45 protein-coding genes (2 of these 45 only partly in view) are annotated in these 57,671 nt (G+C 67.0%); 11 read left to right on the top strand and 34 right to left on the bottom strand.

Annotated features, from left to right (window positions below; all coding sequences use genetic code 11):
- Positions 1 to 401, top strand: partial view of a carboxymuconolactone decarboxylase family protein gene (locus ACUDCK_RS06160; protein ID WP_175167571.1) — the 3' portion only. 118 nt of this gene lie to the left of the window's left edge; only the last 401 of its 519 coding nucleotides appear in the window; its start codon lies beyond the left edge, outside the window; the stop codon is at positions 399 to 401.
- A gap of 101 nt (positions 402 to 502) precedes the next feature.
- On the opposite strand, the gene ACUDCK_RS06155 is transcribed toward ACUDCK_RS06160, so the two are convergent.
- The 3 genes from ACUDCK_RS06155 to ispD form a co-directional block, all read right to left on the bottom strand.
- A complete protein-coding gene (locus tag ACUDCK_RS06155; RefSeq protein WP_244976905.1) occupies positions 503 to 2,473 on the bottom strand; it encodes a DUF4344 domain-containing metallopeptidase in 1,971 nt (656 codons plus the stop codon).
- A 399-nt stretch (positions 2,474 to 2,872) separates the two neighbouring features.
- A complete protein-coding gene (gene ispF, locus ACUDCK_RS06150) occupies positions 2,873 to 3,358 on the bottom strand; it encodes a 2-C-methyl-D-erythritol 2,4-cyclodiphosphate synthase (RefSeq protein ID WP_064525979.1) in 486 nt (161 codons plus the stop codon).
- A complete protein-coding gene (gene ispD, locus ACUDCK_RS06145; RefSeq protein ID WP_144654948.1) occupies positions 3,355 to 4,038 on the bottom strand; it encodes a 2-C-methyl-D-erythritol 4-phosphate cytidylyltransferase in 684 nt (227 codons plus the stop codon). The genes ispF and ispD overlap by 4 nt, the downstream gene beginning before the upstream one ends.
- A gap of 29 nt (positions 4,039 to 4,067) precedes the next feature.
- Between ispD and mfd the strand changes: the two genes are divergently transcribed.
- Complete coding sequence (gene mfd, locus ACUDCK_RS06140) at positions 4,068 to 7,550, top strand: transcription-repair coupling factor (protein ID WP_167517608.1); 3,483 nt, start codon at positions 4,068 to 4,070, stop codon at positions 7,548 to 7,550.
- A 23-nt stretch (positions 7,551 to 7,573) separates the two neighbouring features.
- Complete coding sequence (gene serB / locus ACUDCK_RS06135; protein ID WP_116792024.1) at positions 7,574 to 8,431, top strand: phosphoserine phosphatase SerB; 858 nt, start codon at positions 7,574 to 7,576, stop codon at positions 8,429 to 8,431.
- A 58-nt stretch (positions 8,432 to 8,489) separates the two neighbouring features.
- Here serB and ACUDCK_RS06130 read toward each other — a convergent pair whose 3' ends face one another.
- The 18 genes from ACUDCK_RS06130 to ACUDCK_RS06045 all read right to left on the bottom strand — a co-directional run bounded on the left by ACUDCK_RS06130 (position 8,490) and on the right by ACUDCK_RS06045 (position 28,886).
- Positions 8,490 to 10,733 carry a TonB-dependent receptor gene (locus ACUDCK_RS06130; RefSeq protein WP_445659299.1) on the bottom strand — a complete coding sequence of 748 codons (2,244 nt, stop codon included), beginning with the start codon at positions 10,731 to 10,733 and terminating at the stop codon, positions 8,490 to 8,492.
- A 191-nt stretch (positions 10,734 to 10,924) separates the two neighbouring features.
- Positions 10,925 to 12,270, bottom strand: a protein-coding gene (locus tag ACUDCK_RS06125) for an IS3 family transposase (protein ID WP_374700840.1) whose coding sequence is annotated in 2 segments (ribosomal slippage) — positions 10,925 to 11,803 and positions 11,806 to 12,270 — 1,344 coding nt in all. Because the reading frame shifts where the segments join, the coding sequence is not laid out codon by codon here.
- Between the two features lie 88 nt (positions 12,271 to 12,358).
- On the bottom strand, positions 12,359 to 12,688 hold the full coding sequence (locus ACUDCK_RS06120) for a DUF2818 family protein (RefSeq protein WP_175167715.1): 330 nt from the start codon (positions 12,686 to 12,688) through the stop codon (positions 12,359 to 12,361).
- A 12-nt stretch (positions 12,689 to 12,700) separates the two neighbouring features.
- Positions 12,701 to 14,185 (bottom strand): NADH-quinone oxidoreductase subunit NuoN, encoded by a 1,485-nt coding sequence (gene nuoN, locus ACUDCK_RS06115; protein WP_049072054.1) that lies wholly within the window; start codon positions 14,183 to 14,185, stop codon positions 12,701 to 12,703.
- Positions 14,186 to 14,194: 9 nt separating this feature from the next.
- Positions 14,195 to 15,697, bottom strand: coding sequence for an NADH-quinone oxidoreductase subunit M (locus tag ACUDCK_RS06110; protein ID WP_020924741.1), 1,503 nt, complete (start codon positions 15,695 to 15,697; stop codon positions 14,195 to 14,197).
- Positions 15,694 to 17,736, bottom strand: a complete 2,043-nt coding sequence (gene nuoL / locus ACUDCK_RS06105; RefSeq protein WP_054501602.1) for an NADH-quinone oxidoreductase subunit L — start codon at positions 17,734 to 17,736, stop codon at positions 15,694 to 15,696. Before nuoL ends, ACUDCK_RS06110 begins: the two co-directional genes overlap by 4 nt.
- Positions 17,737 to 17,753: 17 nt before the next feature.
- Entirely contained in the window at positions 17,754 to 18,062 is a 309-nt protein-coding gene (gene nuoK / locus ACUDCK_RS06100; RefSeq protein ID WP_006217969.1) for an NADH-quinone oxidoreductase subunit NuoK, read from the bottom strand.
- Positions 18,059 to 18,700, bottom strand: coding sequence for an NADH-quinone oxidoreductase subunit J (locus ACUDCK_RS06095; RefSeq protein ID WP_049072046.1), 642 nt, complete (start codon positions 18,698 to 18,700; stop codon positions 18,059 to 18,061). Before ACUDCK_RS06095 ends, nuoK begins: the two co-directional genes overlap by 4 nt.
- A 17-nt stretch (positions 18,701 to 18,717) precedes the next feature.
- Positions 18,718 to 19,206, bottom strand: a complete 489-nt coding sequence (gene nuoI, locus ACUDCK_RS06090) for an NADH-quinone oxidoreductase subunit NuoI (protein WP_006389216.1) — start codon at positions 19,204 to 19,206, stop codon at positions 18,718 to 18,720.
- 21 nt (positions 19,207 to 19,227) lie between these two features.
- A complete protein-coding gene (gene nuoH, locus ACUDCK_RS06085) occupies positions 19,228 to 20,301 on the bottom strand; it encodes an NADH-quinone oxidoreductase subunit NuoH (protein ID WP_006389215.1) in 1,074 nt (357 codons plus the stop codon).
- Positions 20,301 to 22,628, bottom strand: a complete 2,328-nt coding sequence (gene nuoG, locus ACUDCK_RS06080; protein ID WP_054419747.1) for an NADH-quinone oxidoreductase subunit NuoG — start codon at positions 22,626 to 22,628, stop codon at positions 20,301 to 20,303. Before nuoG ends, nuoH begins: the two co-directional genes overlap by 1 nt.
- A gap of 15 nt (positions 22,629 to 22,643) precedes the next feature.
- Positions 22,644 to 24,011, bottom strand: coding sequence for an NADH-quinone oxidoreductase subunit NuoF (nuoF, locus tag ACUDCK_RS06075; protein WP_006393405.1), 1,368 nt, complete (start codon positions 24,009 to 24,011; stop codon positions 22,644 to 22,646).
- Positions 24,008 to 24,502: an NADH-quinone oxidoreductase subunit NuoE gene (gene nuoE, locus ACUDCK_RS06070; protein ID WP_006389212.1), complete on the bottom strand. Its 495-nt coding sequence runs from the start codon at positions 24,500 to 24,502 to the stop codon at positions 24,008 to 24,010. Before nuoE ends, nuoF begins: the two co-directional genes overlap by 4 nt.
- Before the next feature lie 46 nt (positions 24,503 to 24,548).
- Complete coding sequence (locus ACUDCK_RS06065) at positions 24,549 to 25,805, bottom strand: NADH-quinone oxidoreductase subunit D (RefSeq protein WP_006389211.1); 1,257 nt, start codon at positions 25,803 to 25,805, stop codon at positions 24,549 to 24,551.
- A gap of 3 nt (positions 25,806 to 25,808) precedes the next feature.
- Complete coding sequence (locus ACUDCK_RS06060) at positions 25,809 to 26,435, bottom strand: NADH-quinone oxidoreductase subunit C (protein WP_049072038.1); 627 nt, start codon at positions 26,433 to 26,435, stop codon at positions 25,809 to 25,811.
- A gap of 82 nt (positions 26,436 to 26,517) precedes the next feature.
- The gene (locus tag ACUDCK_RS06055) at positions 26,518 to 26,994 is read right to left on the bottom strand and encodes a NuoB/complex I 20 kDa subunit family protein (protein ID WP_006217960.1); all 477 of its coding nucleotides are present in this window, start codon (positions 26,992 to 26,994) and stop codon (positions 26,518 to 26,520) included.
- A gap of 42 nt (positions 26,995 to 27,036) precedes the next feature.
- Positions 27,037 to 27,396, bottom strand: a complete 360-nt coding sequence (locus ACUDCK_RS06050) for an NADH-quinone oxidoreductase subunit A (RefSeq protein ID WP_006217959.1) — start codon at positions 27,394 to 27,396, stop codon at positions 27,037 to 27,039.
- Positions 27,397 to 27,722: 326 nt separating this feature from the next.
- Positions 27,723 to 28,886 carry a porin gene (locus tag ACUDCK_RS06045; protein ID WP_175167716.1) on the bottom strand — a complete coding sequence of 388 codons (1,164 nt, stop codon included), beginning with the start codon at positions 28,884 to 28,886 and terminating at the stop codon, positions 27,723 to 27,725.
- Between the two features lie 443 nt (positions 28,887 to 29,329).
- Between ACUDCK_RS06045 and ACUDCK_RS06040 the strand changes: the two genes are divergently transcribed.
- Genes ACUDCK_RS06040 through ACUDCK_RS06030 form a run of 3 tightly spaced genes read left to right on the top strand, consistent with a single transcriptional unit; the run spans position 29,330 to position 30,818 of the window.
- On the top strand, positions 29,330 to 29,944 hold the full coding sequence (locus ACUDCK_RS06040; RefSeq protein WP_054501606.1) for a TetR/AcrR family transcriptional regulator: 615 nt from the start codon (positions 29,330 to 29,332) through the stop codon (positions 29,942 to 29,944).
- Positions 29,941 to 30,387: a PaaI family thioesterase gene (locus tag ACUDCK_RS06035; RefSeq protein WP_175167717.1), complete on the top strand. Its 447-nt coding sequence runs from the start codon at positions 29,941 to 29,943 to the stop codon at positions 30,385 to 30,387. The genes ACUDCK_RS06040 and ACUDCK_RS06035 overlap by 4 nt, the downstream gene beginning before the upstream one ends.
- Positions 30,384 to 30,818: an NAD(P)-binding domain-containing protein gene (locus ACUDCK_RS06030; protein ID WP_116792029.1), complete on the top strand. Its 435-nt coding sequence runs from the start codon at positions 30,384 to 30,386 to the stop codon at positions 30,816 to 30,818. Before ACUDCK_RS06035 ends, ACUDCK_RS06030 begins: the two co-directional genes overlap by 4 nt.
- On the opposite strand, the gene ACUDCK_RS06025 is transcribed toward ACUDCK_RS06030, so the two are convergent.
- The 7 genes from ACUDCK_RS06025 to axyZ all read right to left on the bottom strand — a co-directional run bounded on the left by ACUDCK_RS06025 (position 30,789) and on the right by axyZ (position 38,643).
- Positions 30,789 to 31,556, bottom strand: coding sequence for a phosphatase PAP2 family protein (locus tag ACUDCK_RS06025; RefSeq protein WP_175167718.1), 768 nt, complete (start codon positions 31,554 to 31,556; stop codon positions 30,789 to 30,791). The genes ACUDCK_RS06030 and ACUDCK_RS06025 overlap by 30 nt on opposite strands.
- Before the next feature lie 35 nt (positions 31,557 to 31,591).
- On the bottom strand, positions 31,592 to 32,386 hold the full coding sequence (locus ACUDCK_RS06020; protein ID WP_054501609.1) for a metallophosphoesterase family protein: 795 nt from the start codon (positions 32,384 to 32,386) through the stop codon (positions 31,592 to 31,594).
- Positions 32,383 to 33,354, bottom strand: a complete 972-nt coding sequence (locus ACUDCK_RS06015; protein WP_054501951.1) for a diacylglycerol/lipid kinase family protein — start codon at positions 33,352 to 33,354, stop codon at positions 32,383 to 32,385. Before ACUDCK_RS06015 ends, ACUDCK_RS06020 begins: the two co-directional genes overlap by 4 nt.
- A gap of 76 nt (positions 33,355 to 33,430) precedes the next feature.
- Entirely contained in the window at positions 33,431 to 35,230 is a 1,800-nt protein-coding gene (locus ACUDCK_RS06010; protein WP_175167775.1) for a gamma-glutamyltransferase family protein, read from the bottom strand.
- Positions 35,231 to 35,325: 95 nt separating this feature from the next.
- A complete protein-coding gene (locus tag ACUDCK_RS06005; RefSeq protein WP_054501610.1) occupies positions 35,326 to 36,828 on the bottom strand; it encodes an ABC transporter substrate-binding protein in 1,503 nt (500 codons plus the stop codon).
- Between the two features lie 249 nt (positions 36,829 to 37,077).
- Positions 37,078 to 37,974: a LysR family transcriptional regulator gene (locus tag ACUDCK_RS06000; RefSeq protein ID WP_054501611.1), complete on the bottom strand. Its 897-nt coding sequence runs from the start codon at positions 37,972 to 37,974 to the stop codon at positions 37,078 to 37,080.
- A gap of 30 nt (positions 37,975 to 38,004) precedes the next feature.
- A complete protein-coding gene (gene axyZ, locus ACUDCK_RS05995; RefSeq protein ID WP_054501612.1) occupies positions 38,005 to 38,643 on the bottom strand; it encodes a multidrug efflux transcriptional repressor AxyZ in 639 nt (212 codons plus the stop codon).
- 231 nt (positions 38,644 to 38,874) lie between these two features.
- On the opposite strand from axyZ, the gene axyX reads away from it, so the two are divergent.
- Genes axyX through oprZ form a run of 3 tightly spaced genes read left to right on the top strand, consistent with a single transcriptional unit; the run spans position 38,875 to position 44,582 of the window.
- Complete coding sequence (axyX, locus tag ACUDCK_RS05990) at positions 38,875 to 40,050, top strand: multidrug efflux RND transporter periplasmic adaptor subunit AxyX (protein WP_054501613.1); 1,176 nt, start codon at positions 38,875 to 38,877, stop codon at positions 40,048 to 40,050.
- A gap of 6 nt (positions 40,051 to 40,056) precedes the next feature.
- Positions 40,057 to 43,194, top strand: a complete 3,138-nt coding sequence (gene axyY / locus ACUDCK_RS05985; RefSeq protein WP_064525994.1) for a multidrug efflux RND transporter permease subunit AxyY — start codon at positions 40,057 to 40,059, stop codon at positions 43,192 to 43,194.
- On the top strand, positions 43,191 to 44,582 hold the full coding sequence (oprZ, locus tag ACUDCK_RS05980) for a multidrug efflux RND transporter outer membrane subunit OprZ (RefSeq protein ID WP_175142146.1): 1,392 nt from the start codon (positions 43,191 to 43,193) through the stop codon (positions 44,580 to 44,582). Before axyY ends, oprZ begins: the two co-directional genes overlap by 4 nt.
- Positions 44,583 to 44,626: 44 nt before the next feature.
- On the opposite strand, the gene ACUDCK_RS05975 is transcribed toward oprZ, so the two are convergent.
- From ACUDCK_RS05975 to ACUDCK_RS05950, 6 genes are all read right to left on the bottom strand, one after another.
- On the bottom strand, positions 44,627 to 45,289 hold the full coding sequence (locus ACUDCK_RS05975) for a helix-turn-helix transcriptional regulator (RefSeq protein ID WP_144654936.1): 663 nt from the start codon (positions 45,287 to 45,289) through the stop codon (positions 44,627 to 44,629).
- Positions 45,290 to 45,342: 53 nt separating this feature from the next.
- Positions 45,343 to 46,812, bottom strand: a complete 1,470-nt coding sequence (locus ACUDCK_RS05970; RefSeq protein ID WP_175167720.1) for an efflux transporter outer membrane subunit — start codon at positions 46,810 to 46,812, stop codon at positions 45,343 to 45,345.
- 10 nt (positions 46,813 to 46,822) lie between these two features.
- Positions 46,823 to 49,942, bottom strand: a complete 3,120-nt coding sequence (locus ACUDCK_RS05965) for a MexW/MexI family multidrug efflux RND transporter permease subunit (RefSeq protein ID WP_175167721.1) — start codon at positions 49,940 to 49,942, stop codon at positions 46,823 to 46,825.
- 16 nt (positions 49,943 to 49,958) lie between these two features.
- Complete coding sequence (locus tag ACUDCK_RS05960) at positions 49,959 to 51,089, bottom strand: efflux RND transporter periplasmic adaptor subunit (RefSeq protein WP_064526004.1); 1,131 nt, start codon at positions 51,087 to 51,089, stop codon at positions 49,959 to 49,961.
- Positions 51,090 to 51,317: 228 nt separating this feature from the next.
- Complete coding sequence (locus tag ACUDCK_RS05955; RefSeq protein WP_054417589.1) at positions 51,318 to 53,288, bottom strand: BCCT family transporter; 1,971 nt, start codon at positions 53,286 to 53,288, stop codon at positions 51,318 to 51,320.
- A 120-nt stretch (positions 53,289 to 53,408) separates the two neighbouring features.
- Positions 53,409 to 54,032, bottom strand: a complete 624-nt coding sequence (locus tag ACUDCK_RS05950; protein ID WP_175167722.1) for a TetR/AcrR family transcriptional regulator — start codon at positions 54,030 to 54,032, stop codon at positions 53,409 to 53,411.
- A 167-nt stretch (positions 54,033 to 54,199) separates the two neighbouring features.
- On the opposite strand from ACUDCK_RS05950, the gene ACUDCK_RS05945 reads away from it, so the two are divergent.
- Positions 54,200 to 55,375, top strand: coding sequence for an efflux RND transporter periplasmic adaptor subunit (locus tag ACUDCK_RS05945; RefSeq protein WP_081330254.1), 1,176 nt, complete (start codon positions 54,200 to 54,202; stop codon positions 55,373 to 55,375).
- Positions 55,372 to 57,671, top strand: partial view of an efflux RND transporter permease subunit gene (locus ACUDCK_RS05940; protein ID WP_116792040.1) — the 5' portion only. It continues 874 nt past the right edge of the window; the window shows 2,300 of its 3,174 coding nt (coding positions 1-2,300); it begins with the start codon at positions 55,372 to 55,374; its stop codon lies beyond the right edge, outside the window. The genes ACUDCK_RS05945 and ACUDCK_RS05940 overlap by 4 nt, the downstream gene beginning before the upstream one ends.

The raw sequence follows: 57,671 nt of genomic DNA, 5'->3' as shown, positions 1-57,671 counted from the left end.
CCCTGTCGGCCGCCTACGCTGCGCGCAGCCCGGTGCTGGTCGAAGCCTTCAAGAGCGGCCTGTCGGAAGCTGACGCCAATGCCGCGCTGACCGCGTCGGCGCTCATGGGCATGAACAACACCTGGTACCCGTACGTCGAGATGACCGGCGACGCGCAGCTCAAGAGCCTGCCGGCGCAACTGCGCATGAATGCCTACGCCACCCACGGCGGCGTCGAGAAGAAGCGCTTCGAGCTGTTCGCGCTGGTGGCCTCCATCATCGGGAAGTGCCACTTCTGCGTCGCTTCGCACTACGAGAACCTGAAGAAGGACGGCCTGACGACGGAACAACTGCGCGACGCCGGCCGCATCGCCTCCGTGGTCAACGCCGCCGCCCTGGCGCTGGCCGCCCAGGGCAAGTAAGCCTGGCGCGCCTTCGCGCGAAACAATGAAAAAGCCCGCCTGTTCGCACAGGCGGGCTTTTTCATTTACCGGACGGCCGTTGCGCCGCCCCGCGAAGCGTCTTACTGCCCCTGCGACTTCACGGCGGTCGTCGGCAGGCCGTTGGCAACCCAGGCCTCCATGCCGCCGCGGTACCAGTAGACAGGCCAGCCCATCATGCCGGCGCGCAGCGCGGCGTTATAGGAAGAGCGATCATTCATGCCGGCGCCCATGATGATCAGGGGCACGTTGTGCTCTTTCTCGGTGCCGGTCTTCTTGTGCAGCCAGCCATCGAAGGCTTCCTGCATCTGGTCCGTAATGGCGCCATCCGAACCCGCGTCGCTCAGGGGGAACGCGCCGGGGATGGTCTCGCGCAGGCCGCTGGTATCGATCACCAGGAAGTTCTTGTTCTTTTCATCGGTCAGCAGGGCCACCACGTCCTTGGTGGTGATCACCTTGGCGCGCGGATGGGTGTTGGGCGTCGGGCCCTTGTAGGGCGCCGAGAACAGCAGCGTCGTCGGCGGCACGCCGCTGTCCTGCAGTTCGTCGAAGCCGCCGTTGCCGGGCGCGCGCTGCGGCTGGCCGGCGGGCGGCTGCTGGCGCGGCGGTTGCGGCGCCTGTTGCGGAGATCGCTGCGGCGCCGCCCCACCCTGCTTGGGCTCGCCGCCGACCGTGCCCATCTCGATGTCGGAGATCATCACTGCGATGTTCTCGATCAGCTCGTAGCACATCGTGATCGAGCCTTCGCGCGGGCTGTACCAGGCGTTGAGCTTACCGCAGTCCTTGAAGACCACGTTGACCGGCCGCGGCAGGACGTAGGTCTGGCCCAGCAGCTTGATGTCTTTAGAGATGGCTTCGGACAGATTGTTGGCGAACAGGTTGCCGATGCGGCGCGACGACGGCTCGAAGGTCACGTTCACCGGCGCGCCGGGCGCGTTCGCCGGCTGCTGGCCGTCGGGCGACCAGGTGCCAACGCGGGTATGCGGCGCCAGGATGCGGCGCCAGGCGCGGTTCTGCTTGGTGAACTCGTCGGCGCAACGCGACTTGGTGCGGTCTTCGAAGCCGACCTGCTCGACCAGCGATTCGAACACGCCCGGGTTGCCGCCGTACATGATGCACAGCATGTTGCGGAAGCGCTTGAGGTCGCCGGTATGCTCGTCCTGCCAGGGAGAATTGCCGGCACCCTGGGCCTCGGCCACCTTGCCGCTGTAGTACCACTGCAGCGCGGCGTATTTGGCGGCGCCCTGGGCCATGGCGTTGGTGTCCTTGTCGCTGGACGGGTACATGGTCGGCTCGACGATCTGCAGCGCCGAATAGATATCGACCGCGTCTTCCTCGGCGCCGGTCGAAGGCAGCTCCAGTTCACCGATCAGGGCGTGGCCGAACTCATGCATGAAAATACTGCGCATGATGCCGATGTACACCGCCACGATGCGCAGCGAGTCGCCGCCAAAGCGCGGATACGGACCCGAGCCCGGCAGGCCGCTGCTGGCGCCGGAATCCGGCGAGGCCTGGGGCGCGCGCGCCGGCTGCTGACGCGGTTGCGCGCCACCGCCCTGGCCGGTGTTGGCAGCGACGTTGGTGGCGATGGCGAAGTCCGCGATCCCGAAGGTGCCGACGTCATAGGCCATGATGCCGACTTCGGAGCCCAGCGCGGGTTCGTTCTCGATATCGCCGATCTTCTGGCCATTGACGATGAAGCGCGCCGCGCCCGGCACTTCGACGACCTTGATCCGGTCGGAGCCGTCCAGCTTGGCCACGTTGGGCACATTGGCGATATCGCGACGCTTGTCGCCGTTCAGACAGAACAGGATGGTCTGCTTGGCCGCCGTGAGCTCGAGCAGGCACAGGGCCTTGCGCGGGCGGTTGTTCAACACGACGCCGATCGAGGCTTTGGGGTTGGTCGAGTTCAGGACCACATTGACGTCGGTGACGCGGCCGCTTTCCGGCGGCTCGCCCACGTTGAGATAGAGCGTCTGTTCGCTGCCGGCCGCCGCCCGGTTGCGCAAGGTGAACCAGCCATCCTCGACACCCGCGGTCCAGCCCTGCAGCATCTGGGATCGGACAGCCCCGGAAAGCGGGCCGAGTTGCTGCTCGAATTCTGCATGTGCAGGCGAACCAAAGGCGACGAGGGCCAGAAACAAGGCAGCGCCACGTACATGCATTTCCAGTGTCCCTATTATTCAGACGTTGAGTAGCGGCAGCGTATTCCAGTTCAAATGCACCCGCAAGACGAAAGCACGGCCTGTTCCGGGCGCTGGCGGCCGAAACCAAGGGCAATCCTGGCCGAACCGCAGCAGGGGCGCGGCTCACGGCCTCTTTTGCGTTTTGTTAATTTATTATGGACATGTATCCGCACGTCTATCCGTGCGAATAAAACAACGCATGCGCGCAAAAAAATGGCGCGGAGATATCCGCGCCATTCGTTCAAGCATCCGTCAGCCAGGCGCCTTTCAGGCCCGCGCCAGCAGCGCCACCACCGTCGCCGCGATGCCTTCCTTGCGGCCCAGGTAGCCCAGGCCTTCGTTGGTCTTGGCCTTGATGTTGACCTCGCTTTCGGCCAGGCCGGTGTCGGCCGCGATGTTCCTGGCCATGGCCGGCGCATGCGGGCCGATCTTCGGCGCCTGCGCGTGCAGGGTCGCGTCGATGTTCACCGGCGTCCAGCCGGCCTGCCGTACCCGCGCCATGGCCTCGCGCAGCAGCACGCGGCTGTCCGCGCCCTTGAAGGCCGGGTCGGTATCGGGAAAATGGCGGCCGATATCGCCAAGGCCCGCGGCGCCGAGCAAGGCGTCGGTGATCGCATGCAGCAGCACGTCGGCATCGGAATGGCCCAGCAGGCCGTGGCTGTGGGGAATGGTCACGCCGCCGATGATCAGCGGCCGGCCCTCGACCAGCGCATGCACGTCGAAACCCTGTCCGACGCGAAAAGGAATACTCATAGCCATTTTTCCATCAGTTCGAAATCGTCCGGCCAGGTCACCTTGAAATTGCGCATCGCGCCGGGCACCAGCAGCGGCGCGTAGCCCGCGGCCTCGATGGCCGAGGCCTCGTCGGTCACCGCCACGCCATTGACCGCGGCAGCCGTCAGCGCATCGCGCAGCGCGCCGGCGCGGAACATCTGCGGCGTCTGGGCCAGCCACAGGCCGTTGCGGTCGAGCGTGCGCTCGACGCGCTCGTGGCCGGCCTTGACAGTGTCGGCCACCGGCAGCGCCAGCAGGCCGCCGACCGGGTCCGCCAGGCAGGCGTCGATCAGGCGCGCCAGCGCCGCGGCCGGCAGGCCAGGGCGGGCCGCGTCGTGCACCAGCACCCAGGTCGCGTCGGAAACCCCGCTTTCAGCGAGCGCCCCCGCCACGGTATCGGCGCGAGTGGCGCCGCCGCAGGCACGCCAGACGGTGCGCGGCAGGCCGGCCAGGGCCTGGTCGACCCAGCCGTCGCCAGGCGTCACCGCCACCCGCACCTGCGACACGCGGTCGTCGGCGAGCAACGCGGCCACCGCGTGGCGCAGCATGGGCTGTCCGGCCAACGGACGGTATTGTTTCGGCACGCTCTCAGCGCCGGGGCGGCTGGCGCGGGCGCCGACGCCGGCGGCGGGAACGATTGCGATGATTGAGTCAGACATGGTTCGGTGATTTTATAATCTTCCGCTTGATGCCTGCTCCCAGCCTGATGCCCGCTCCCACCTCCTCCGCCACGGCAGCGCCGCCCGTTCCCGCGACCGCCCCCACTCTCGCCGCGCTCAAGCCCGGCACGCGTTATGCGCAACCGCGCCCGCCCGGCTCGGGCGACGCCTGGCTGCTGGCCGACCTGGCGCGGCAGGCCGCGGCGCCGCTGGTGGTGCTGACCGCCGAGCCGCTGGAAGCGCAGCGCCTGGCCGAGGAAATCGCGCTGTTCGCGCCCGGCCTGCGCGTGCGCCAGCTACCCGACTGGGAAACGCTGCCGTACGACGCCTTTTCGCCGCACCAGGACCTGATCTCCGAGCGCCTGCACACCCTGCACTCGCTGATGATGAAGACGGTGGACGTGCTGACGGTGCCGGTCACCACCGCGCTGTACCGGCTGGCGCCGCCGTCGTTCCTGGCAGCCTACACCTTTTCCTTCAAGCAGAAGGACAGGCTCAACGAGGCGGCGCTGCGCGCGCAGTTGACGCTGGCCAACTACAACCACGTCACCCAGGTCACCGCGCCCGGCGAGTTCTGTCTGCGTGGCGGCCTGATCGACCTGTTCCCGATGGGATCGGCGCTGCCCTACCGGCTGGACCTGTTCGACGACGAGATCGAGACCATCCGCAGCTTCGACGTCGACACCCAGCGCAGCCTGTATCCGGTGCGCGAGGTACAGCTACTGCCGGGCCGCGAATTCCCCATGGACGAGGATTCGCGCAACCGCTTCCGCGCGCGGTTCCGCGAAGTGTTCGAAGGCGACCCGTCGCGCGCCCTGCCCTACAAGGACATCGGCAACGGCATCCCCTTCGCCGGGGTCGAGTACTACCTGCCGCTGTTCTTCGACGAGACCGCGACGCTGTTCGACTACCTGGCCGACAACGCCATCACCGTCACCGTCGGCGACATCGACGACGCCATGATGCGCTTTCACCAGGACACCGGCAGCCGCTACGGCTTCCTGAAAAGCGACCGCGAGCGCCCGGTGCTGCCGCCGTCGGCGCTGTTCCTGGACGAGCAGACGCTGTACGCCCGCCTGAAGGATTTCCGCCGCCTGGCGCTGGCCGCCGGCCAGCCCCATCCCGACTTCCGCGCCGCGCCAGACGTGAGCGTGGCGCGCCGCGCCGAAGACCCGATCGCCAAGTTGCGCACGCACGTCGGCAAGCCGCAAGGCCGTGTGCTGCTGTGCGCCGACTCGGCCGGCCGCCGCGAAACGCTGGTGCAGATGCTCAACGAGTTCGGCGTCACCCCCGACGCGCAGCCCGACAGCATCGAAGCCTTCCTGGCTTCCGACGCCCATTTCGGCATCGTCGCCGCGCCGCTGGCCACCGGCTTCGAGCTGCCGCAGGCCAATCTGGCCTTCCTGACCGAGAACGACCTCTATCCGGGACTGGCCAGCACCGGCCGGCGCGGCAAGCGCGACCAGGAACGCGCCAGCAACGTCGAAGCGATGGTGCGCGACCTGTCCGAACTGCGCGCTGGCGACCCCGTGGTGCACGCCCAGCACGGCATCGGCCGCTACCACGGCCTGGTCAACATGGACATGGGCGAAGGCGAGATGGAGTTCCTGCATCTCGAATACGCCAACGGCAGCACGCTGTATGTGCCGGTGTCGCAGTTGCACGTGATCGCCCGCTACAGCGGCGCCGATCCGGAAGCCGCGCCGCTGCACCAGCTCGGCTCGGGCCAGTGGGACAAGGCGCGCCGCAAGGCCGCCAAGCAGGTGCGCGACACCGCCGCCGAACTGCTGGCGCTGTATGCCCAGCGCGCCGCGCGCGAGGGCTTCGCCTTCAACCTGCCGCTCAACGACTACCAGGCCTTCGCCGAGGGCTTCGGTTTCGAGGAAACGGCCGACCAGGCCGCCGCCATCGAGGCCGTGATCGCCGACATGACCTCGGGCCGGCCGATGGACCGCCTGGTGTGCGGCGACGTCGGCTTCGGCAAGACCGAGGTGGCGCTGCGCGCCGCGTTCCTGGCCGTGGCCAACGGCAAGCAGGTCGCCCTGCTCTGCCCTACCACGCTGCTGGCCGAACAGCACGCGCAGACCTTCTCCGACCGCTTCGCCGACTGGCCGGTGCGGGTGGTGGAGCTGTCGCGTTTCCGCTCGGCCAAGGAAGTGTCGGCGGCCATCGAGGGCATCAACGACGGCCGCGTCGACATCGTCATCGGCACCCACAAGATCCTGTCCAAGGACGTGAAGTTTAAGCGCCTCGGGCTGGTCATCATCGACGAGGAACACCGCTTCGGCGTGCGCCAGAAGGAAGCGCTCAAGGCGCTGCGCGCCGAGGTCGACGTGCTCACCCTGACCGCCACGCCCATTCCGCGCACGCTCGGCATGTCGCTCGAAGGCATCCGCGACTTCTCGGTCATCGCCACCGCGCCGCAAAAGCGGCTGGCGATCAAGACCTTCGTGCGGCGCGAGGACGGCAGCACGCTGCGCGAGGCGCTGCTGCGCGAGCTCAAGCGCGGCGGCCAGTGCTACTTCCTGCACAACGAGGTCGAGACCATCCACAACCGCCGCGCGCGCCTCGAAGAGCTGGTGCCCGAGGCCCGCATCGCGGTGGCCCATGGCCAGATGCCCGAACGCGACCTGGAACAGGTGATGAAGGGCTTCTACCAGCAGCGCTACAACGTGCTGCTGTGCACCACCATCATCGAGACCGGCATCGACGTGCCCAGCGCCAACACCATCGTGATCCACCGCGCCGACCGCTTCGGCCTGGCGCAGTTGCATCAGTTGCGCGGCCGCGTCGGCCGCTCGCACCACCAGGCCTACGCCTACCTGCTGACACCGGGCGAGGACGCCATCACCAGCAACGCCAAGAAGCGGCTGGAGGCGATCCAGGCCATGGAGGAATTGGGCTCGGGCTTCTACCTGGCCATGCACGACCTGGAGATCCGCGGCACCGGCGAGGTGCTGGGCGATTCGCAGTCGGGCAACATCCAGGAAGTGGGCTTCTCGATGTACAACGAAATGCTCAACGAAGCGGTGCGCGCCCTGCGCGCCGGCGAAGAGCCGGACCTGGACGCGCCCTTCAACCTGGCCTGCGAGGTCAACCTGCACGCGCCGGCGCTGCTGCCGTCCGACTACTGCGCCGACGTGCACGCGCGCCTGAGCGTCTACAAGCGCCTGGCCCACGCCGCCGACGAGGACGACCTGATCCAGATCCAGGAAGAACTGATCGACCGCTTCGGCAAGCTGCCCGAGGCGGCGCAGACGCTGCTGACCACGCACCGCCTGCGCCTGGCCGCGCAACCGCTGGGCATCGTCAAGATCGACGCCAGCGAAACCCAGGCGCTGCTGCAGTTCGGCCCCAAGACCAGCGTCGATCCGGCGAAAATCATCGAGCTGGTGCAGCGGCAACGCCACATCAAACTCGCCGGACAGGATAAATTGCGGGTTGAGATCAAGGCCGCGCAGATCCCGGCCCGCGCCGACGCCGTGCGCGCCGTGCTGCGCGCCTTGAAGTAACCCGCCCCGACCTTCGCATTTTTATGACTATCCATCACCTCGTCGTCCAATCCCCCGGCCTGACGGTCGAACACGCCGAACAGCTCGCCGCGCTGGCGCAGGCGCAAGGCGTGGCCCGCATCAGCGCCACGGCCGCTCGCCTGCTCGACGTGCAGCACGACGACGCCACCCGCGCCGACGTGGTGGCGTGGGCCGAGCGCCATGGCATCGACACCGCCTTCGTGCCGGCCGGCCTGAAGCTGTCGCACTGCAAGGTGCTGGCGATGGACATGGACTCGACGCTCATCAACATCGAGTGCATCGACGAGATCGCCGGCGTGGCCGGCGTCAAGGACAAGGTTTCGGAGATCACCGAAGCCGCGATGCGCGGCGAGATCAAGGACTTCTCCGAGAGCCTGCGGCGCCGCGTGGCGCTGCTCAAGGATGTGCCGGCCGAGGCCCTGGAACAGGTCTACACCGAGAAACTGCGCCTGAACCCGGGCGCCGAGCGGCTGATCACCACCGCCCAGGCGGCGGGCATCAAGGTGCTGCTGGTGTCGGGCGGCTTCACCTTCTTCACCGACCGCCTGCGCGAGCGCCTGCGGCTGGACAGTGCGCACGCCAACACGCTCGAGATCGACAACGGCGTGCTGACCGGCCGCGTGCTGGGCGACATCCTGGACGCCGACGCCAAGGCCGTCTACCTGCGCGAGTTCGCCCGCACCCACGGCGCCACCAAGGAGCAGATCATCGCCATGGGCGACGGCGCCAACGACCTGAAGATGCTGGGCGCCGCGGGCTTTCCGGTGGCGTACCACGCCAAGCCGCTGGTGCGGCAGCAGACGCGCTACGCGCTGAACGTCTCGGGCCTGGACGGCGTGCTGAACTGGTTCGAAAGCTGATCGCGGCGCGCCCAGCGGAAAGCCACCGAAGGATGGCTTTCCTGACTGGCGGCAGCGGTCAATAACGCAAACTTACCGACAGCAGCGCCGCCCGCCCCGTGCCGAGCGCAGCATGGTTGCTTGGGCGGGCGCGTGTGTAGAACGTCCGGTCAAACACGTTCAACACATTGAGTTGCGCCGATACATTGGGACTGAATTTGTACTTGGCCATCGCATCGAAACGCCAGTACGACGGCACCCAGCGCGCCTTGGGCGCCCCCGTCGCGTCGACGCTCGCATCCGCCTTGCCGTAGACCTTGTCGACATAGTAGGCGCCACCGCCCAGCGTCAATTCGGGCAGCACCTTGTAGGAGGTCCAAAGGCTGAATGCGTTGCGCGGCGTGTTCGGCAGGTCGCGGCCTTCCGCGCCGACGTCCTTGCGTCCGCCGCGGATCAGCTTGCTGTCCAGGAAGGTATAGCCGCCATAGACGTTCCACGCCGGCGTGATGGCGCCCGAGAAGCCCAGCTCGAATCCACGCACGCGGGTCCGGCCCGCCTGCTCGTATTCGTTCGGCATCACCTCGATATTGGTGTTCGTGCGCGTGTCCTGGAACACCGCGCCCGACAGCGTCAGGCGCTCGTCCAGCACCTGCCATTTGACGCCCGCCTCGACCGTGCGGCTTTTTTCGGGCGCCGCCGCCTCGTCCGAGCTTTTCCTCAGGATGTCCGACGCGGTGGCTCCCGCCAACGAGGACGGCGTCGAAGACGTGCCGTACGAGGCATAGATCGTGCCCGCGGGCACCGGCTTGTACGCCAGGCCGAATTGATAGTTGAACAGGTTGTCGGCGCGGCGATAGCTCTGCTCTTTCCTGTCATGGCCGTGGGTACGGTAGTTGTCCCAGCGCAGCCCGATGCTGGCCTGCCAGTGTTCGTCGAGCTCGAGGGTATCGAAACCGTAAAGCGCCAGCGTGTCGGTGGCGTAGGGCGCCGGCCAACTGCGAACCGTGCGGCAGGGATAGGCCACGTTCGGGTCGGGGTCGCGCAGAGAGGTCTGCGTCAGGTCGGCCGGGCACTTGGTGATCCCGTCCGACTTCAGAACCTGATCGTTGTTGTAGGCCATGGTCTGTCTGACGCTGGTGTATTCGAACCCCAGGTCGAAGCCATGCTTGATCGCGCCTGTCAGGAACTCGCCGCTCAGGTCTGTCTGGTTCGCGAATGCCTTGGTGGTGTAGTACCTGCCATAGGCAGGCCGGTTGACGATACCTGCCGGCAGGTTGGCGAGCGTGAGGTCGGGCTGGGTGGCGAGATAGTCGGCGGTTTCGCGGCCATAGCGCACCACGTTGCGCAGCTTGAGCTTGTCGGAAAAATCATGCTGGAAATCGACCGTGGCCATGCCATCGCGCGTCTTCATGAAATCGCGCTTGGCCAGGCCGTAGAAGTTCTTGCGTTTGATCCCCATGGTTTCCGTCACCGGCTGGCCCGTCCGCGGATCGTAGGGGATGGAGTAGTCCGGCATGCTGTCGTTCTGGTAATGGTAGTAGCTCAGCGTGATGCGGGTCGGCGTGCCCATCCCCAGCGTCAGCGCCGGCGCCACCCCCCAGCGCGCGAAATTCACCGCCTTGTCGCGACCCGGCACGTCGCCCTTGGTGCCCATCAGGTTCAGGCGGAAGGCCGACTTTTCGCCCAGCCGCCAGTTGCTGTCCAGGGTGCCGCGGTAGTTGCTGTCGGTGCCGATCTGCCCGGTGACCTCGATAGCATCCTTGGCCTTGGGCGCCTTGCTGACCAGATTGATGCTGCCACCGGCGCCGCCACGGCCGGCGTAGACCGAATCCGGTCCCTTGATGATCTCGACCTGTTCCAGGTTGAAGGTGTCGCGCGCCTGCATGCTGACGTCGCGCACGCCGTCCAGGAACAGGCTGCTGGCGGCATTCTGGCCACGGATGACGGGCAGGTCGCCGCCCGCGCGCCCGCCCTCACCCGCGGCGAAGGTGATGCCTGGCGAGTTTTGCAGCACATCCTGCAGCGAGGTCGCGGACTGGTCGGAGATCACCTGCTTGGGCACCACCTGCACCGAGCGCGGCGTATCCAGCAGCGGCGCGGTCATCTTGGGCGACTGGACACTGTTCGGTTGATAAGGCGAGGCGTCCTCTCCCTCCACCTGCACCGGGGCCAGCAAGGGAGCGCTCGATTGCGCCATCGCATGGGGACTGACGAACAGCGCGGGCACCGCGATCGCGGCGGCCAGCGACCCGGCCAGTGAATTCAGCGCGTATGAGTCTTCGAGTTTCAAGATCAAGCTCTCCCGGAGGTGAATGACAACCATTTCTGTTTAAGACAGGTTGCGATTCTGGATGGGAAAGTTGATTGAGTTCGATCCTGCAGGGGAAATCGGACGCGCTAACGCGGGGATGCCGCGACTTGATGGCAATTCGCCACAGAATCGGCAATCAGCGGCAACACCGCATCCAAGCAAAACGCCCCTTGTGAACTGACCCCCAGAAGTTGGACAGTCAGCTAAAGCCCGAAGGCCTGAGCTCGGTATTGCACCGGGCTCAGGCCTTTTAGCTTGAGCTTGATGCGATCGTGATTGTAGTAACGGATGTACTGTCGAATGCCGGCTTGCAACTGCTCGATGCTTTCGAAGCGATTCAAGTGGAAGAACTCAGCCTTGAGCGTGCCGAAGAAGCTTTCCATAGCGGCATTGTCCAGGCAGTTTCCCTTGCGTGACATGCTTTGCGTCACCGATCTATCTGCCAGCATCCGCCTGTAGTTCTGCTGCTGGTACTGCCAACCCTGATCGGAGTGCAGCACTGGACGCTCCGTCGGCAGCAGCCGCGCCAGCGCCTTCTTCAGCATGCTGCCCACGAGCTTGAACACCGGCCGGCGGCTGGTCTCGTAGGCCACGATCTCGCCGTTGTATAGGTCCATCACCGGCGACAGGTACAGCTTCTCGCCTCGTACGTTGAACTCGGTCACATCGGTGACCCACTTTTGGTTCGGACGCGCCGCCTCGAAGTCGCGCGCCAACACGTTGGCCGCCACGTGGTGCGATTGGCCTCGGTAGGACCGGTACTTCTTGGCGCGCACCAGCGACTTCAAGCCTAGCGCCTGCATCAGCTTCTGCACGGTCTTGTGGTTCACTAGCTCACCGGCCTGGCGCAAGACCGCCGTAATCCGGCGGTAGCCGTAGCGGCCCTTGTGACGGGCGTAGACCGCGCTGATGCGCTGCTTGAGCTCGGCGTACGGGTCCACGGCTCCGAACGACTTCAGGTGGTAATAAAACGTGCTGCGCGACAGCTTGGCGACGCGTAGCAGTAGTGCCAGCGGATGCTTGGGCCTTAATCCTTGGACCACTTGCGCTTTCCAACCAGCGCCCGGGTCTTCTCCGCTTCGATCAAGGCCTTCATTTTTTTTAGGTAATCGTTCTCCGCGCGCAGATAGGCCAGCTCTTGCTCGAGTTCTTCCTTGGTCATGTCCTTGGACACCGGCTCTGGGGGGTACTTATGCGGCATGCTTGCTCCTCGGCGCTTGCGCGCCAGCGCCTCTATACCCCCAGCATCATACTGGGCGCGCCATTTCGTAATGTGCCCTGTATGACGAATCCCCAGCAACACCGCTGCCTGCGTGTCCGACAGACCTTCGCGCCGGATCTTGATCAGCACCGATTGTTTGAAGGCCGCGCTGTACGAGCCAGATTGCCTGCGCAACCCGTTAACGCCATGCGCTCGAAAACTCCCGACCCAGCGCCGCACCATTGAGTGCGGCACTTCGTATCGGCGCGCCACCGATTTGAAGCCGTCCGTGCCTTGCAGGTACGCCTGCACCACTTTGATCTTGAATTGCTCTTCATACTTCGCCATGTAAAAACCCCCGAAGGTCGGATCAATATCCAACTTTCGGGGGTCAGTTCATTGCGGGGCGTTTTCGGATATTGCGTGGCGCGGCCGGTCAGGTCCGCAGGCGCGGATGCCGCTTGAACAGATAGCGGTACACGAACCCGGGATAGGCCAGCACCAGGTACAGGCTCAAGGTGATGGCGTAGAACTCCCAGGTCTGCGCGAAGCGATTGCCCAGCGCGGACTCGAACGTGAAGCCCAGGGCGCCCACGATCAGGTAGAACACCAGCACTTCGACCAGGCGCATCCAGAACGGCTTGCCGGCTTCGGCCCCGCCCTGCTTCCACGGCAGCACGGCAAACACGCGCTCCGTCAGGAAGGGCAGGTTCGCGCTGACCAGGGCCAGCGCGATCAGGAGCCATACCGCCAGGGTCTGGTTCATGGCCCGCTTCGCTTACAGGCTGAGCGAGCTGCGGATGGCCTGCACGCACAGGGCCATCAGGCCGCCCGGCAACAGACCCAGCACCAGGATCAGCAGGCCATTGACCGACAGCACGCCGCGCTGGCCGCAGGTGGCCGCCATCGGGGCGGCATCGGCCGCCGGCTCGTCGAAGTACACGACCTTGACCACGCGCAGGTAGTAGAACGCGCCGATCAGCGAGAACACCACCGCGACCACCGCCAGCGTGACGTGGCCGGCGCTGACCAGCGCCTGCAGCACCGCCAGCTTGGCGTAGAAGCCCACCAGCGGCGGGATGCCGGCCAGCGAGAACATCAGCAGCAGCACGATGGCGGCATGCCACGGGCTGCGGCGGTTCAGGCCCTTCAGGTCGTCGATGTGCTCGCACTCGAAACCCTGGCGCGACAGCAGCAGCACGATGCCGAAGCTGGCCAGCGTGGTCAGCACGTAGGTCAGCATGTAGAACAGCGACGCGCCGTAGGCGGACGAGGCCAGTTCCGGCTTGCCGACCACCGAGCCCGACATCAGGCCCAGCAGCACGAAGCCCATGTGCGAGATGGTCGAGTAGGCGAGCATGCGCTTGAAGTTGGTCTGCGCGATGGCGGTCAGGTTGCCGATGGCCAGCGACAGCACCGCCAGGATCATCAGCATCGGCTGCCAGTCGGCCGCCAGGCCGTGCAGGCCGTCGACCAGCAGGCGCAGCGTGATGGCGAAGGCCGCCAGTTTGGGCGCGCCGCCCAGGATCAGCGTGACCGCGGTCGGCGAACCCTGGTAGACGTCCGGCACCCACATGTGGAACGGCACGGCGCCGAGCTTGAACGCCAGGCCCGAAACCAGGAACACGATGCCGAACACCAGGGCCAGCTTCTCGGCCTTGCCGGCGGCGATGACCTTGGAGACTTCGGCCAGGTCGAGGTGGCCGGTGGCGCCGTAGACCATCGACATGCCGTACAGCAGGAAGCCCGAGGCCAGCGCGCCCAGCACGAAGTACTTCATGGCGGCTTCGGTGGCGACGACGTTGTCGCGACGCAGCGCGATCAGCGCGTACAGCGCCAGCGACATCAGCTCCAGGCCCAGGTAGATCGAGATCAGGTTGCCCGACGAGATCATCACCATCTGGCCCAGCAGGGCGAACAGCGTCAGCACGTACAGTTCGCCGCCGCGCATCATGTCGCGCAACTGGGCGTAGACGCGGCCGTAGACCAGCGTGACCGCCACCGCGATGTAAGAGGCAATCTTGAGCAGGTGCGACAGCTCGTCGGTGACGTACAGGCCGTTGAAGGTCGAACCCGTGACGCCGTTCTTCCACTGCAGCGCCGACACCACGGTCAGCACGCCCAGCGCCAGCATGGTCAGCAGGAACGTCGGCTTGCGCTCGGGGTGATTGCTGACCGCGTCGACGAGCAGGATAGCCAGGCCGAAAACCAGCAGGAGGATTTCCGGTGTCGCCAGGGCGAAATCGATTTGGGATTGCATCATTGTCTTGTCTTACAGTTTCGAGACGGCAACGTGTTGCAGCAGGGCCTCGACCGACACGTGCATCACGTCGGTGAAGGGCTTGGGATAGATCCCCATGTACAGCACGGCGATCGCCATCACGCCAAGAATCACGAATTCGCGGCGGTTGATATCGGTCAGCTCGCGCACATGGTCGTTGGCGACATCGCCCAGGACCACGCGCTTGACCATCCACAGCGAATACGAAGCGCCCAGGATCAGCGCGGTGGCCGCCAGCAGGCCGATCCAGAAGTTGTGCTCGACCGCGCCCATGATCACCATGAACTCGCCGACGAAACCGCTGGTGGCCGGCAGGCCGCTGTTGGCCATCGAGAACAGGATGAAGAACGTGGCGAAGCGCGGCATCACGTTGACCACGCCGCCGTAGTCGGCGATGCGGCGCGAGTGCATGCGGTCATAGAGCACGCCGATACACATGAACATGGCGCCCGAGACGAAGCCGTGGGAGATCATCTGCACGATGGCGCCTTCGACGCCGGCCGTGTTGAAGATGAAGAAACCCAGGGTGACGAAGCCCATGTGGGCGACCGACGAATAGGCCACCAGCTTCTTCATGTCGTCCTGCACGATCGCCACCAGGCCGATGTAGATCACGGCGATCAGCGACAGCGTGATCATCAGGCCGGCCAGGCTGTGCGAGGCGTCGGGCGCGATCGGCAGCGAGAAGCGCAGGAAACCGTAGGCGCCCAGCTTCAGCATGATCGCGGCCAGCACGATGGAGCCGCCCGTGGGCGCCTCGACGTGGGCGTCCGGCAGCCAGGTGTGCACCGGCCACATCGGCACCTTGACGGCGAAGGCCGCCAGCAGCGCCACGAAGATCAGGATCTGCGGGGTGTAGCCCAGCTTGGTCTGCTGCCAGGTCAGGATGTCGAACGAACCGCCCGAGGCGTTCCACAGGTAGACGAAGGCCACCAGCGTCAGCAGCGAGCCCATCAGGGTGTAGAGGAAGAACTTGAAGGCCGCGTACACCCGGTTCGGTCCGCCCCAGACGCCGATGATGATGTACATCGGGATCAGCGTGGCTTCGAAGAACACGTAGAACAGCATGCCGTCCAGCGCGCAGAACACGCCCACCATCAGACCCGACAGGATCAGGAAGGCGGCCATGTACTGCGACACGCGGCTGGTGATGACTTCCCAGCCGGCCAGCACCACGATGATGGTGATGAACGCGGTCAGGAGCACGAACCACAGCGAAATGCCGTCAACGCCCAGGTGGTAGTTGACGTTGAAGGCTTCGATCCAGGAGGTCTTCTCGACGAACTGCATGGCAGCCGTCTTGGAGTCGAACCCGGTGTACAGCGGGATCGTGACGAGGAAGCCGGCGATCGAGCCGATCAGCGACAGGCCGCGCGTCAGGCCGGGACGGTCGTCACGGCCCACCGCCAGCACCAGCAGGCCGAATACGATCGGGACAAAGATCGCAAGCGTAAGCCAGGGGAAAGTGTTGGATGCCATCTCGCTTGCCATCATTGGGGAATCAGCACAAAGAAAGTCACCAGCGCCATGATGCCGATGATCATCGCGAACGCGTAGTGATAGATGAAGCCGGACTGCAGGTGGCGGCTGATCGCCGACACCCAGCCCACCACGCGGGCGCTGCCGTTGATCAGCAGGCCGTCGATGATGCCGCGGTCGCCGGTCTGCCACAGGCCACGGCCCAGGCAGCGCAGGCCGCGGGCGATGATCTGCTCGTTGACCCAGTCGACGTAGTACTTGTTCTCAAGCACCTTGTTCACGCCCGACAGGCTCGACTTGATCGCGGCCGGGACCTTCGGGTTGATCAGGTAGCAGTACCAGGCGATGACCGCGCCGGCCACGACCAGCCAGAACGGCAGGGTCTGGAAGGCGTGCAGGCCGAAGGCGACCCAGCCGTGCCATTCTTCGTGCAGCTCGTGCATGGCCGGATGCTGCGGCAGCACCGTGATCACGCCGTTGAAGAACTTGCCGAACAGCATCGGATCCACCGCCCAGGCGCCGATCAGCACCGACGGGATCGCCAGCAGGATCAGCGGCAGGGTCACGACCCAGGGCGACTCGTGCGGCTTGCCGCCGTGGTGGCCGTGGCCATGGTCGTCGTGACCGTGGTCGTCATGGCCGTGCGCGTCGTGGCCGTGGCCATGACCGTGTTCGCTGGTGTCGAAGCGTTCCTTGCCGTGGAAGACCAGGAAGTACACGCGGAACGAGTACAGCGAGGTCACGAACACGCCGATCAGCGTGGCGTAGTAGGCGAAGCTGGCGCCCCAGACGTGGGCGGCGCCGGCCGCTTCGATGATGTGTTCCTTCGAGTAGAAACCCGAGAAGAACGGCGTGCCGACCAGGGCCAGCGTGCCCAAGAGGAAGGTGATCCAGGTGATGGGCATGTACTTGCGCAGGCCGCCCATGTTGCGGATGTCCTGGTCGTGGTGCATGCCGATGATGACCGAGCCCGCGCCCAGGAACAGCAGCGCCTTGAAGAACGCGTGCGTCATCAGGTGGAAGATTGCCACCGAGTAGGCCGAGGCGCCCAGCGCGACGGTCATGTAGCCCAGCTGCGACAGCGTCGAATACGCCACCACGCGCTTGATGTCGTTCTGGATGATGCCCAGGATGCCCAGGAACAGCGCGCCGATGGCGCCGATCACGATGATGAACGACAGTGCGGTGTCCGACAGCTCGAACAGCGGCGAGAAGCGCGCGACCATGAAGATGCCGGCCGTCACCATGGTGGCGGCGTGGATCAGCGCGGAGATCGGGGTCGGGCCTTCCATCGAGTCGGGCAGCCAGGCGTGCAGGGGAACCTGCGCCGACTTGCCCATGGCGCCGATGAACAGGCAGATGCAGGCCACGGTCAGCAGCATCCAGTCCGAACCGGGCAGCGTCAGCTTGGACAGCTTGTCGGCCTGGGCGAACACTTCACCGTAGTGCATGGTGCCGGCATAGGCGAACAGCAGGCCGATGCCGAGGACGAAGCCGAAGTCGCCGACGCGGTTGATCAGGAACGCCTTCATGTTGGCGAAGATCGCGGTCGGGCGGGTGTACCAGAAACCGATCAGCAGGTACGAGACCAGGCCCACCGCTTCCCAGCCGAAGAACAGCTGCACCATGTTGTTCGACATCACCAGCATCAGCATGGAGAACGTGAACAGCGAGATGTACGAGAAGAAGCGCTGGTAGCCGGGATCGTCGGCCATGTAGCCGATGGTGTAGATGTGCACCATCAGCGACACCGAGGTCACCACGACCATCATCATGGCCGACAGCGGGTCGATCAGGAAGCCGATTTCCAGCTTGGTCTGGCCGATCAGGCTCCAGGTGTAGACCGCGCCATCAAAGCGCAGGCCGTTGAGCACGTCGCCCAGCACCACCACCGAACCGATGGCGGAGATGAGCACGCCCAGGATGGTGATGACGTGCGAGGCGCGGCGGCCGATCGGACGGCCCAGGAACCCGGTGCCGAAAAGGCCCGCGAGGATTGCTCCGGCCAGCGGCGCCAGCGCGATGAGCAGGTAGAGATTGGGTGAGCTAGACATTTTCTTCCAATACCCCGTCAGCCCTTCAGGCGATCGAGTTCGTCAACGTTGATCGTGTTCAGGTTGCGGAACAGCAGCACCAGGATGGCCAGGCCGATCGCCGCTTCTGCGGCGGCCACGGTCAGGATGAAGAACACGAACACCTGGCCGGCGGTGTCGCCGAACCAGCTGGAGAACGCCACGAAGTTCATGTTGACGGCCAGGAGCACCAGCTCGATGGACATCAGCAGGATGATCAGGTTGCGGCGGTTCAGGAAGATGCCGAAGATCCCGATGGCGAACAGGATCGCCCCCAGGATCAGGTAATGGGCCAGCGTCAGCGTCATTGTTTTTCTCCTTGGGGCGCGGCGGTGCCGTTCTGGGCCTGGGCGCGCTCGCTCTGGGCGGGCATGCTCACCATGCGGAAGCGGTCCTTGGCGCGCACGCGAACCGCGGCGACCGGGTCGTTGTACTTCACGTCGCGGCGGCGGCGCAGGGTCAGCGCGATGGCGGCGACCATGCCGACCAGCAGCAGCGCGGCGCCGACTTCGATGGCGTAGATGTAGTGCGTGTACATCGCTTCACCGAGCGCGCGAGCATTGTTGTAGTCGCCGGCGACCGGGGCTTGCGGGCCCGAGCCGTACCAGGTCGACCCCAGCACGAAGGCCATTTCCAGCACCATCACCAGGCCGATCACCAGGCCCAGCGGCAGGTAGGTCTTCATGCCCTGGCGCAGGGCATCCATGCGGATGTCCAGCATCATGACGACGAACAGGAACAGCACCATCACGGCGCCCACGTACACCAGCACCAGCAGCAGCGCGAGGAACTCGGCGCCCAGCAGCATCCACAGCATGGCCGCGTTGGCGAACGCCAGGATCAGGTGCAGGACGGCGGTGACCGGGCTGCGCGCGGTGATCACGCGGAACGCCGCGATCACCAGCACGGCGGCCAGTATGTAAAACAGGACAGTGGTAAAAGTCATGGATCAGGACCCTGGGCTCAACGGTAGGGAGCGTCTTCGGCCCGGCGGCGGGCGATTTCGGCTTCGTAGCGGTCGCCCACGGCGAGCAGCATGTCTTTGGTGAAATACAGGTCGCCGCGCTTTTCGCCGTGGTATTCGTGGATGTGCGTTTCCACGATCGAGTCCACGGGGCAGCTTTCCTCACAGAAGCCGCAGAAAATGCACTTGGTCAGGTCGATGTCGTAGCGCGTGGTGCGGCGGGTGCCGTCGTCACGCTGGTCCGACTCGATGGTGATGGCCAGCGCGGGGCACACGGCTTCACACAGTTTGCACGCGATGCAGCGCTCTTCCCCATTGGGGTAGCGGCGCAGCGCGTGCAGGCCGCGGAAACGCGCCGAGGTCGGCGTCTTTTCCTGCGGGTAGCGCAAGGTCACCTTGCGCTTGAAGAAATACTTGCCCGTCAGGCGCATGCCCTTGAGCAGTTCGGCCAGCATCAAGCTGCCGAAGAAATCTTTGATCGCTTCCATATCCTGCCTCTGCCTGGCGGCTTAGCGCCAAATGTTCCAGGGCGTCTGCATCCAGATCGCCACAATGACCAGCCAAACACCGGTCAGCGGGATGAAGATCTTCCAACCCAAACGCATGATCTGGTCGTAGCGGTAACGCGGGAACGACGCGCGGAACCACACGAACAACGAAACCACGACGAACGTCTTGAGACCGAGCCAGATCCAACCCGGGATCCAGGTCAGCGGCGCGATGTCGATCGGCGAAGCCCAGCCGCCCAGGAACATGATCGACGCCATGCACGACAGCAGGATCATGTTGGCGTATTCGCCCAGGAAGAACAGCGCGAAGGCCATGCCCGAGTATTCGACCATGTGGCCGGCCACGATTTCCGATTCGCCTTCCACCACGTCGAACGGGTGACGGTTGGTTTCGGCAACGGCCGAGATCACGTAGATCACGAACAGCGGCAAGAGCGGCAGCCAGTTCCAGGACAGGAACGTCAGGCCCTTGTCGGCGAACCAGCCGCGGTTCTGCACATGCACGATCTCGGACATGTTCAGGCTGCCGGACACCAGCAGCACCGTCACCAGCACGAAGCCGATGGCCAGTTCGTACGAGAGCATCTGGGCCGAGGCGCGCAGCGCGCCCAGGAACGCGTACTTGGAGTTCGAGGCCCAGCCGGCGACGATCACGCCGTACACGCCGATCGAGGTGATGGCCATGATGTACAGCAGGCCGGCGTTGACGTTGGCCAGGACCACGTCGGGGCCGAACGGCACCACCGCCCAGGCGGCCAGGGCCGGCATCAGCGTGACCACGGGGGCCACGACGAACAGCACCTTGTTGGCCTGGCTGGGGACCACGACTTCCTTGGTCAGCAGCTTGAACACGTCGGCGAACGGCTGCAGCAGCCCCTTGAAACCGACGCGGTTCGGGCCCATGCGCACGTGCATGGCGCCGATCATCTTGCGCTCCCAGTACGTCAGGTAGGCGACGCACAGGATGATGGGCACGGCGATGACCACGATCTTGATGATCGTCCAGAGAACCATCCAGACCGTCGGACCGAGCAATGCCGTTCCGTGGCTTTCAAGAACATTGAGCCATTCCATCAGGCACGCTCCACGCTGAGTTGACCAAATGCGCCACCCAGGGCTGCGGTATTTTCAAAGGCTGCGGCGATGCGCACGGCGCGATCGGCCACGGCGTCGTCCTGCACGGTTTCGAGCTCGACAGCGCCCTGCCCGCCCGTCACGCGCACCTTGACGCCGGCGGTCAGGCCGAGGCTGGTCAGCGTGTTGCCGTTCATGCGCGCGGCGGGCAGCTTCGAGGCCGGCGCGGCCTGCAGCGGCTCCGAGCGGCGCACCATGGCGTCGGTACGGTAGATCGGCACGTCGGCGACGCGCTCCAGCCCGGTCAGGGGCTGGCCCAGGCCCAGCGGGGCCTTGATGTCGTTGGACAGGCGGCCTTCGACGCCGCCGGCCAGCGCGGCATCGCGCACGGACTCGGAGGTTTCGTCATCGAAGCCGGCCAGGTGCAGGACGTTGCCCAGCACGCGCAGGACCTTCCAGGCCGGACGGGTCTGGCCGAACGGCGCGACCGTGCCCTTGAAGCTCTGGGCCAGGCCCTGGGCGTTGACGAACGTGCCCGAGGTTTCGGTGAACGGCGCCACCGGCAGCATGACGTCGGCCCATTCGGCCGCGGCCGAACGGTAAGGCGTCAGGGCCACGGCGAATTGCGCGCCGCGCAGCGCGGCAATCGCTTGCTGGCCGTTATCGGCATCCAGCAGCGGCTCGGCGTGCAGCACCACGTAGGCCTTGAGCGGCTCGGCCAGCATGGCGGCGGCGTTCTTGCCGCCCTTGCCCGGGATGGCGCCGGCCAGGTAACCGCCGACGGTGTTGCCGCCGGAGGTCAGGAAACCGAACTTGCCGCCGGCCAGGTCGGCCACGGCGCGGCCGTTGGCGGCCAGGGTCGAGGCCTGGGCGCTGGCCACGGCCAGGTTGCCCATCAGCACGGCGGTGTTGGCGCCCGACGCCAGGCTGGCGGCGATGATCTTGGCGTTCTCGCCCGGGGTGACCGAGGCGAACTCGGCCGGCACCGCGGCTTGCTTGGCTTGCGCCAGGGCCACGGCCACTTCGGCCAGGGCGCGCGGCAGCTCGGACGGGGCCACGGTGAGGCGGCCGGCGACCGGCATCAGGGGATCGTCGGCGGCGCTGTCGACCATCAGGATCTGCGTGCCGCGCTTGGCGGCCTGGCGCAGGCGCTGGGCCATCAGCGGGTGGTCCTTGCGCAGGAACGAGCCGACCACCAGGACGCGGTCCAGGTTGTCGAGTTCGGCGATCGGCATGCCCAGCCACGGCGCGCCGGTCAGCGCGGCGTCGAAGGCCGGGTCGGTCTGGCGCAGGCGGAAATCGATGTTCTCGGAACCCAGCGCGCGGACCAGGCGGCCCAGCAGCGCGTATTCCTCGGTGGTGGCGTATTCGGACGCCAGGGCGCCGATCTGGCCGGCGCCGAAGCTGTCACGCACGCGCGACAGGCCTTGGGCCACGGCGGCCAGGGCGTCGGCCCAGGAGGCTTCCTGCCACTTGCCGTCGGCGCCCTTGATCATCGGGGCGGACAGGCGGTCTTCGCTGTTCAGGCCTTCGTACGAGAAGCGGTCGCGGTCGCTGATCCAGCATTCGTTGATGGCTTCGTCTTCGAACGGCACCACACGCATCACGCGGTCGCCCTTGACCTGGACCACCAGGTTGGCGCCCAGGCTGTCGTGCGGGCTGACCGAACGACGACGGGCCAGTTCCCAGGTGCGGGCGCTGTAGCGGAAGGGCTTGGAGGTCAGCGCGCCCACCGGACAGATGTCGATCATGTTGCCCGAGAGCTCGGACTCGATCGAGCGGCCCACGAACGAGGTGATCTCGGAGTGCTCGCCACGGCCCAGCATGCCCAGTTCCATGACGCCGGCGATTTCCTGGCCGAAGCGCACGCAGCGGGTGCAGTGGATGCAGCGGCTCATTTCCTCGGCGGAAACCAGCGGGCCCAGGTCCTTGTGGAACACCACGCGCTTTTCTTCCTGGTAACGCGAGGAAGAGCCGCCGTAGCCCACGGCCAGGTCCTGCAACTGGCATTCGCCGCCCTGATCGCAGATCGGGCAGTCGAGCGGGTGATTGATGAGCAAGAATTCCATCACCGACTTCTGAGCGGCGCGAGCCTTCTCGGAGCAGGTGTGCACGACCATGCCGTTCGTCACGGGGGTGGCGCAGGCGGGCAGCGCCTTGGGCGCCTTTTCCACTTCGACCAGGCACATGCGGCAGTTGGCCGCGATGGACAGTTTCTTGTGGTAGCAGAAATGCGGCACGTAAAGCCCGACTTTCTGGGCCGCATGCATCACCATGCTGCCCTCGGGCACTTCTACCGTATTGCCGTCGACGGTTAGTTCAACCATTGCTGTTCCTGAGACCTACAGATATTGCGGAACCACACACGACTTGTGCTCGATGTGGTGCGCGAATTCGTCGCGAAAATGCTTGAGGAAGCCACGCACGGGCATGGCGGCGGCGTCACCCAGGGCGCAGATGGTGCGGCCCATGATGTTGCCCGCCACGTTGTCCAGCATGTCCAGATCTTCCGGACGGCCGTGGCCGTTTTCGATGCGGTGCACCATGCGGTACAGCCAGCCGGTGCCTTCGCGGCACGGCGTGCACTGGCCGCAGCTTTCCTCGAAATAGAAATACGACAGGCGCAGCAGCGACTTGACCATGCAGCGCGTCTCGTCCATGACGATCACCGCGCCGGAACCCAGCATGGAACCCGCCTTGGCGATGGCGTCGTAGTCCATCGTGGTTTCCATCATGATGTCGGCCGGCAGCACCGGGGCGCTCGAGCCGCCGGGGATCACGGCCTTGAGCTTCTTGCCGCCGCGCATGCCGCCCGCCAGTTCCAGCAGGGTCGAGAACGGGGTGCCCAGCGGGATCTCGTAGTTGCCGGGACGCTCGACGTCGCCGGTGATCGAGAACAGCTTGGTGCCGCCGTTGTTGGGCTTGCCGACTTCGAGGTAGGCCTGGCCGCTGTTGCGGATGATCCAGGGCACCGCCGCGAAGGTTTCGGTGTTGTTGATGGTGGTGGGCTTGCCGTACAGGCCGAAGCTGGCCGGGAACGGCGGCTTGAAGCGCGGCTGGCCCTTCTTGCCTTCCAGCGATTCCAGCAGCGCGGTTTCCTCGCCACAGATGTAGGCGCCGTAGCCGTGGAACGCGTGCAACTGGAAGTTGAATTCCGAACCCAGGATCTTGTCGCCCAGGAAGCCGGCGGCGCGCGCCTCTTCCAGGGCCTCTTCGAAGCGCTCGTAGACTTCGAAGATTTCACCGTGGATGTAGTTGTAGCCGACGCTGATGCCCATCGCGTAGGCGGCGATCGCCATGCCTTCGATCACGATGTGCGGATTGAAGCGCAGGATGTCGCGATCCTTGAACGTGCCGGGTTCGCCTTCGTCCGAGTTGCAGACGAGGTACTTCTGGCCCGGGAAGGCGCGCGGCATGAAGCTCCACTTCAGGCCGGTCGGGAAGCCCGCGCCGCCGCGGCCGCGCAGGCCCGACGCCTTGACTTCGGCGATCACGTCTTCCGGCTTCATGCCGGTGGTGAGGATCTTGCGCAGGGCTTCGTAGCCGCCGCGCTTGACGTAGTCGGCCAGGCGCCAGTTGGCGCCGTCGACGTCGGCCATGATCTGCGGCTTGATGTGGCGGCCATGCAGGCACATCGAGTTGGACAGGTCGTTCAGCGGGTTGGGCTCCAGGCCCTGCGCGAACTGCTTGTAGATGTCGGGCGCGTTCATGCCGACTCTCCTTGCGCCTTGAGGGCCGCGACCAGCGCGTCCAGCTTCTCTTCGGTCATGCGCACGCACATATGCTTGTTGTTCACGATCAGCACGGGGGAATCGCCGCAGGCGCCCATGCACTCGCCTTCGACCAGGGTGAACTGGCCGTCAGCGGTGGTTTCGCGGTAGTCCACGCCCAGCTTGCGCTTGAGGTAGTCGCCGGCGCGTTCGCCGTCGCGCAAGGCACAGGGCAGGTTGGTGCAGACCGCGATCTTGGTCTTGCCGACGGGCTTGACGTCGAACATGTTGTAGAAGGTGGCGACTTCCTGGACCGCGATGGGCGGAACGCCGATGTAGTTGGCCACATCTTCGATGATGTCGGTAGCCAACCAGCCCTTCTCTTCCTGCGCGATGGCAAGAGAGGCCATGATGGCGGACTGCCGCTGGTCGGCCGGGAACTTGGCGAGTTCTCGGTCGATTTTCTGGTAGGCCTGTTCGGAAAGCAGCATAGTTTGAATCCGGGTTATGCGGGCGTGCTCGTGACTGTCTGGCGGATCAGCGATCGATCTCGCCGAAAACGATGTCCTGCGTACCAATGATGGTGACGGCGTCGGCGATCATGTGACCGCGCGACATTTCGTCCAGCGATTGCAGGTGGGCGAAGCCGGGGGCCCGAATCTTCAGGCGGTACGGCTTGTTGGCGCCGTCCGACACCAGGTAGATGCCGAACTCGCCCTTGGGGTGCTCCACCGAGGCGAACGCTTCGCCCGGGGGCACGTGGAAACCTTCGGTGAAGAGCTTGAAGTGATGGATCAGCTCTTCCATGTTGGTCTTCATGGCGGTGCGCTTGGGCGGGGCGATCTTGTGGTTCTCGATCATGACCGGGCCCGGGTTGTTGCGCAGCCATTCCACGCACTGGCGGATGATGCGGTTGCTCTCGCGCATTTCGGCGATGCGGACCAGGTAGCGGTCGTAGCAGTCGCCGTTGACGCCGACGGGGATGTCGAAATCGAGCAGGTCGTAGACTTCGTAGGGCTGCATCTTGCGCAGGTCCCAGGCCACGCCCGAGCCTCGCAGCATCGGACCGGTGAAGCCCAGGGCCTTGGCGCGATCGGGATCGACCACGCCGATGCCGACCAGGCGCTGCTTCCAGATGCGGTTGTCGGTGAGCAGGGTTTCGTACTCGTCGACGCAGGCGGGGAAGCGGTTGGTGAAGTCTTCGATGAAGTCCAGCAGCGAGCCCGAACGCGCGTCGTTCATGACGCGCACTTCCTTCTCGCCACGGTATTTGCTGGTCTCGCCGTACTGCGGCATGGTGTCCGGCAGGTCGCGGTAGACGCCGCCCGGACGATAGTAGGCCGCGTGCATACGCGCGCCCGAGACCGCTTCGTAGCAGTCCATCAGGTCTTCGCGTTCACGGAAGGCGTACAGGAACACCGCCATGGCGCCCACGTCGAGCGCGTGCGAGCCCAGCGACATCAGGTGGTTCAGGAGGCGCGTGATCTCGTCGAACATGACGCGGATGTACTGCGCGCGCAGCGGGGCTTCGACGCCCAGCAGCTTCTCGATGGCCATGACGTAGGCGTGCTCGTTGCACATCATGGACACGTAGTCCAGGCGGTCCATGTAGGGCAGCGCCTGGATGTAGGTCTTGTGCTCGGCCAGCTTTTCAGTGGCGCGGTGCAGCAGGCCGATGTGCGGGTCGGCGCGCTGGATGACTTCGCCGTCCAGCTCGAGCACCAGGCGCAGCACGCCGTGAGCGGCCGGGTGCTGCGGGCCGAAGTTGAGCGTGTAGTTCTTGATTTCTGCCATGATTCAACGTCCCAAGCCGTAGGTGTCTTCGCGCACCACGCGCGGCGTGATCTCGCGCGGGTCGATCGTGACGGGCTGGTAAATGACGCGCTTCTGTTCCGGGTCGTAGCGCATTTCGACGGTGCCGGAGAGCGGGAAGTCCTTGCGGAACGGGTGGCCGATGAAGCCGTAGTCGGTCAGGATGCGGCGCAGGTCCGGGTGGCCTTCGAAGACGATGCCGTACAGGTCGAACGCCTCGCGCTCGAACCAGCCCACGGCCGGCCAGCATTCCATCAGCGAGGCGACCATCGGGAACTCGTCGTCCGGCGCCCAGGTGCGCACGCGCAGGCGCCAGTTGTTCTCGACCGACAGCAGGTGCGCGACCACGGCGAAGCGCGCGCGGTGCACCTTGGCGTTGGTTTCCTCGGGCAGTTGGCGCGTGCCGTTGCCCCAGGTCAGGTAATCGACGCCACAGAGGTCGATACAGATTTCGAAGCGCAGGCCGGCTTCGGTGCGCAGCTTGTTGCAGACGGAGAACCACTGCTCCGCGGGCACTTCGAGCGTCAGCTCGCCCAGCGCCTCGGTCAGCGCGATGTCCGCGCCGAGGGTGGTCTGCAAATTGTTTTTCAGGGTTTCGAGCCTGGTCATCATCTTGTACGCTTAGGTGAACCGATACGCTGTTTCGCGGGGTCCTGCGGCGGCGTTTGCGGCGGCCGCGGACCGGAGCGCAAACTCAGCGCGCAATCGTGTTGGTCAGGCGGATCTTGTTCTGCATCTGCAGCAAGCCGTAGACCAGCGCCTCGGCCGTGGGCGGGCAGCCCGGCACGTAGACGTCTACCGGTACGATGCGATCGCAGCCGCGCACCACGGAATACGAGTAGTGGTAGTAACCGCCACCATTGGCACAGGAGCCCATCGACACCACCCAACGCGGTTCGGGCATCTGGTCGTAGACCTTGCGCAGCGCCGGCGCCATCTTGTTGCACAGCGTGCCGGCGACGATCATCAGGTCGGACTGACGCGGGCTGGGGCGGAAGATGATGCCGAACTGGTCCAGGTCGTAGCGGGCCGCGCCCGCGTGCATCATCTCGACCGCGCAACAGGCCAGGCCGAAGGTCATGGGCCACATGGAGCCGGTTTTCGCCCAGTTAAGGAACTTATCGGCGCTGGTTGTGATGAACCCTTGCTTGAGAATGCCGTCTATAGCCATATTCGTCTCTGATAGCGTGCGGTGATGAAATAACCCGGCGGGTCATTCCCAGTCCAGCGCGCCCTTTTTCCATTCGTAGATGAAGCCGACGGTCAACACGGCGAGGAAAACCATGACCGTCCAGAAACCGACGAGCCCGACCGTACCTTGGGCGATGGCCCACGGGAACAGGAACGCGATTTCCAGGTCGAAAAGAATGAACAGGATCGCCACCAGGTAGTAGCGCACGTCAAACTTCATGCGCGCGTCTTCGAACGCTTCGAAGCCGCACTCATAGGGGGATAGCTTCTCGGCGTAGGGACGCCGCGGGCCAAGGAGGGAGCCGGCCGTCAGAAGCGCGAACCCGATAAGGGTGGCCACTACGATAAACAGCAGGACGGGGAAATACTGTTGCAGGTTCATTCAGGCGTCCGTCAAATGCGCAAACCTTAGGATTGTAGCATTCGCGCGGTTACTTCCGGCTGAACTCTGTAGCGTGAACAGCGGGTGAAAGACTGCATTTCTCCAGTGGAACAATCGCAGTATTCAAGGGGGACACGCAAGCTTACCGCCACGCGCGCCGATATGGCGCGCCGGCAGGGCAAAACGCCCGCACAGCGGTCGCGAATTACCGTAAAAAAACAGACTGATCGCAAACAAAAAACCACCCCGAAGGGTGGTTTCATATGAGCGGGCCGAAGCCCGCTCATGCACTAAGAATCTAGGCAGGACTTGCGCCCTGCTTTCGATTAGAAGCGGTGACGCAGGCCCACGCCAACAGCGGTCGCCTTGACGCCGTCGTTGAACGCGTAGTTCTTCGAGTACGAACCGTAGGCGTACAGGTTGGTACGCTTGGACAGGTCGTAGGTGTAGCCGGCCGAGAACACGTTCATCGTGGCATCGTCGCCAGTCAGCTTGTTGTTCGACGGGTCAACGCGCTGCCACGAACCGAACAGGCTCGAAGCGCCGCCGATCGGAGCCGACAGACCCAGCAGGTAGGAGTTGGCCTTGAAGCCATCAGCGAACTGGTTGGCACCGAAGCCCAGCTTGCGCGACGTACCGTCAACGGTAATCGAGCCCGAAGCGCCGGCCGGGTTGGACGTGGCGAACCAGCCGTCGGTGGTGCGAGCGTAGGCCAGGGCCAGCTTGACCACTTCGAAGTCATACGAACCGCCGATCATGTACGAACGGGGCGTCGCGTCGACTTCACCTTGAGCTTGGTTGTGCGAAGCGTTCAGTTGGTCGTACGACAGAGCGACGTTCAGGGGACCATTGACGTAGCGCAGGCCGGTCGTGATGGCACGGACGTTGTCGGCGGTCTTGAAGCCAACGCGAGCCGGGTCAGCCTTGGTCGAGCTGTCGGCATTGCCTTCGTCAGCGCTGAACGAGTAGCCAACGCCGAACTGGAAGCCGCTGAACGACGGGGTTTGGTACATGACCATGTTGTCGTAGCGTTGCGTGTTGGCAGCGCTCATGCCGGTACCGATGTTGGCGACGTTGAAGCCGGCGCCGAACGGATCGATCGAGCCGAAGTACTTCGACGCGATGTTGGTTTGGCGACCGAAGTCCAGTTGACCCCAGCTGTCGCTGGCCAGACCGACGGTGGCTTGACGGCCGAACAGACGGCCGTTTTGGCCCGACTTGCCGTTACCCGAGTCGAAACCCGATTCCAGTTGGAAAACAGCGCGCAGGCCGTCACCCAGATCTTCCGAACCACGCAGACCCCAGCGCGAACCGTTCTGGACGCCATTGATCATGCCGATCTTGCTGCCGTTCTTGGCATCGCCAGCACCGCTGATCTTGTTGTAGCCGATACCCGTGTCGATGATGCCGTACAGGGTGACAGACGTTTCTGCCTGGGCGACACCGGCGAAACCGGCGAGCAGGGCGGCAGCGAGCAGAGTCTTTTTCATTTAAGAAATCTCCGTTGATTTGAGTGACAAGAGCAGCAATCCAGCAAACCAGCCTGCCGCCCCCCTAACTCCGCGAAGGGAAGTTGACGCTATTGCATCAAAAATCGGGGGGGCTGGCTATGGTCGACACCAGAAAAGTGCAGGTTTGCGACAGCCCTGTTGGGATATTGCAACATCAGACCAACTCCCCATAGGGCTAACCCTGCGTTTTGCGAATGACCACGTATCCATGCGACTTTCAGCCCTGGCCCTAATAAATGAAGGGATCGCGTCGGGTTTCTTTCATATGTCTTTCCAGACCGAATAACCTCTTCGGCAAGACCGCTTCCCGGTCTGCCCGGGCGGCCTCCCCCACATTGGCGCCGTCAGCTTGGATAACGTTGTTATTTAAATAAAGCAGCGATATTATTTCGCAACATAGTCACCCCTTCGCTTCCTTGGCCATGACCACCGTCACTCCTCGCAGCGACCGCAATGAACGCCTGAGCGCGCTGCGCCGGCAGATGATCCTGGACGCCGCCCAGCGGGTATTCGAGCGCGACGGGCTGGAAAAGACCACGCTGCGCGCCATCGCCAAGGAGGCCGGCTGCACCACCGGCGCGATCTACCCCTGGTTCGCGGGCAAGGAGGCGTTGTACGGCGCCCTGCTGGACGAATCGCTGCAGCGCCTGCACACCCATCTGCTGGGCGCGACCTCCGGCGGCGCGCCCGCGTCCGCCGCGCGCCAGGCCATCCAGGCTTTCTTCGGCTACTACGCCGAGCGCCGCACCGATTTCTCGCTGGGGCTGTACCTGTTCCAGGGGCTGGGGCCGCGCGGGCTGGGGCGCGACATGGACGAACGGCTCAACGGCCGGCTGCGGCTGTGCGTCGACGTGCTTGGCCAGGCCCTGGCCCGCACCAAGTCCTGGACGGCCGAGGCAGTGCAGGTCGAGCAGATGAATGTCTTCACCTACCTGATCGGGCTGCTTCTGCTATTGCACACCCGCCGCCTGAAATCGCTGGGCCAGCAGGCCGACGTCCTGCTGGATCACTACTGCCACGCCCTGGAACAACGATGACCGCCACGACCCTGCCCTGCGCCGACACCGACGCGCCGCTGATCAGCCTGGCCGATTTCCGGCTGCTGCTGGCCGAGCAACATCCGTTTTCGCTACTGTTGGGGATCGAAGTGCAGCGCATCGGCCGCGGCACCGCGCTGGCCGTGCTGCCCGCGCGCGACAGCCACCAGCGGCTCGGCGGCATCGTCGCCGGCCCGATGCTGATGGGGCTGGCCGACCTGGCCATGTATGCGGCGGTGGTCGGCGCCACTGGCCAGGTCCACGCGGTCACGGCCAGCCTGACCATCAACTTCCTGCGCAAGAGCCCGGCCGGCGCAATCCACGCCGAGGCGCGGCTGCTCAAGGTGGGCCGCCTGTCCGCGGGCGAGGTCATCCTGACCGCCGCGGGTTCGGATGAGCCGCTGGCCCATATCGTCAGCACCTGGTCGGTGCCGAAGCCATGAGCCTGCGCATCAGCATCGTCGGCATGGGCCGCACCGGCACGCAGGCGGCGCGGCGCCTGCTCGCGGCCGAGCCGGACATCGCCCTGACCGTCTACGACATCGACCCGGACCGTTGCGAGGACTTCCGCGGCAGCGCCACCCTGGCGACCTCGGCGCGCGAAGCGCTGGCGGAGTCCGACACCATCGTGCTGGCCCTGCCGCGCGAACGTGAAATCGACCGGACCCTTGAGCGCTTCAGCGACGGCGAGGTCACCGCGCCCGTGGCCGGCAAGCTGATCGTGGACCTGGAGCCGCCGCCGCCCGAGCGGGCGCGCCGGCTGGACCAGGCGATCGCCACCGCCGGCGGCCGCTACGCCTGCGCGCCGCTGCGGCCAACGGCCGGCGGCGGGCCGGATGCGCGGCTATTGGAGGCCTTGATCGCGCCGCGCTGAGCCGCCCAGGCGTTCGGCCGCGGCCACGCACAACGCCAGCCAGGCGAAGCTGACGGCGAAGCCCGCCACCACGTCGCTGGCGAAATGCACCTGCAGCAGCACGCGGCTCAGGCCGATCGCCATCACCAGCGCCGCCGCCAGGGCCGCTGCCGGCAACCGCCAGGATGCGGGCGCCAGGCGCCAGGCCAGATAGCAGGCGGCCCCGTACACCGCCATGGCGGCCGAGGCATGGCCACTGGGAAAGCTCCAACCGAAGGCGGTGGCGAAACCATGATCATGCTCGGGCCGCACGCGTTCGAAACCCTGCTTGAGGAGGCGGTTGATGAGGCCGCCGCCGCCCGTGGCGGCCGCGCAGAAGGCCGCCAATTCCCACTGGCGGCGCGCCAGCAGCGCGAGGGTCATCAGGACTGCGAATACCGTCAGCACATTCCGGTCGCCCAGTGTGGTGAACCAGGACAGCAGCCACAGCAGGGAATCGCCCAGCGACATGCTGAGCGCTGCGGCGAGGGCGCTGTCGAATTCCACCACCGCCCCCTGCCGCGTGACGGCGAAGGCCAGCCCCAGGAACAGCGCGCCGGCCAACGCCACGGCGCCCGCGCCCGCCGCCAGGCGCGTGGCGGGCCGGGCCCGCATGCAGGCGCGCGCCAGCGCCACCGCCACGAGCGCCGCGCCCAAAGGCAAAAGCAGAAACAACGACAGCGCGTGGAACGAAACCCATGCCGCCCCGGCGTCGATCATGGCGCCCACTCCGTCCCGATTCCCGTTGCCACGCCCTACCCCGCCACCAGGGTCTTGTCGACCGGCGCGAAGGCATGGGCGCCAGCGGCGTAGTCCCAGCGCTCGACGTGGCAGACCCGGGTCTCGCCCTCGCCCTCGCGCGTGATCACATTGACCGAATTGGGGATGTTGCCGCGCACCCGGCGCGAGCACGCGGTGCCGGCCTGGACCGCCCAGCCGGCCATGACGCCCGGGTCGGCGCTGGCGGGCAGCACGTAGGGCAGATGGATGTGCCCGCCGAGGATCAGGTCGACTCCGGCCTGGGCCCAGGCCGCCAGCGCGCGCTCGCGGCCGATCAGCAGGTTGAAGCGATCGGACTCGACCTTGGCGCGCACCGGGTGATGCGCCACCACCACCCGCAACTGGCCGGGCCGGGCCTGGCGCAGCCGCTGCGCCACGCGCGCGATCTGCGCGTCGGAGATCTCGCCATCCTTGCGGCGGCGGGGCCGCGTGGTGTTGACGCCGATGGCCAGCAGGCCGGCGGTTTCATAGACCGGTTCGAGCACGGCGCCGAGCGCCCGCTTGTAGTTGCCGTAGGGGTTGAGCGCGCGCGCGAACACATTGAACAGCGGAATGTCATGGTTGCCAGGGACCGCCAGCACCGGCAGCGACAGGCGCTCGATGAACTTGCGGGCGGCGGCGAACTGGCCGCGGCGGGCGCGCTGGGTGATGTCGCCGCTGATCACCACCAGGTCCGGCGCGAGCGCGCGCGCCAGGTCCAGCGCGGCCTCGACCACCGGCTTGCGTTCGGTGCCGAAGTGGGTGTCCGACAATTGCAGGATGCGCGTCATGGGCGCTCCTCTTCGGCGTCGACCGGCACCACCAGCGGCAGCGGCGTATCGGACACCTTGAATTCCAGGGGCGTGTCCATCCAGGATATCTCGCCGTCCATGGCGACCTTGACGCGGCGGCGCCCGCGAATCGAGACCCTCAGGCGGTCGAAGGCGAAACTGACCACATGCTCGGCCTCGCCCAAGCGGCTGAACAGGCCGCGCAACAGCAGGCCATAGAGCGCCAGCGTGCCCACCGGCCGGGCGGCCATGGCCACCAGGCGGTTGCGATCGAGTTCGGAGGGGTCTATGCCGATGTGCTCCAGTTGCAGGCGGTTGTTGCCGACCACCAGCGTCGGCGAACGCAGATCGCGCGTCCGGCCTTCGTACTCGAGCCGCAGGCTGAGCTGGCGCGGCGCGCGCAGCAGCGTCACCAGCCCGGACCAGAGCGCCACCAGGCGGCTGCGGCCGAAACGCTGCTTGTAGGCCTCGCGATCTTCCAGCAGTTGCGGATAGAGCCCCAGGCTGGCGTTGACCAGGAAAAGGCGGCCATTGAGCAGGCCGACCTGCACCGGCCGCAGCTCGCCGCCCAGCAGGCCGCGCAGCGCGGCTTCGGTGTCCTGCGAGATGCCGTAGCGGCGGCCGAAGTAATTGAAGGTGCCTTGCGGCAGGATGCCGAACGGCACGCCCTGCCCCAGCACCTGGCCGGCGACGGCGTTGAGCGTGCCGTCGCCGCCGGCCGCGACCACGATGCCGCCAGCCTCGCGCGCCAGGGCCACGGCCTCGCGGGCGGTGTCGACCAGGCGCGATGGATCGTCGATTGGCATCAACTGGTAGCGCCGGCCGGCCTCGTCGAGCACGCGGCGGATGATGTCCTGCAGCACTTGCGCGTCGCCGCGCCCGGAGCCGGTGTTCAGGACGATGAAGAGAGGTTCGTGTCCCGCGAGGGGACGAGCCCCGTTCGCCGGGCTCTGCTGGATAGGCGTCATGGACAAAAGATAGCCCATGGCGGCAAATCGCCGCAACCGTGCCGGCGCGCGCCTGTCGGACGCGCCGGCACGCGGCTCAGCGGCCGACCGCGTAGGCCTGCATCAGGCGCGGCGTGGCGGCCGCGTGCAGCAGGCCGTCGGCGTCGCGCGAAGCGGCGGTCAGGCGGCCAACCGACCACTGCGGGACTTCCTCGATGTGGTGCCCGCGGGCGCGCAGCGCGGCGATGGTCTCGGCGCCGAAGCCGCTTTCCACCGCCAGGTGCCCCGGCTTGCGATCGCGCGGGTAGAACGAGGTGGGGAAATGCATGGTGTGCGACATCGGCAGGTCGATGGCTTCCTGCAGGTTCAGGCCGTGGTGCGCGTGGCGCAGGAAGAACAGCAGTTGCCATTGTTCCTGCTGATCGCCGCCCGGCGTGCCAAACGCCAGATAGGGCCGGCCCTCGCGCAGCGCCAGCGACGGCGTCAGCGTGGTGCGCGGGCGCTTGCCCGGCGCCAGCGTGCCCGGCAGTCCCTCTTCCAGCCAGAACATCTGGGCGCGGGTGTTCAGGCCGAAACCCAGTTCCGGGATCACCGGCGAGGACTGGAACCAGCCGCCCGACGGCGTGGCCGAGATCATGTTGCCCCAGCGGTCGATGACGTCGACGTGGGTGGTGTCGCCGCGCTTGACCGAGGCGCGCATGTCGGCCAGCGTCGGTTCGTTGGTCGCGCTGCCGGGGGCCGACACCTTGGACAGGCGCTGCAGCGTGTCCATCACCCGCGCCACCTGCGCCTCGAAGCCGGCAATCACGCCGGGCCGCAGGTCCTGCGAGGCCTGCTCGCCGATGAGCGCGCGGCGCGCGTCGTTGTAGTCGTCCGACAGCAATTGGGCCAGCGGCACATCGACGAAGGCGGGATCGCCGTAGTAGGCCTCGCGGTCGGCGAAGGCCAGCTTCATGGCCTCGGTGACGCGGTGCACGAACTCGGCGCTGGTCGGGCCGACGCCGGCCAGGTCCATCTCCTTGAGCAGCGCCAGGGTCTGCAGGAACACCGGCCCCTGGCTCCAGGCGCCTGCCTTGGCCACGGTGTAGCCGTGGTAGTCATAGGTGGCGGGCTGGTCGTAGCTGGCGGACCAGCCGGCCAGGTCGTCGGCGGTGATCACACCCCGATGGCACTGGCCGCTCTCGTCCATGACCTCGGTGCCGCGCGCGAACTTGTCGATGGCCTCGGCCACGAAGCCGCGGTAGAAGGCGTCGCGGGCGGCCTCGATCTGGCGCTCGCGGTCGCCGCCGGCCTGTTCCGCTTCCCGCAGCACGCGGGTCCAGGTGGCGGCCAGCGCCGGGTTGCGGAACAGCTTGCGGGCCTCGGGCACGTTGCCGCCGGGCAGGTAGACCTGCGCGGTGGTGGGCCAGTGGGCCTGGAAGAAGTCCTTCAGGCCGGCGATGGTGTTGGAGATGCGCGGCATCAGCGCGTGGCCGTGCTCCGCGTAGTAGATGGCCGGTTCCAGCACGTCGCGCACGCGCATCGTGCCGTGGTCGCGCAGCAACTGCATCCAGGCGTCGAACGCGCCGGGGATCACGGTGGCCAGCAGGCCGTTGCCGGGGATCAGACCGAGGCCTTCGGCGCGGTAGCGCTCGAGCGTGGCGGCGGCGGGCGTGGTGCCCTGGCCGCACAGCACTTCGAGGCGGCCGGTGCGGGCGGAATAGAACACCGCCGGCACTTCGCCGGCCGGGCCGACCAGGTGGGGCTCGACCACCTGCAGCACGAAGGCGGAGGCGACACAGGCGTCGAAGGCGTTGCCGCCGCGCTCCAGCAGCGACATGCCGGCCGAGCTGGCCAGCCAATGGGTGGAGGTCACGACACCAAAGGTGCCGAGGATTTCCGGGCGAGTCGTAAACATCATGATGCGATCCTGTTGCGGACGGCGCGAGGCCGGCGGCCGCGAGAGACAAGTAAAAACGGGACCCTCAACCGGGTCCCGTATCTGGCTCGATGCTACTTCCCGGCCAGGGTGACGCCCTTCAGGCGGATCAGGCCATCGGGATACGGCACGAAGCCTTCCAGCTTCTTCTGCGTGCCGAAGGTCCACGGCAGGTAGAACAGGTAGACGATGGGACGCTGGTCCTGCATCACCGACAGCACCTGGTCGTACAGGGCGCGGCGCTTGGCCGTGTCCGGCTCGGCGCGGGCCTCGTTGAGCAGCTTGTCGGCCTGGGGATCGCAGAACTTGCCGTCGTTCAGGTTGCCCTTGCAACTCAGGTACTGGTGGATGTTGCCGCTGGGATCGACGCGGCCGGACCAGCCGCTCTGCCCGACTTCGAAGTCACCGCGGGCCAGCGATGATTGCAGCGAGGCAAACTCCACCGGACGCAGGGTAATGTCGAAGCCGGCCTCGGCGCCCATGGCCTGCACCAGCTCGAACACCTGCTGCATGGTGGTGTTGTTGCCGAAGGTGATCTCGAACTTGACGCGGTCGAAGCCCGCTTCCTTGAGCAGGGCCTGGGCCTTCCTGGGATCGCGGCCGGCGTGCTCGAACGACTTGTTGTAGGCGAAGCTGGCCGGCGGGAACGGCTGGTAGGCCGGCTGGTACTGGCCTTCGCCGATGACCTGGTTGAGCACGTCGCGGTCGATGGCCAGGTCGAGCGCCTGGCGCACCCGCTTGTCCTTGGCCAGCGGGTTGTTGGCGCGGGCGCCGTTGCCCAGGTTGACCGAGATCGACTGGAAGCCCAGGCCGGTGACCGGGGCCAGGCGCAGATTGGCGTCGTCCTTGACCGCCTTGACGTCGCTGGGCGCCACGCGCTCGATGATGTCGAGGTCGCCGGCGCGCAGATTGTTCAGGCGCACGGTGTTGTCGGGGATCGGCGTGAACACCACTCGGTCGAAGTGGTAATTGGCGGCGTCCCAATACTTGGGAAATTTCTCCAGCACGATGCGGTCGTTCTGCACCCGTTCCTTGAACTGGTACGGGCCCGAGCACACCGGCTTGCCGCCGGGATCCTTGTCGAACGAGGCGGGCGAGATCATCATGCCGGCGCGGTCGGACAACTGCGACAACAGCGAGGCGTCGGGCTCGGACAGGTGCAGCACCACGGTGCTGGCGTCGGGCGCGTCGACGCTGGCCACGGTGGCCAGCTCGCTCTTGCGGTTGCTGTCGGGCAGCGTGCGGGCGCGATCCAGGTTGGCCTTGACCGCGGCGGCGTCGATCGGCGTGCCGTCATGGAACACGGCATCGGTGCGCAGCTTGAAGGTCAGCGTCTTGTTGTCCGGGCTGGTGCTCCAGGACTGCGCCAACTGCGGCACGAACTTCAGGTCCGGCGTGATGTCGACCAGCTTGTCGCACAGCGAGGCAAACACGATGCGGCCGACAAAGGTGCGGGCGCGGGTCGGATCGAGCACGTCCGGGTCGTCCTGCAGGCCGACCCGCAGGGTCGACTGGGCTTGGGCCAGCCCGCTGGCCAGCATTCCCGCCATGGCCATGGCGAGGCAGAGTTTACGCATGAATGATCTCCGTCGATTCAGGCGGCCTGCTTCCCCCCGCGCCGGACGGCGCGCCGCCCGGCGGTGAGGGAACAGACCCCGAGCCGTGCTGCATCGCCGGGCCCATCCCCCCGTTGCGCACGTTCTTGTTTGGATTCTGCGCCAGGCGCGCCACGATTGTATAGAGCGCGGGCAGTCAGCCGTCCAAACGCGCCCGCGGCGACCGCCTTGCGGACAGGTCGCCCGCGCGCCGCCGCCGGCCCCGCGGTCTCAAGGCAGGCGGCAAGGCGCCGAGAAGTCGACCGCCGCCAGCACGGATTCCCGCAGTTTGCCCACCAGCGGCCGGGTGTCGTCGCGGCGATACTGAAAGGAATACGGCAATGCCGCTGGCGCCGGATCGCAATCGAGCACCCGCAGGCTGCCCTCGTCCTGCAACGCCCGCGCCCAATGGCTGGGCAGCAGTCCCACCCCGGTGCCCTCGATCAGCAGGCCGGCGATGGCGCCCCAGTTGTTGCAGCAGAGCCGCTCGCCGGCCACGTCGCGTCCGGCCAGCCAATCGTCCACGATGCGGGTGGTGCCCGCGCCCGCCGGCAGGGTCACCAGCGGCAGCCGGGCCAGCAGGCCGGGCGACATGCGGGTCGCGCCCGCCAGCGCGGCAGGCGCCGCGGCCCAGGCGAACGCAGCCTCCCCGATCGGCGCGGATGCGATGTTGGGGCGCGAGGAACGCCCGGCGATGACGGCGAAATCCAGTTCGCCGTCGGCTACCCGCTGCTCCAGCACCTGGCCGATATCCACATAGGGCTCCAGCACCAGGTCGGGATAGGCGGCGCGGACCACGCCGATCAGGCGCGGCAGCCAGGTCAGCGCGGTCAGTTCGCCCACGCCGAAACGGCAACGGCCGCGCAGTCCCGGGGCTTCGGCCAGCGAAGCGCGGATGCCGTCGGCCGCCGCCAGCAGTTCGCGCGCTTGCGGCAGCAGCCGCTGGCCGGCGTCGGTCAGGACCGCCTTGTGGCCGCTGCGGTCGAACAACGGCCGGCCCAGCGCGTCCTCGAGCTCGACGATGCGCTTGGACAGCGATGACACCGACAGGTGCAGCCGCTCGGCCGCCACGGCGAAACTGGCGCAGGTGGCGGCCCAATAGAAGGCTTCGAGTTGCTTGAGGGTCATGCCCCGATTGTAGGATCAGGCGGCCTGCGATCAGGCGGCCTGCGGCAACCGCAGTTGCGGCGACAGCCGCAGCGTATCGATGGCGGCGCGGAGCATGCGCTCGACGCGCGGCCAGATATCGCCCTTGAGGCGATCGGACCAGCAGATAGTGCCGAACACGCCTTCGATCAGGGAATGCAGGTAGACATTGGACAGGCGCACGTCCAGGGCGGGCGGCAGGTCTTCGCGGCTGACGGCGGCGCGCAGCAGTTTCTCGGACGTGCGCAGGGCGTGGCGCTCCCACAGGTCGCGACGGCGCAGGAGGGGCGCGTTCTCGTCGCTGCGCTCGCATTTCAGGTAGAGGATTTCCAGCACGCGCTGAACCGAGCCTTCCTCGGCGTAGATCTGCACGTATTGGCGCATCGACGCGTAAAGCGCTTCCAGCGCCTCGCCGTCGGTCGACACGCGGGTCAGCGACACCGCTTCCCCCAGGGCCCGGTCGCACATGGCGATGCAGACATCGATCTTGTTCTTGTAATGGCCGTAGACGGCGCCCCGGGACACGCCCGCGAAATCGGCGATATCGCTCATGGTGGTGCTGGCCACGCCCTTGGACAGGAACACGTGTTCGGCGGCGTCCAGGATGCGGTCGCGGGTGCGTTGGGATTCTTCTTTCGTCTTGCGGGCCATACAGGGATCTCCTTGTGGAAAAAGGGTTGAAGGGGGGACATGAAAACGGCGGCCCGCCTTGCGGGGGCCGCCGTCTGCGCACTGTAAAGAAGTATGCAGCCGCCAGCATACTTTCGAACAAAACAATTAATCAAGCATGACGGATTAAATGATAGACTGCGGACCCCACAGGGAAAACCCGCGATTCTCCCGCTCTCGCCCGCAACGGGCGCCTCACAATAATTTTTAGAAATGACGCACCGAGTTCCCCTCAGAACGCTCGCATTCGCCTCCGTACTGGTTCTTGTTTCCGCATGCTCGAAGCAGGAAACGCCCGAAGCCGCCAAGGCCCCCGCCGAAGTCGGCGTCATCGTGGCCAGGGCCACGCCCACCGCCGTCGCCAGCGAGCTGCCCGGCCGGTTGGAGCCCTACCGCGAAGCCGAGGTCCGCGCCCGCGTGGCCGGCATCGTCACCCGCCGCCTGTATGAAGAAGGCCAGGAAGTGACGCGCGGCACGCCGCTCTTTCAGATCGATCCGGCGCCGCTGCAGGCCGCCTACGATTCCGAGGCGGCCTCGCTGGCGCGCGCCCAGGCCAACCTGTCCGCCGCCGCCGACAAGCTGCGCCGCTATGCCGACCTGGTGTCGGACCGCGCCATCAGCGAACGCGACCACGCCGAGAGCGTGGCCGAGGAGCGCCAGGCCCGCGCCGAGGTGGCCCTGGCCAAGGCCAACCTGCAAAGCGCCAGGCTGCGGCTGGAATACGCCCGGGTCACCTCCCCGATCGATGGCCGCGCGCGCCGCGCCCTGGTCACCGAGGGCGCGCTGGTGGGCGAAGGCCAGGCCACGCCGCTGACGGTGGTGCAGCAGCTCGACCCGATCTACGTCAATTTCTCGCAGCCCGCCGCCGAAGTCATGCAGTTGCAGAAACAGATCCGCGCCGGCGCCCTGCAAGGCGTCGCGCCAGACAAGATGCGGGTGCGCCTGCTGCTGCCGGACGGCTCCGAGTACGGCCAGGGCGGCACGTTGTCGTTCGCCGACCTGGCGGTCGATCCCGGCACCGACAACGTGACCATGCGCGCGCTGTTCGACAACCCGGGGCGCGAACTGCTGCCGGGCATGTACGTGCGGGTGCGGCTGGAGCAGGCGGTCAACCGCGACACTTTCCTGGTGCCGCGCAACGCCCTGCTGCGCAACGCCGATGGCGCGCACCTGCTGGTGGCCGGCGACGACGGCGAGCTGCGCAGCGTGCCGGTGGCCGCGCACCGGCTGCTGGGCCCGAACTGGGTCGTCACAGAGGGGCTGAAAGGCGGCGAGCGCGTGGTGGTGGAAAACGCCGCGCAGTTGGCCCCCGGCCAGAAAATCAAACCGGTCGAGCGGGCCGCGCCGAGCGCGCCCGCGGCGACCGCGGGAAATAACGAAAAAAGGTAAACCGCCATGGCGCGTTTCTTTATCGATCGCCCCGTCTTCGCGTGGGTGATCTCGCTGCTGATCGCGCTGATCGGCCTGTTGTCGATCCGTGCGCTGCCGGTGGCGCAGTATCCGGACATCGCTCCGCCCGTCGTCAACATCGGCGCCAGCTATCCCGGCGCCTCGGCCAAGGTGGTCGAGGAAGCCGTCACCGCCATCATCGAACGCGAGATGAACGGCGCGCCGGGGCTGATGTACACCTCGTCCAGCAGCGACTCGACCGGTTGGGCCAGCATCAACCTGACCTTCAAGCAGGGCACCAACCCCGACATCGCGGCGGTGGAAGTGCAGAACCGCCTGAAGGCGGTCGAGCCGCGCCTGCCGGAATCCGTGCGGCGCGACGGCGTGCGGGTGGAAAAGGCGGCGGACAACATCCAACTGGTGGTGTCGTTGAAGTCCGACGGCAGCCTCGATGACATGCAACTGGGTGAACTGGCGGCCTCCAACGTGCTGCAGGCGCTGCGGCGGGTCGAGGGCGTGGGCAAGGTGCAGTCGTTCGGCGCGGAAGCGGCGATGCGCATCTGGCCGGATCCGGCCAAGCTCACCGCCCTGTCGCTGACGCCGGGCGATATCGTCTCGGCCCTGCGCAGCCACAATGCGCGCGTCACCATCGGCGAGCTCGGCAACCAGGCCGTGCCCAAGGATGCGCCGTTGAACGCCAGCATCGTGGCGGGCGAATCGCTGCACACGCCCGAGCAGTTCGCCAACATCCCGCTGCGGGCGCTGCCGGACGGCGCGACCCTGCGCCTGAAGGACGTGGCGCGGGTGGAACTGGGCGGCACCGACTACATGTACCTGTCGCGCGTCAACGGCATGACGGGCACCGGCCTGGGCATCAAGCTGGCGCCCGGCTCGAACGCGGTCGAGACCACCCGCCGCATCCGCGAGACCATGCGCGAGCTGGCGCAGTATTTCCCGCCGGGCGTGAGCTGGGACATTCCGTACGAGACTTCCACCTTCGTGGAGATATCGATCAAGAAGGTGCTGATGACGCTGCTGGAGGCGGTGGCGCTGGTGTTCTGCGTGATGTACCTGTTCATGCAGAACCTGCGCGCCACGCTGATCCCGACGCTAGTGGTGCCGGTGGCGCTGCTGGGCACGCTGGGGGTGATGCTGGGGCTGGGCTATTCGATCAACGTGCTGACGATGTTCGGCATGGTGCTGGCCATCGGCATCCTGGTGGACGACGCCATCGTGGTGGTCGAGAACGTCGAGCGCATCATGGCCGAGGAAGGCCTGTCGCCGCATGACGCCACGGTCAAGGCGATGGGCCAGATCAGCGGCGCCATCGTCGGCATCACCGTCGTGCTGGTGTCGGTGTTCGTGCCGATGGCGTTCTTCGACGGCGCGGTGGGCAACATCTACCGCCAGTTCGCCGTGACGCTGGCGGTGTCGATCGCCTTCTCGGCCTTCCTGGCGCTGTCGCTGACGCCGGCGCTGTGCGCCAGCCTGTTGAAACCGATCCCGGCCGGCCACCACGAGAAGCGCGGCTTCTTCGGCTGGTTCAACCGCGCCTTCGCGCGCCTGACCACGCGCTATACGGCGCGCGTGGCCGGCGTGCTGGCGCGGCCGGCGCGCTTCGGGCTGGCCTACGCGCTGGTGATCGGCGTGGCGGCGCTGCTGTTCGCGCGGCTGCCGTCGTCGTTCCTGCCCGACGAGGACCAGGGCAGCTTCATGGCCATGGTGATCCTGCCGCAAGGCTCGCCGCAGGCCGAGACCATGGCCGTGGTCAAGGACGTCGAGCGCTACATGATGGAGCACGAGCCGGTGCAGTACGTGTATTCGGTCAACGGCTTCAGCCAGTACGGCAGCGGCCCGAACTCGGCCATGTTCTTCGTCACGCTCAAGGACTGGAAGGAGCGGCGCGATGCCTCGCTGCACGTCGATGCGGTGGTCAAGCGCATCAACGAGGCCTTTGCCGACCGCAAGAACCTGATGGTGTTCGCGCTCAACTCGCCGCCGCTGCCGGACCTGGGCTCGACCTCGGGTTTCGACTTCCGGCTGCAGGACCGCGGCGGCCTGGGCTATGAGGCCTTGACGCAGGCGCGGCAGAAACTGCTGGCGGCGGCGGCCGAGCATCCGGCGCTGACGGACGTGGTGTTCGCCGGCCAGGAAGAGGCGCCGCAACTGCAGTTGCGCGTCGACCGCGACAAGGCGCAGGCCATGGGCGTGCCGATCGACGAGATCAACACCGCGCTGGCGGTGATGTATGGCTCGGACTACATCGGCGACTTCATGCTCAACGGCCAGGTGCGGCGCGTGACCGTGCAGGCCGACGGCAAGCGTCGCGTGGATGTGGACGACATCTCGCGCCTGCACGTGCGCAACCTGCAGGGCCAGATGGTGCCGCTGTCGGCGTTCGCCACGCTGAAGTGGTCGATGGGGCCGCCGCAACTGAACCGCTACAACGGTTTCCCGTCGTTCACCATCAACGGCTCGGCGGCGCCGGGCCACAGCAGCGGCGAGGCCATGCGCGCCATGGAGGCGCTGGCGGCCGAGCTGCCGCGCGGCATCGGCTTCGACTGGTCGGGCCAGTCATACGAAGAGCGGCTGTCCGGCAACCAGGCGCCGGTGCTGTTCGCGCTGTCGGTGCTGATCGTGTTCCTGGCGCTGGCGGCCCTGTACGAAAGCTGGTCGATCCCGCTGGCGGTGATCCTGGTGGTGCCGCTGGGCGTGATCGGCGCGCTGCTGGGGGTGACCGTGCGCGGCATGCCCAACGACATCTACTTCAAGGTCGGCCTGATCGCCACCATCGGCCTGTCGGCCAAGAACGCGATCCTGATCGTGGAAGTGGCCAAGGACCTGGTGCGCGACGGCCAGGGCATCCTGTCCGCCACGCTGGAAGCGGCTCGGCTGCGGCTGCGGCCGATCGTGATGACCTCGCTGGCCTTCGGCGTGGGCGTGCTGCCGCTGGCGCTGGCCAGCGGCGCCGCCTCGGGCGCGCAGGCCGCCATCGGCACCGGCGTGCTGGGCGGGATCATCACCGCGACCGTGCTGGCGGTGTTCCTGGTGCCGCTGTTCTTTCTCATCGTGGGGCGCATGGTCGGCATGCGCGCCCGCCCCGCGCGCCCCGAGGGCCGCGAACCGCTGGAGACGACGCCATGAAACCCGTGGCAATGACCCTGCTGGCGCTGGCGCTGTCCGGCTGCTCGCTGGCGCCCACCCATGAGCGCCCCGCGGCGCCGGTGCCGGCGCGGTACGACACGCCGGCGCAGCCCGGCCAGGCCGCCGCGCCACAGGACTGGCGCGCCTATTTCAACGACCCCGCGCTGCAGGCCTGGATCACGGCCGCGCTGGCCAACAACCGCGACCTGCGGGTGGCGGCATTGCGCATCGAGGAGGCGCGCGCGCTGTACGGCGTGCAGCAGTCCGAGCGCCTGCCGGCGATCGACGCCAGCGGCGAATTCAGCCGCGGCCGCTTTACCGAACCGGGCCAGTCCGGCACGGCGGTGTCCAGCCGTTATCGCGCCGCCGTCGGCATCACCGCCTTCGAACTGGATTTCTTCGGCCGGGTGCGGAGCCTGTCGGAGGCCGCGCTGGCGCGCTACCTGGCCAGCGAGGAGGCGCACCGCGCCGCGACGCTGGCGCTGGTGGCGGAAACGGCCACGGCCTACTTCAACCAGCGCTCGCTGGCCGAGCAACTGCGCCTGACCGACGACACGCTGGCGCTGCGCGAGACCTCGCTCAAGCTGACCCGGCGCCGCTACGACGCCGGGCTGGAGACCGCCATCGGCCTGCGCACCGCGCAGATGCTGGTGGAAAGCTCGCGCGCCACGCGCGCCGAGCTGACCCGCGAAGCCAGCCTCGCGCGGCATGCGCTGGGCCTGCTGGCGGGCGATTTCGCGCTGCCGCTCGGCGTCGATCCGGCGCCGCTGGAGAGCCAGAGCCTGATGCCGCTGGCGGCCGGCCTGCCGTCCGAGCTGCTGACGCGCCGCCCCGACCTGCGCCAGGCGGAGCAGGCGCTGCGCGCGGCCAACGCCGACATCGGCGCGGCGCGCGCGGCGTTCTTCCCCTCGGTGCAGCTCACCACCGACATCGGCACCACCGCCGACCGCTTTTCGGATCTGTTCAGCGGCGGCACCGGCGGCTGGACCTTCGCGCCGCGGCTGACGCTGCCAATCTTCAACGCTGGACGCAACCGCGCCAACCTGTCGCTGGCCGAGACCCGCAAGCACATCGCGGTGGCGCAGTACGAAGGCAGCATCCAGGCGGCTTTCCGCGACGTGGCCGACGCCCTGTCGGCGCGCGACGCGCTACGCGACCAGATCGAGGCCCAGCGCAAGGTGCGCGACGCCGACCGCGAGCGCCAGCGGCTGGCCGAGCGGCGCTATGCGCGCGGGGTGGCGAACTACCTGGAGATGCTGGAGGCCCAGCGCAGCCTGTTCGAATCCGAGCAGGAGTACATCCGGCTGCAGCAGCGCCGGCTGGTCAATGCGGTGGATCTGTACAAGGCGCTGGGGGGATGGGACGACGGCGCATCGCCGGCGTCCTGACGCGGCCCGGCCTTGACGCCGCCAGGGGGAGTCGGCCGCGGCGATCAGGCGCGCGCGCTGACGCGGTAGGCGCAGCGGCGCGCGCCCAGCAGAATGTGCTCTTCTCGCTCGACGCGCACCTCATCCCCCAGCACCTGCCGGAACAATTCCAGTTCGCTGCGGCAAAAGCCCATGCAGGCCTGGGCCGCCGCACAGATCGGACAGTGGTTTTCGATGAACAGGAAGTCGTCGCCGTCGCGGCGCATCTCGGCCATGTAGCCCTCGGCCGAGCGCACCCGCGCCAGGCATTCGAGCCGTTGCGGCAGGTCTTGCGCGCCCTCGAGCCCCTGCCGGTAGGTCGCCAGCATGGCGGCCTCGCGCACCGCAATCAGCTTGTCAACGCCTTCCTCGCCGAACACCTGGCGCACGGCGTTGATCATCTGCACCGTCATGTCGGCGTGCGTGTCGGGGAAGCGGCGCTGGCCGGCATCGGTCAGGAACCAGATCTGCGTGGGGCGGCCGCGCCCCGCGCTGCGGCTTTCGGAATCCACCAGCCCATCCGCGTGCAGCCGCGCCATCTGCTGGCGCACCGCCTCGGCCGTGACGTCGAGCGCCTTGGCGATGACCGCGACCGACTGCGGGCCGCGCGTCTTGAGCGTCATGAGCACGCGGTCCGCCGGCTGGTGCGGTTGCCAGGAAATGGGATGGGACAGAGTGTCGTCGGACATGGAAGATCGGATGGGCGCCAAGCCCTTATGGTGCCACGAACCGCGCCCGTCAGTCAGCCGGCCGGCGCGGGCGCGGGCGACTGCGCTCGCGGGGTCTCGGTTTCCGACGGCGCCTCCCAGCCGCCGCCCAGCGCCTTGTAGAGCGCGACCAGGCTGGTGTAGGAGGCCGTTTCGGCCTGCGCCACCGCGTCCTGCGCCCGCAGTTGCGTGCGCTGCGCGTCCAGCACCGTCAGGTACGGCGTGCCGCCTTCGCGGTAGCGCAGGCGCGCCAGTTCCGCCGCCCGGGCGCTGTGGGCGGCCGCCTGCGCCAGATTACCGAGCCGCTGCTGGGTCTGGCCATACTGCGTCAGCGCGCCCTCCAGTTCCTCGACCGCCTGCAGCACGGTCTGTTCGTAGCGCGCCACCTCGCCCACCGAACGCGCCTGCGCCGCGCGCTTGCGCGCCAGCGCGGTAGGCAGGTGGAAGGCCGGCCAGTTGACGCCGGACGCCACGCTGAAGGCGCGGCTGGAAGCGCTGCCGAAATCGGCGCCGCGCAGGGCCACGAAGCCCAGGAAGCCGCCCAGGTCGATGCGCGGATACAGCTCGGCGGTGGCCACGCCCACGTCGGCACTGGCCGCCGCCATGTTGCGCTCGGCCGCCCGGATGTCGGGACGGCGCGACAGCAAGGCGCCGACGTCGCCGATCGGCAGGCGCGCCGCCAGCGGCGGCTGCGGCGTGGCCGCGTCCAGTTCGCCCAGTTCCACCGGCCTCAGCCCGGCCAGCACCGCCAGGCGGTACAGCGCCAGGCGCCGCGCGGTTTCCTGCGGCGGCACGCTGGCCTGCACGGTTTCGAGTTCGGCGCGCGCGCTGGCCAGGTCGCCCTCGTCGCCGCGGCCGGCCGACACCATGGCCTGGATAATGCGCAGGCTGTCGCGCTGACTGTCCAGGTTGGCGCGCGCCACCGCCAGGCGTTGTTCGGCGCCGCGCAGCTCGAAGTAGTTGCGCGCCACCTCGGCCACCACCACGATGCGGGCCTGCGCCAGGTCGGCGGCCTGGGCCTCGCTGCGCGCCGCCGCGCCCTCGGCCGCGCGGCGCAGGCGGCCGAACAGGTCGATCTCCCAGGCGGCGTCAAAGCCGGCGCGGTAGCTCTTGGCGAGGTTGCGCTCGCCCGCGTTGCCGGGATTGGCCTGCGACAGGCTGCGCTCGAAGCGCCCGCCCAGCGTCACGGTGGGGAACTGGTCGAGTTCCTTCTCATCCAGCACCGCGCGCGACTCGGCCAGGCGTGCCTGGGCGATGCGGATGTCGTGGTTGCGTTGCAGCGCCAGGACCACCAGGCGGTCCAACTGCGGATCCTGCAACTGCTTCCACCAATCCTGCTGCACCCGGTCGGTGGAGAACAGCGCCTGCTCGGGACTGGCCAGCGCCACCGGCGCGGCCTGGGGTTTCTGATAGTCGGGACCGACGGCGCAGCCGGCGGTGGCCAGCGCGGCCAGCAGCGCCAGGGTGCCGCGACGCAGGCGTTTGGACAGGTCGGGATGTTTCATGATCGGTTCCTCAATGCGATTCGGCCGGGCGCGACGTTGCCGCCGGCAACGCGTCCTCGGCCTGCGCCCGGGCCAGTTCACGGGCGCGCGGCGTGTCGTTGGCGGCGCGGTGGTCGCGCGCCAGCACGGTGTAGACGGTGGGCAGCACGAACAGCGTGAAGAGCGTGCCGACCAGCATGCCGACCACGATCACCAACCCCAGGCTGTAGCGGCTGTGGGCGCCGGCGCCGCTGGCGAACAGCAGCGGAATCAGGCCCACCACCATGGCGGCGGTGGTCATCAGGATAGGCCGCAGGCGGATGCGGGCGGCGTGCTCCATGGCGCTGCGCCGGTCCAGGCTGTGGCTGACCTGCATCTCGTTGGCGAACTCCACCATCAGGATGCCGTGCTTGCTGATCAGCCCGATCAGCGTCACCAACCCGATCTGGGTGTAGATGTTGATGGTCGCCATGCCCAGCGCCAGCGGGATCAGCGCGCCGCAGATCGACAGCGGCACGCTCACCAGGATGATGAACGGGTCGCGCAGGCTTTCGTACTGCGCCGCCAGCACCAGGTAGATGACGATGATGGCGAAGATGAAGGTGATCATCAGCGCCGAGCCTTCCTGGCTGAACTGGCGCGCGTCCGACTGCCAGTCGTAGCTGAAGCCGGCCGGCAACTGCTGCGCCTGGCGCGTCAGGAACTGCACCGCATCGCCCATGGTCACGCCCGGCATCGGGATGGCCTGGAAGGTGGCGGCGTTGAGCTGGTTGAACTGGGTCAGCTTGTTGGGCTCGACGCCCATCGACACCGACACGAAGTTCGACAGCGGCACCTGCGCGCCGCTGGCGCTCTTGACGTAGTACCGCGCCAGCGATTCGGGCGAGATGCGCTGCTGGCGCAGGCTCTGCGGGATCACGTCGTACGAGCGGCCGTCCATGCCGAAGCGGTTGACGTAGTTCTCGCCCACCAGCACCGCCAGCGTGTCGCCCACCGCCTTCATGGTGACGCCCAGGCTGTTGGCCTTGGCGCGGTCCACCTTCAGTTGCACCACCGGGTTGTTGTAGTCCAGGTCGCTGTCGACCACCATGAAGAGACCGCTGGCGCGCGCCGCCTGCTTCAGGTTCTCCATGGCCTCGTACACCACCGGATAGTCGGCCGCGCTCATGATGACCATCTGCACCGGCAGGCCGCCGGTCGAGCCGGGCAGCGGCGGCAACTGGAAGGCGAAGATGTTGCTGCCCTCGATCTGGTTGACCATCGACTGCATGTCGGCCTGGATCTGGTCGGCCGAGCGCTTGCGCTCGTGCCAGTCGACGAAATTGACGCCGCCGATGCTGTTGGAGACGCCGTCCGAGCCGTTGATGAGCCAGCGGCCCTTCTGCTCGGGCAGCGTCGCCATCACGTCGTCCCACTTCTTGCCGAACTTCTCGACGTAGTCGATGTTGGCGTGCTGCGGCGACTTGATCGCGGTGAGCACGGTGGACTGGTCCTCGACCGGCGCCAATTCGCGCTGGGCAGCGTTGTACAGGAACGGCAGGCTGGCCATCACCGCCACCGCCAGCAGGCCGGTGACCCAGCGATGATGCAGCGACACATCCAGCAGCCGGCCGTAGGCCTGGCCCAGGCGATTGAAGAAGTGCTCGGCGCGGCGCGCCATCCAGCCCTCGGACACGTGGCTGTTGAGCAGGAACGAACTCATCACCGGCGACAGCGTCAGCGCGATCACGCCCGACACCACCACCGCCCCCGCCAGCGTGAAGGCGAATTCCTTGAACAGCGAACCGGTGAGGCCGCCCATCAGGCCGATCGGCGCGTACACCGCCGCCAGCGTGATGGTCATGGCGATGACCGGGCCGGCCACTTCGCGCGCGCCGATCAGCGCCGCGCGCACCGGCGACTTGCCTTCCTCGATATGGCGGTGCACGTTCTCGACCACCACGATGGCGTCGTCCACCACCAGGCCGATGGCCAGCACCATGGCCAGCAGCGTCAGCAGGTTCACGCTGAAGCCGAACAGCGCCATGATGGCGGCGCCCCCGAGCATCGACAGCGGAATGGTGATCACCGGGATCAGCACCGCGCGCAGCGAGCCCAGGCACAGGAAGATCACCGCCACCACGATGACGATGGCTTCCATCAGCGTATGCACCACGCCGTCGATCGAGGCGCTGATGAAGCGCGCCAGCTCGAACGGCACCTGCACGCTGGTGCCCGGCGGCAGGTTCTGCTTGATATTGGGCAGCAGCTCGTTCAGGCGCTTGACGATCACCAGCGGGTTGCCGACCGGCGTGGCGTTCAGGCCGAAGTACACGGCCGGCTCGCCATCCATCAGGCCGCTGGAGTCGGTCGAGGCCGCGCCCAGCTCCACGGTCGCCACGTCGCCCAGGCGCACGATGGCGTCGCCCTCGCGCTTGATGACCATGTCGCGGAACTCGGCCACGTTGACAAGGTCGGTGTTGACCTTGATGTTGGACACCACATACAGGCCCTTGGCCTGGCCGGGCGCGGCCTGCACGTTGTTCTGGCGCAGGGCCTCGGCCAGCTCGCCGGCCGAGATGCCGCGCGCCGCCAGCCGGTCGGGATCGAGCCAGACCCGCATCGCCAGCTTCTGGCCGCCGTACAGTTCCACGCTGGCCACGCCGTCGATCGACGACAACTGCGGCTGTACCACGCGCGACAGGTAGTCGGTCAGCGCCGGCAGCGACATGGTCGAGCTGGAGAACCCCACGTAGGCCACAGCCGTCGCCTCGCCGGCGGACTTGACCAGCACCGGGTCGTAGGCGTCCTGCGGCAGGCGGTATTTGACTTCGTTGACCTTGGCCATGACCTCGGTCATGGCCTTGTTGGAATCGGCGTTGAGCTTCATGCGCACCGTGATCACGCTGCGGCCCTGGGTCGAGGACGACGACAGGTAGTCGATGCCTTCGACGGTGGCGACGGATTGCGCGATGGGTTGGGTGACGAAGCCCTGCATCAGGTCGGGCGAGGCGCCCGGGTACTGCGTGGTGATGGTGATGGTGGTGCTTTCGGTCAGCGGGTACTGGCGGATCGGCAGGCCGCTCAGGGCGCGCAGCCCCATCAATAGCAGCAGTGTGCTGACCACCAGCGCCAGCACCGGCCGGCGCACGAACAGATCGGTGAACTTCATGATCGGCTCCGCGGGTTCAGCGGGCTTGCGCCACGGAGTGCGGCGCGGCGTCCAGCGCCACGGTGTCCTGGGCGCTGATCTCGACCGGCGCGCCGTTATGCAGGCGCAACTGGCCCGAGGTCACCACGCGGTCGCCGGGCTTGAGGCCCTTGGTCACCACCACCCGGCCGCTGGCGCGCTCGGCGGTCTGCACGTAGGCCTGGGTCACGGTCGGCGGCGCCGATGCGTCGCCGGCCTTGGGCGGCGTCACCACATAGACCGAGTCGCCGTAGGCGCTGTAGCTGACAGCGGTTTCCGGCACGGTCAGCACGCCGGGCCGCGGCGGCAGCACCACCTGGCCGTGGGCGAACATGCCCGCCGCCAGCGCGCCGTCGGTATTGGCCAGCGTGGCCTGCACGCGCACGGTGCGCGAGCCCGGGTCGACCTGCGGCTCGATGGTGGTGACGGCGCCTTCGAAGACCCGTCCGGCGTGGGCGTCGACCGTCACGGTCACCGGCTGGCCGGCGCGCAGCGCGCCCAGCGCCTGTTCGGGCAAGGTGATGTTGGCGTAGACGCTGGTCGCGTCGGTCAGCGACACCAGCGGATCGCCGGCGCGGGCGAACTGGCCCAGATTGACGCGGCGCACGCCGAGCACGCCGTCGAACGGCGCCTTGACGCGCTTCTGTTCGATCAGCGCCTGGATGCGCTTGATTTCGCCGGCGGCCTGGTCGTAGTCGGCCTGGGCCTGGTCCAGTTGTTCGCGGGTCGCGGCCTGCAGCGGCACCAGGCGGCGGGTGCGCTCCAGCAACGCCCGGGCGTTCCTGGCCTGGGCCTGCAGGCGCGCCAGTTCGCCCTGCTCGGGCGCGTCGTTCAGTTGCACCAGCAGTTGCCCGGCGCGTACCCGCTCGCCGGGCGTGAACAGGATCTGCGCCACCCTGCCATCGACTTCGGCCGGCACCAGCACCTGCCGCGTCGCCTCGATCGAGCCGATGCCCGACAGCGCCGCCGGGAAGTCGGCCTGCAACACGGGCGCCACCGCCACCTTGGCCGGCGCCATGGCCCAGCCGCCCTTGTGCTGCGCGCCGCCGAATTTCCAGTACAGCCCGCCCCCCGCCACCACCGCCAGGGCCAGCACCCCGGCGACCCATGCACCCGATTTCGCCTTCATGATTCTCTCGCTATTTATCAAAGGAATTGCTTGGATAATCCTAGAAAAATCAGACGAAGTCAAAAAACCTAAAGTAATGTTGAGGATTGAGGAAACCTATCGGCGCAAACGGGCAAGAAAAAACCGCCGGCGAAAGCCGGCGGTTTGCGGGGAAACGGGTTGCGACGGGACGCGGGTAGCGCGCTTCCGGCGCCAGGGATCGGCGCCGCGCGACAGGCGGGCGCTAGCCTAAGTGCGCACCATGTGCAGGTAGTGGCGGTGGCGCTCGTACTGGTCGAGGATGTCGCCGATGACGGCATCACGGCTCCAGCCCATGATGTCGTAGTCCTGCCCGCCCTCGCGCAGGTGGACCTCGGCGCGGAAGTACTTGCGTTCCTCTTCGTCGGCGGCCTCTTCGGGCGTCAGGCTGGGCCGCACGAAGGCCTGCGGCTGCACCGAATAGAAGAAGTCCAGGTGTTCGCCATGGTTCACTTCCAGCACCACGCCGCCCTCGCCGTCGCCTTCCTTGACCGCCACCGCGTAGCCCTGCTTGCGCAGTTCATCGGCCACGTCTTCCAGGGCCGGGGTCACCACGTCCGCGATGAAGCGCAGCACATGGGCGCGGCGCGGCATCATGACCATGTTGCGCAGCCGCCGTTCCCACGACTGGCCGCCGCGCGCCGGGCGCGACAGCGTCAGCGACTGGTAGCGGATGCCGCGCTTGGTGGCGTCGAGCTTGAGCGCCTTGAACAACCCCCACAGCGACAGCAGCAGGATGACCGAGAACGGCAGCGCGCTGGCGATGGTGGCCGTCTGCAGCGCCGTCAGGCCATCGGCCAGCAGCAGCGCGATGGCCACGGCGCCCATCGACAGCGACCAGAAGATGCGCTGCCACACCGGCGTGCGGTCGGCGCCGCCCGAGGCCAGCAGGTCCACCACCAGCGCGCCCGAATCCGCCGAAGTGACGAAGAACACCGCCACCATGGCGATGGCGAAGATCGATATCACACCGCTCCACGGCAACAGCTCGAAGAACGCGAACAGGGCCAGGGAGTTGTCGTCCTTGACGGTGTCGGCGAACCCCTTGATGCCGTCGACCAGGATGAAGTGGATGGCGGTGTCGCCGAATACGGTCATCCAGAACAGCGTGAACCCGGCCGGCACCAGCAGCACGCCGCTGACGAATTCGCGGATGGTGCGGCCGCGCGAGATGCGGGCGATGAACAGGCCCACGAACGGCGACCAGGCGATCCACCAGCCCCAGTAGAACAGGGTCCAGCCGCCGATCCAGTCGGTCGGCTCATACGCATACAGGTTGAAGGTCTTGTTGACGATGTCCGACAGGTAGGCGCCGGTGTTCTGCACGAAGGTCTGCAGCAGGAACACGGTGGGGCCGGCCACCAGCACGAACAGCAGCAGGATCACCGCCAGCACCATGTTGGCTTCGGACAGGATGCGGATACCCTTGTCCAGGCCGCTGGCCACCGACAGCGTGGCCAGCCCGCAGGTGATGACGATCAGGATGATCTGCGGCATTACGCCCACGGGAATGCCGAACAGATGGTTCAGGCCGCTGTTCATCTGCGCCACGCCCAGCCCCAGCGAGGTGGCCACGCCCAGCACCGTGCCGATGATGGCGAAGATGTCGACCGCGTGGCCGATGGGGCCGTGGATGCGGTTGCCGATCAGCGGATACAACGCCGACCGCAGCGTCAGCGGCAGGCCATGGCGGAAGCTGAAGAAAGCCAGCGTCAGCGCCACCACGGCGTAAATGGCCCAGGCGTGCAGGCCCCAGTGGAAGAAGGTGATCTTCATGGATTCGCGCGCCGCCGCCGCGGTGGCGCCCTCGCCCACCGGCGGCGACATGAAGTGCATGACCGGCTCGGCCACGCCGAAGAACATCAGGCCGATACCCATGCCCGCCGAGAACAGCATGGCGAACCAGGTGAAGTTGCGGTAGTCGGGCTCGCTGTGGTCGGGCCCCAGCTTGATGTCGCCATAGCGGCTGATGGCCAGGAACGCCACCGACAGCAGGATGATGGCGACCACCAGGATGTAGAACCAACTGGCGTTGCCGAGGATCCAGCCCTGGATCGATTCGAACAGGTTCTGCGCGGTCCTGGGCGTCGCGATGGCGAAGCCCACCAGCAGCAGCGTGAACAGCGCCGCCGTGTAGAAGACCGGGCGATTGATGGTGGATGGTCGGGTTTCTGAAGACATGCTGCCGCTCCTTTCGCCCGAGGGATGCGCAAGGCAACGGCGCTGGCCCCCTCAGTCCAGCCGGCGCGCCGCCGTTATTACTATCATGCCGCCGCTGGCGGTGACAATGCCCGCGGGGCCCTAGCCGGGGTCGCGTTCGCCGAACACCACGCGGCGGAAGAATCCCTCCAGCACCGACTGGGTGGTCTCGGCGCTGACGTTCTGCGGGTCGAAGGCGAAGCTGAACTGCATGCCGTCGGACAGCGCCAAGAGGCCGATGGCCAGCTCACGCGCCGGCAGCGGCAGTGGCGTGCCGACGCGCTCGGAAAACTGGCGGATGTATTCGGTGGTGGCGTCGCGCAGCTCGCCCATGCAGGCGATGAAGCCGACCCGGAACTCGGGGTCGCGGGCGGCCTGCAGCTTGGCTTCCATCCACAGCAGGAAGCACTCGTTGTCGCGGAAATGATTGCTGTAGTAGTGCAGCACGCTGTCTTCCATCTGCTGGCGGGTTTCGCCGGCCTCGAAGATGGCGCGCATGTCGCCCATGACGTTTTCGTGGTCGCGCTTGAGCAACTGCAGGAACAGTTCGGACTTGCTGGCGAAATTGGAATAGAAAGCGCCGCGGGTATAGCCGGCCAGCTCGGCGATGTCCTCGACGCTGGCCGCCACGAAACCCTTGGTCAGGAAGATCGATTGCGCGGCATCGAGCAGACGCTGGCGCGTCTGGTCACGGCTTTGCTCTCGGGTAAGGCGGACTTTTGACATGCGCCGATTCTATCATCTGGAACGATTTCAGATTCATACTTGTATTTGAATACATAGCCGCATTAGAATCCATCCCGTATCGGATTGCCAGGGTGTCCCGCCGGCCTGGAACGGCCTGCCGCCTCGCGTCCCGCCCTCCTCCTCCTGCCCGCGTCGCGAGGTGTTTCGTGAATTCTTCAGGTTCTTGCGCGCCCGTCGCCGCGCGCAATCCCGCCGCCGCCGCGGCGTCTTCCCGCCTTTCCCCGCGCCGCCGCTGGCCGGCGCTCGCCCTGGCGCTGACGCTGGCGCTGGCCGGCTGCGGCAGCAAGGAAGCCGAGGCGCCGCCGCCGCGCCCGGTGGTGGCCATGCCGGCCAAGGCCGACGCCGCGCTGCCGGCCTGGACCCTGCCGGGTGAGGTGCAGGCGCGCTACAGCACGCCGCTGTCATTCCGCGTGGGCGGCAAGATCATCGAACGCAAGGTGCGCCTGGGCGACACGGTCAAGCCCGGCCAGGTGGTCGCCCGGCTCGATCCCGCCGACGCCACCAAGAACGCCGCCGCCGCCCGCGCCCAGTTGTCGGCCGCCCAGCACCAGTTGGACTACGCCAAGCAGCAACTGGACCGCGACCGCGCCCAGGCCCGCGAAAACCTGATCGCCGCCAACCAGCTCGAACAGACCCGCAACGCCTACGCCTCGGCGCTGGCGCAACGCGATCAGGCGGCGCAACAGGCCGCGCTGTCGGCCGACCAGCTCAACTACACCACTCTCGTGGCCGACCATGCCGGCGTCATCACCGCCGAACAGGCCGACACCGGCCAGAACGTGGCGGCCGGCCAGGCGGTCTACAACCTGGCCTGGTCGGGCGACGTCGACGCGCTCTGCGACGTGCCCGAAAGCGTGCTGGCGGGGCTGGCCATCGGCCAGCGCGCCACCGTCACCCTGGCGCCGCTGCCCGGCAAGACCTTCAGCGCCGTGCTGCGCGAGATCGCGCCGGCCGCCGATCCGCAGAGCCGCACCTATCGCGCCAAGCTGACGCTGGAATCGCCCTCGCCCGAGGTGCGGCTGGGCATGACCGCCAACATCAGCTTCGACAACCGCCAGGCCAACGGCGCCACCACCTACACGGTGCCGGCGACGGCGCTGTTCCATGACGGCACCGAGCCCGCCGTCTGGATCGTCAAGCCGCAGGAAGACACGCTGGAGCTGCGCCGCGTGCAGGTGCTGCGCTATGACGCGCGCAGCGTCACCCTGTCGCAGGGCGTGCAGGCCGGCGAGCGCGTGGTGTGGCAAGGCGTGCACGCCGTGTCGGCCGGCGAAAAGGTCCGCGCGGTGCCGCCGCTGCACCCCGAGGACTTCGCATCATGAGCGCGCCGGTTCCCGAGAATCAGAACGCCGCGCACCGCCACGAGGAAGGCAAGTTCAACCTGTCGGCCTGGGCCCTGCGGCACCAGCCGCTGGTGATCTTCCTGATCACGCTGGTGACGCTGTTCGGTGTGCTGTCGTATTCGCGCCTGGCGCAGTCGGAAGACCCGCCCTTCACCTTCCGCGTGATGGTCATCAAGACCCTGTGGCCCGGCGCCACCTCGCAGCAGGTGCAGGAACAGGTCACCGACCGCATCGCCAAGAAGCTGCAGGAAACGCCGTCCACCGACTTCCTGCGCAGCTACTCGCGCCCGGGCGAATCGCTGATCTTCTTCACCATGAAGGACTCGGCCCCGGCCAGCGAGGTGGCCAACGAGTGGTACCAGGTGCGCAAGAAGGTCGGCGACATCGGCGCCACCCTGCCGCAAGGCGTGCAGGGGCCATTCTTCAATGACGAGTTCGGCGACGTCTACACCAACATCTACACCCTGGCCGGCGACGGTTTCTCGCCGGCGCAGTTGCGCGACTACGCCGACAATCTGCGCACGGTGCTGCTGCGCGTGCCGGGCGTGGCCAAGGTCGATTACTTCGGCGAGCAGCCCGAGCACGTCTACATCGAGATCAGCAACACGCAGCTCACGCGCCTGGGCGTGTCGCCGCAGCAGATCGCCGAGGCCATCAACAGCCAGAACGCGGTGGCCAGCGCCGGCACCCTGACCACCGCCGATGACCGTATCTTCGTGCGTCCGAGCGGCCAGTTCCAGGACACCCGCGCGCTGGCCGAGACGCTGATCCGCGTCAACGGCAAGTCGATCCGGCTGGGCGACATCGCCACCATCCACCGCGGCTACGACGATCCCCCGGCCGAGCAGATGCGCACGCGCGGCGAGCCGGTGCTGGGCATCGGCATCACCATGCAGCCGGGCCAGGACGTGGTGCACCTGGGCAAGGCCCTGGAGGCCAAGTTCGGCGAGCTCAAAGCGCGCCTGCCGGCCGGCCTGACGCTGACCGAAGTGTCGAGCATGCCCAAGGCGGTGTCGTTCTCGGTGGACGAATTCCTGCGCTCGGTGGCCGAGGCCGTGGCCATCGTGCTGATCGTGAGCCTGGTGTCGCTGGGGCTGCGCACCGGCATGGTGGTGGTGATCTCGATTCCGGTGGTGCTGGCGGTGACCGCGCTGTTCATGGACATGTTCGGCATCGGCCTGCACAAGGTCTCGCTGGGCACGCTGGTGCTGGCGCTGGGCCTGCTGGTGGACGACGCCATCATCGCGGTCGAGATGATGGCGGTGAAACTGGAACAGGGCTGGAGTCGCGCGCGCGCCGCCGCCTTCGCCTACACCAGCACCGCTTTCCCGATGCTGACCGGCACGCTGGTGACGGTGGCCGGCTTCCTGCCGATCGCGCTGGCCAAGTCCAGCACCGGCGAATACACCCGCTCGATCTTCCAGGTGTCGGCGATCGCGCTGATCACCTCTTGGTTCGCCGCGGTGGTGCTGATCCCGCTGCTGGGCTACCGCATGCTGCCCGAGCGCAAGCGCGAGGCGCACCTGCCAGATGACCACGAGCACGACATCTACAACACCCGCTTCTACCAGCGCCTGCGTGGCTGGGTGGCGTGGTGCGTGGACCGGCGCTGGCGCGTACTGCTGGCGACGGTGCTGGTGTTCATCCTGTCGATGGCCGGCTTCGGCCTGGTGCCGCAGCAATTCTTCCCCAGCTCGGACCGCACCGAGCTGCTGGTGGACGTGCGGCTGCAGGAAGGCGCCTCGTTCGCGGCCACGCTGCGCCAGGTCGAGCGGCTTGAAAAAGTGCTGGACGGCCGGCCCGAGATCGCCCATTCGGTGAGCTTCGTCGGCACCGGCGCGCCGCGCTTCTACCTGCCGCTGGACCAACAGTTGGCCACGCCCAACTTCGCCCAGATCGTCATCACCGCCAACTCGGTGGAAGACCGCGAGAAGCTGGCGCACTGGCTGGAGCCGGTGCTGCGCGAGCAGTTCCCGGCGATCCGCAGCCGCCTGTCGCGGCTGGAAAATGGCCCGCCGGTGGGCTTCCAGGTGCAGTTCCGCGTGAGCGGCGACAAGATCCCCGAGGTGCGCCAGGTGGCCGAGAAGGTGGCCGCCGAAGTGCGCGCCGACAGCCGCTCGGTCAACGTGCAGTTCGACTGGGACGAACCGTCCGAGCGCTCGGTGCGCTTTGACATCGACCAGCAGAAGGCGCGCGAGGTCGGCGTAAGCTCCAACGACATCTCCAGCTTCCTGGCGATGACGCTGTCGGGCTACACCGTGACGCAATACCGCGA

It is taken from the genome of Achromobacter sp. CF-sbj1-Ac2-l, assembly GCF_052698165.1.
This window is presented reverse-complemented; position numbering and strand designations above follow the sequence as displayed.

Coding starts and splice junctions, on each gene's coding strand:
- oprZ (WP_175142146.1), top strand. CDS start 43,191: ATGAAACCCGTGGCAATGACCCTGCTGGCGCTGGCGCTGTCCGGCTGC.
- nuoL (WP_054501602.1), bottom strand. CDS start 17,736: ATGTCTAGCTCACCCAATCTCTACCTGCTCATCGCGCTGGCGCCGCTG.
- nuoI (WP_006389216.1), bottom strand. CDS start 19,206: ATGGAAGCGATCAAAGATTTCTTCGGCAGCTTGATGCTGGCCGAACTG.
- ACUDCK_RS05955 (WP_054417589.1), bottom strand. CDS start 53,288: ATGTCTTCAGAAACCCGACCATCCACCATCAATCGCCCGGTCTTCTAC.
- nuoH (WP_006389215.1), bottom strand. CDS start 20,301: ATGGAATGGCTCAATGTTCTTGAAAGCCACGGAACGGCATTGCTCGGT.
- ACUDCK_RS06020 (WP_054501609.1), bottom strand. CDS start 32,386: ATGACGCGCATCCTGCAATTGTCGGACACCCACTTCGGCACCGAACGC.
- ACUDCK_RS06000 (WP_054501611.1), bottom strand. CDS start 37,974: ATGACCCTCAAGCAACTCGAAGCCTTCTATTGGGCCGCCACCTGCGCC.
- nuoG (WP_054419747.1), bottom strand. CDS start 22,628: ATGGTTGAACTAACCGTCGACGGCAATACGGTAGAAGTGCCCGAGGGC.
- ACUDCK_RS06065 (WP_006389211.1), bottom strand. CDS start 25,805: ATGGCAGAAATCAAGAACTACACGCTCAACTTCGGCCCGCAGCACCCG.
- ACUDCK_RS05950 (WP_175167722.1), bottom strand. CDS start 54,032: ATGTCAAAAGTCCGCCTTACCCGAGAGCAAAGCCGTGACCAGACGCGC.
- serB (WP_116792024.1), top strand. CDS start 7,574: ATGACTATCCATCACCTCGTCGTCCAATCCCCCGGCCTGACGGTCGAA.
- ACUDCK_RS06035 (WP_175167717.1), top strand. CDS start 29,941: ATGACCGCCACGACCCTGCCCTGCGCCGACACCGACGCGCCGCTGATC.
- ACUDCK_RS06060 (WP_049072038.1), bottom strand. CDS start 26,435: ATGATGACCAGGCTCGAAACCCTGAAAAACAATTTGCAGACCACCCTC.
- ACUDCK_RS06040 (WP_054501606.1), top strand. CDS start 29,330: ATGACCACCGTCACTCCTCGCAGCGACCGCAATGAACGCCTGAGCGCG.
- ACUDCK_RS05975 (WP_144654936.1), bottom strand. CDS start 45,289: ATGTCCGACGACACTCTGTCCCATCCCATTTCCTGGCAACCGCACCAG.
- ACUDCK_RS06110 (WP_020924741.1), bottom strand. CDS start 15,697: ATGATGGCAAGCGAGATGGCATCCAACACTTTCCCCTGGCTTACGCTT.
- ACUDCK_RS06120 (WP_175167715.1), bottom strand. CDS start 12,688: ATGAACCAGACCCTGGCGGTATGGCTCCTGATCGCGCTGGCCCTGGTC.
- ACUDCK_RS06130 (WP_445659299.1), bottom strand. CDS start 10,733: ATGGTTGTCATTCACCTCCGGGAGAGCTTGATCTTGAAACTCGAAGAC.
- ACUDCK_RS06050 (WP_006217959.1), bottom strand. CDS start 27,396: ATGAACCTGCAACAGTATTTCCCCGTCCTGCTGTTTATCGTAGTGGCC.
- axyY (WP_064525994.1), top strand. CDS start 40,057: ATGGCGCGTTTCTTTATCGATCGCCCCGTCTTCGCGTGGGTGATCTCG.
- ACUDCK_RS05965 (WP_175167721.1), bottom strand. CDS start 49,942: ATGAAGTTCACCGATCTGTTCGTGCGCCGGCCGGTGCTGGCGCTGGTG.
- ACUDCK_RS06005 (WP_054501610.1), bottom strand. CDS start 36,828: ATGCGTAAACTCTGCCTCGCCATGGCCATGGCGGGAATGCTGGCCAGC.
- ACUDCK_RS05970 (WP_175167720.1), bottom strand. CDS start 46,812: ATGAAACATCCCGACCTGTCCAAACGCCTGCGTCGCGGCACCCTGGCG.
- ACUDCK_RS06095 (WP_049072046.1), bottom strand. CDS start 18,700: ATGACTTTTACCACTGTCCTGTTTTACATACTGGCCGCCGTGCTGGTG.
- ispF (WP_064525979.1), bottom strand. CDS start 3,358: ATGAGTATTCCTTTTCGCGTCGGACAGGGTTTCGACGTGCATGCGCTG.
- nuoE (WP_006389212.1), bottom strand. CDS start 24,502: ATGCTGCTTTCCGAACAGGCCTACCAGAAAATCGACCGAGAACTCGCC.
- ACUDCK_RS06030 (WP_116792029.1), top strand. CDS start 30,384: ATGAGCCTGCGCATCAGCATCGTCGGCATGGGCCGCACCGGCACGCAG.
- ispD (WP_144654948.1), bottom strand. CDS start 4,038: ATGTCTGACTCAATCATCGCAATCGTTCCCGCCGCCGGCGTCGGCGCC.
- axyZ (WP_054501612.1), bottom strand. CDS start 38,643: ATGGCCCGCAAGACGAAAGAAGAATCCCAACGCACCCGCGACCGCATC.
- ACUDCK_RS06010 (WP_175167775.1), bottom strand. CDS start 35,230: ATGTTTACGACTCGCCCGGAAATCCTCGGCACCTTTGGTGTCGTGACC.
- ACUDCK_RS06155 (WP_244976905.1), bottom strand. CDS start 2,473: ATGCTGCAGGGCTGGACCGCGGGTGTCGAGGATGGCTGGTTCACCTTG.
- ACUDCK_RS05960 (WP_064526004.1), bottom strand. CDS start 51,089: ATGAAGGCGAAATCGGGTGCATGGGTCGCCGGGGTGCTGGCCCTGGCG.
- ACUDCK_RS06045 (WP_175167716.1), bottom strand. CDS start 28,886: ATGAAAAAGACTCTGCTCGCTGCCGCCCTGCTCGCCGGTTTCGCCGGT.
- ACUDCK_RS06015 (WP_054501951.1), bottom strand. CDS start 33,354: ATGACGCCTATCCAGCAGAGCCCGGCGAACGGGGCTCGTCCCCTCGCG.
- ACUDCK_RS06055 (WP_006217960.1), bottom strand. CDS start 26,994: ATGGCTATAGACGGCATTCTCAAGCAAGGGTTCATCACAACCAGCGCC.
- mfd (WP_167517608.1), top strand. CDS start 4,068: ATGCCTGCTCCCAGCCTGATGCCCGCTCCCACCTCCTCCGCCACGGCA.
- nuoF (WP_006393405.1), bottom strand. CDS start 24,011: ATGAACGCGCCCGACATCTACAAGCAGTTCGCGCAGGGCCTGGAGCCC.
- nuoK (WP_006217969.1), bottom strand. CDS start 18,062: ATGACGCTGACGCTGGCCCATTACCTGATCCTGGGGGCGATCCTGTTC.
- axyX (WP_054501613.1), top strand. CDS start 38,875: ATGACGCACCGAGTTCCCCTCAGAACGCTCGCATTCGCCTCCGTACTG.
- ACUDCK_RS06025 (WP_175167718.1), bottom strand. CDS start 31,556: ATGATCGACGCCGGGGCGGCATGGGTTTCGTTCCACGCGCTGTCGTTG.
- nuoN (WP_049072054.1), bottom strand. CDS start 14,185: ATGATGCAATCCCAAATCGATTTCGCCCTGGCGACACCGGAAATCCTC.